The 50,199-nt window shown below is 64.6% G+C and carries 46 protein-coding genes and 1 pseudogene; 27 read left to right on the top strand and 20 right to left on the bottom strand.

Annotated features, from left to right (window positions below):
• Positions 1-508: alanine dehydrogenase (locus WB785_RS03035; protein ID WP_424077219.1), on the bottom strand; the 508-nt coding region annotated here is incomplete at its 3' end.
• 67 nt (positions 509-575) lie between these two features.
• Between WB785_RS03035 and WB785_RS03030 the strand changes: the two genes are divergently transcribed.
• The 4 genes from WB785_RS03030 to WB785_RS03015 all read left to right on the top strand — a co-directional run bounded on the left by WB785_RS03030 (position 576) and on the right by WB785_RS03015 (position 4,989).
• Entirely contained in the window at positions 576-1,091 is a 516-nt protein-coding gene (locus WB785_RS03030) for an Lrp/AsnC family transcriptional regulator (protein ID WP_424077218.1), read from the top strand.
• 127 nt (positions 1,092-1,218) lie between these two features.
• Positions 1,219-2,139 (top strand): metal-dependent hydrolase, encoded by a 921-nt coding sequence (locus tag WB785_RS03025; protein ID WP_424077217.1) that lies wholly within the window; start codon positions 1,219-1,221, stop codon positions 2,137-2,139.
• 14 nt (positions 2,140-2,153) lie between these two features.
• Complete coding sequence (locus tag WB785_RS03020) at positions 2,154-3,905, top strand: SDR family oxidoreductase (protein WP_424077216.1); 1,752 nt, start codon at positions 2,154-2,156, stop codon at positions 3,903-3,905.
• A gap of 7 nt (positions 3,906-3,912) precedes the next feature.
• Positions 3,913-4,989, top strand: a complete 1,077-nt coding sequence (locus tag WB785_RS03015) for a PDR/VanB family oxidoreductase (RefSeq protein WP_424077215.1) — start codon at positions 3,913-3,915, stop codon at positions 4,987-4,989.
• A gap of 35 nt (positions 4,990-5,024) precedes the next feature.
• Here WB785_RS03015 and WB785_RS03010 read toward each other — a convergent pair whose 3' ends face one another.
• The gene (locus WB785_RS03010) at positions 5,025-5,414 is read right to left on the bottom strand and encodes a DUF4189 domain-containing protein (protein ID WP_424077214.1); all 390 of its coding nucleotides are present in this window, start codon (positions 5,412-5,414) and stop codon (positions 5,025-5,027) included.
• Between the two features lie 537 nt (positions 5,415-5,951).
• Between WB785_RS03010 and dapB the strand changes: the two genes are divergently transcribed.
• The 3 genes from dapB to WB785_RS02995 are packed head-to-tail and all read left to right on the top strand — an operon-like array spanning position 5,952 to position 7,614.
• Entirely contained in the window at positions 5,952-6,686 is a 735-nt protein-coding gene (gene dapB / locus WB785_RS03005) for a 4-hydroxy-tetrahydrodipicolinate reductase (protein WP_424077213.1), read from the top strand.
• Entirely contained in the window at positions 6,686-7,162 is a 477-nt protein-coding gene (locus WB785_RS03000; RefSeq protein ID WP_424077212.1) for a hypothetical protein, read from the top strand. The genes dapB and WB785_RS03000 overlap by 1 nt, the downstream gene beginning before the upstream one ends.
• Positions 7,159-7,614 carry a flavodoxin family protein gene (locus WB785_RS02995; RefSeq protein WP_424077211.1) on the top strand — a complete coding sequence of 152 codons (456 nt, stop codon included), beginning with the start codon at positions 7,159-7,161 and terminating at the stop codon, positions 7,612-7,614. The genes WB785_RS03000 and WB785_RS02995 overlap by 4 nt, the downstream gene beginning before the upstream one ends.
• Positions 7,615-7,623: 9 nt before the next feature.
• On the opposite strand, the gene WB785_RS02990 is transcribed toward WB785_RS02995, so the two are convergent.
• Positions 7,624-7,908, bottom strand: a complete 285-nt coding sequence (locus WB785_RS02990) for a CDGP domain-containing protein (protein ID WP_424077210.1) — start codon at positions 7,906-7,908, stop codon at positions 7,624-7,626.
• Positions 7,909-8,398: 490 nt separating this feature from the next.
• On the opposite strand from WB785_RS02990, the gene WB785_RS02985 reads away from it, so the two are divergent.
• On the top strand, positions 8,399-9,922 hold the full coding sequence (locus WB785_RS02985) for a class I adenylate-forming enzyme family protein (protein ID WP_424077220.1): 1,524 nt from the start codon (positions 8,399-8,401) through the stop codon (positions 9,920-9,922).
• A complete protein-coding gene (locus tag WB785_RS02980) occupies positions 9,919-13,101 on the top strand; it encodes a carboxyl transferase domain-containing protein (RefSeq protein ID WP_424077209.1) in 3,183 nt (1,060 codons plus the stop codon). The genes WB785_RS02985 and WB785_RS02980 overlap by 4 nt, the downstream gene beginning before the upstream one ends.
• 15 nt (positions 13,102-13,116) lie before the next feature.
• Here the strand turns inward: WB785_RS02980 and WB785_RS02975 are convergent, their stop codons facing one another.
• Positions 13,117-14,487, bottom strand: coding sequence for an FAD-binding oxidoreductase (locus WB785_RS02975; protein WP_424077208.1), 1,371 nt, complete (start codon positions 14,485-14,487; stop codon positions 13,117-13,119).
• A gap of 146 nt (positions 14,488-14,633) precedes the next feature.
• On the opposite strand from WB785_RS02975, the gene WB785_RS02970 reads away from it, so the two are divergent.
• From WB785_RS02970 to WB785_RS02950, 5 genes are read left to right on the top strand one after another with little or no spacing between them, the layout of a single operon-like run.
• Complete coding sequence (locus WB785_RS02970; RefSeq protein WP_424077207.1) at positions 14,634-15,455, top strand: SDR family oxidoreductase; 822 nt, start codon at positions 14,634-14,636, stop codon at positions 15,453-15,455.
• Positions 15,452-16,213 carry an SDR family oxidoreductase gene (locus tag WB785_RS02965; protein ID WP_424077206.1) on the top strand — a complete coding sequence of 254 codons (762 nt, stop codon included), beginning with the start codon at positions 15,452-15,454 and terminating at the stop codon, positions 16,211-16,213. The genes WB785_RS02970 and WB785_RS02965 overlap by 4 nt, the downstream gene beginning before the upstream one ends.
• A complete protein-coding gene (locus WB785_RS02960; protein WP_424077205.1) occupies positions 16,210-17,430 on the top strand; it encodes an acyl-CoA dehydrogenase family protein in 1,221 nt (406 codons plus the stop codon). The genes WB785_RS02965 and WB785_RS02960 overlap by 4 nt, the downstream gene beginning before the upstream one ends.
• A complete protein-coding gene (locus WB785_RS02955) occupies positions 17,427-18,524 on the top strand; it encodes an acyl-CoA dehydrogenase family protein (protein WP_424077204.1) in 1,098 nt (365 codons plus the stop codon). The genes WB785_RS02960 and WB785_RS02955 overlap by 4 nt, the downstream gene beginning before the upstream one ends.
• Positions 18,525-18,538: 14 nt before the next feature.
• Entirely contained in the window at positions 18,539-19,528 is a 990-nt protein-coding gene (locus WB785_RS02950; RefSeq protein ID WP_424077203.1) for an aldo/keto reductase, read from the top strand.
• Here the strand turns inward: WB785_RS02950 and WB785_RS02945 are convergent.
• A complete protein-coding gene (locus WB785_RS02945; protein ID WP_424077202.1) occupies positions 19,503-20,531 on the bottom strand; it encodes a TIGR03617 family F420-dependent LLM class oxidoreductase in 1,029 nt (342 codons plus the stop codon). The two genes, WB785_RS02950 and WB785_RS02945, sit on opposite strands and share 26 nt — an antisense overlap.
• 20 nt (positions 20,532-20,551) lie before the next feature.
• A complete protein-coding gene (locus WB785_RS02940) occupies positions 20,552-21,292 on the bottom strand; it encodes a dienelactone hydrolase family protein (RefSeq protein WP_424077201.1) in 741 nt (246 codons plus the stop codon).
• A 43-nt stretch (positions 21,293-21,335) separates the two neighbouring features.
• Between WB785_RS02940 and WB785_RS02935 the strand changes: the two genes are divergently transcribed.
• The 5 genes from WB785_RS02935 to WB785_RS02915 all read left to right on the top strand — a co-directional run bounded on the left by WB785_RS02935 (position 21,336) and on the right by WB785_RS02915 (position 25,297).
• On the top strand, positions 21,336-22,136 hold the full coding sequence (locus tag WB785_RS02935; protein ID WP_424077200.1) for a thymidylate synthase: 801 nt from the start codon (positions 21,336-21,338) through the stop codon (positions 22,134-22,136).
• 49 nt (positions 22,137-22,185) lie between these two features.
• The gene (locus WB785_RS02930) at positions 22,186-22,665 is read left to right on the top strand and encodes a dihydrofolate reductase (protein WP_424077199.1); all 480 of its coding nucleotides are present in this window, start codon (positions 22,186-22,188) and stop codon (positions 22,663-22,665) included.
• 97 nt (positions 22,666-22,762) lie between these two features.
• Positions 22,763-23,425 (top strand): cell division protein DivIVA, encoded by a 663-nt coding sequence (locus WB785_RS02925; protein WP_424077198.1) that lies wholly within the window; start codon positions 22,763-22,765, stop codon positions 23,423-23,425.
• Between the two features lie 25 nt (positions 23,426-23,450).
• Positions 23,451-24,713: a winged helix-turn-helix domain-containing protein gene (locus WB785_RS02920; RefSeq protein WP_424077197.1), complete on the top strand. Its 1,263-nt coding sequence runs from the start codon at positions 23,451-23,453 to the stop codon at positions 24,711-24,713.
• Positions 24,710-25,297, top strand: a complete 588-nt coding sequence (locus WB785_RS02915; RefSeq protein ID WP_424077196.1) for a GNAT family N-acetyltransferase — start codon at positions 24,710-24,712, stop codon at positions 25,295-25,297. Before WB785_RS02920 ends, WB785_RS02915 begins: the two co-directional genes overlap by 4 nt.
• Here WB785_RS02915 and WB785_RS02910 read toward each other — a convergent pair.
• From WB785_RS02910 to WB785_RS02895, 4 genes are all read right to left on the bottom strand, one after another.
• Positions 25,285-27,354, bottom strand: a complete 2,070-nt coding sequence (locus WB785_RS02910) for an FAD-dependent oxidoreductase (protein WP_424077195.1) — start codon at positions 27,352-27,354, stop codon at positions 25,285-25,287. The genes WB785_RS02915 and WB785_RS02910 overlap by 13 nt on opposite strands.
• Positions 27,351-30,548, bottom strand: a complete 3,198-nt coding sequence (locus WB785_RS02905; protein ID WP_424077194.1) for an ATP-binding protein — start codon at positions 30,546-30,548, stop codon at positions 27,351-27,353. Before WB785_RS02905 ends, WB785_RS02910 begins: the two co-directional genes overlap by 4 nt.
• Positions 30,545-31,216 carry a hypothetical protein gene (locus WB785_RS02900; RefSeq protein ID WP_424077193.1) on the bottom strand — a complete coding sequence of 224 codons (672 nt, stop codon included), beginning with the start codon at positions 31,214-31,216 and terminating at the stop codon, positions 30,545-30,547. Before WB785_RS02900 ends, WB785_RS02905 begins: the two co-directional genes overlap by 4 nt.
• A gap of 62 nt (positions 31,217-31,278) precedes the next feature.
• Entirely contained in the window at positions 31,279-32,424 is a 1,146-nt protein-coding gene (locus WB785_RS02895) for a hypothetical protein (protein WP_424077192.1), read from the bottom strand.
• A gap of 537 nt (positions 32,425-32,961) precedes the next feature.
• On the opposite strand from WB785_RS02895, the gene WB785_RS02890 reads away from it, so the two are divergent.
• Genes WB785_RS02890 through WB785_RS02870 form a run of 5 tightly spaced genes read left to right on the top strand, consistent with a single transcriptional unit; the run spans position 32,962 to position 38,090 of the window.
• On the top strand, positions 32,962-33,627 hold the full coding sequence (locus WB785_RS02890; RefSeq protein ID WP_424077191.1) for a hypothetical protein: 666 nt from the start codon (positions 32,962-32,964) through the stop codon (positions 33,625-33,627).
• Positions 33,624-34,676, top strand: coding sequence for a polyprenyl synthetase family protein (locus WB785_RS02885; protein WP_424077190.1), 1,053 nt, complete (start codon positions 33,624-33,626; stop codon positions 34,674-34,676). Before WB785_RS02890 ends, WB785_RS02885 begins: the two co-directional genes overlap by 4 nt.
• A 15-nt stretch (positions 34,677-34,691) precedes the next feature.
• Positions 34,692-35,444, top strand: coding sequence for an FAD-dependent thymidylate synthase (gene thyX, locus WB785_RS02880; protein WP_424077189.1), 753 nt, complete (start codon positions 34,692-34,694; stop codon positions 35,442-35,444).
• Between the two features lie 47 nt (positions 35,445-35,491).
• On the top strand, positions 35,492-36,394 hold the full coding sequence (dapA, locus tag WB785_RS02875; protein ID WP_424077188.1) for a 4-hydroxy-tetrahydrodipicolinate synthase: 903 nt from the start codon (positions 35,492-35,494) through the stop codon (positions 36,392-36,394).
• A gap of 19 nt (positions 36,395-36,413) precedes the next feature.
• Positions 36,414-38,090, top strand: a complete 1,677-nt coding sequence (locus WB785_RS02870) for a ribonuclease J (protein WP_424077187.1) — start codon at positions 36,414-36,416, stop codon at positions 38,088-38,090.
• 49 nt (positions 38,091-38,139) lie between these two features.
• Here WB785_RS02870 and WB785_RS02865 read toward each other — a convergent pair.
• The 8 genes and pseudogenes from WB785_RS02865 to WB785_RS02830 form a co-directional block, all read right to left on the bottom strand.
• Positions 38,140-39,002, bottom strand: a pseudogene (locus tag WB785_RS02865) (hypothetical protein).
• Between the two features lie 79 nt (positions 39,003-39,081).
• Positions 39,082-40,635, bottom strand: a complete 1,554-nt coding sequence (locus WB785_RS02860; RefSeq protein ID WP_424077186.1) for a hypothetical protein — start codon at positions 40,633-40,635, stop codon at positions 39,082-39,084.
• A gap of 36 nt (positions 40,636-40,671) precedes the next feature.
• Positions 40,672-41,475, bottom strand: coding sequence for a phytanoyl-CoA dioxygenase family protein (locus tag WB785_RS02855; RefSeq protein ID WP_424077185.1), 804 nt, complete (start codon positions 41,473-41,475; stop codon positions 40,672-40,674).
• Between the two features lie 2 nt (positions 41,476-41,477).
• Positions 41,478-43,223: a GMC oxidoreductase gene (locus tag WB785_RS02850; protein WP_424077184.1), complete on the bottom strand. Its 1,746-nt coding sequence runs from the start codon at positions 43,221-43,223 to the stop codon at positions 41,478-41,480.
• Positions 43,213-44,007 carry a gluconate 2-dehydrogenase subunit 3 family protein gene (locus tag WB785_RS02845; RefSeq protein ID WP_424077183.1) on the bottom strand — a complete coding sequence of 265 codons (795 nt, stop codon included), beginning with the start codon at positions 44,005-44,007 and terminating at the stop codon, positions 43,213-43,215. The genes WB785_RS02850 and WB785_RS02845 overlap by 11 nt, the downstream gene beginning before the upstream one ends.
• Positions 44,008-44,072: 65 nt before the next feature.
• Entirely contained in the window at positions 44,073-44,507 is a 435-nt protein-coding gene (locus WB785_RS02840; protein WP_424077182.1) for a hypothetical protein, read from the bottom strand.
• A 92-nt stretch (positions 44,508-44,599) separates the two neighbouring features.
• The gene (locus tag WB785_RS02835; protein WP_424077181.1) at positions 44,600-45,418 is read right to left on the bottom strand and encodes a mycofactocin-coupled SDR family oxidoreductase; all 819 of its coding nucleotides are present in this window, start codon (positions 45,416-45,418) and stop codon (positions 44,600-44,602) included.
• Positions 45,418-45,732, bottom strand: a complete 315-nt coding sequence (locus WB785_RS02830; protein WP_424077180.1) for a putative quinol monooxygenase — start codon at positions 45,730-45,732, stop codon at positions 45,418-45,420. Before WB785_RS02830 ends, WB785_RS02835 begins: the two co-directional genes overlap by 1 nt.
• Before the next feature lie 131 nt (positions 45,733-45,863).
• Between WB785_RS02830 and WB785_RS02825 the strand changes: the two genes are divergently transcribed.
• Complete coding sequence (locus tag WB785_RS02825) at positions 45,864-48,362, top strand: DNA translocase FtsK 4TM domain-containing protein (protein WP_424077179.1); 2,499 nt, start codon at positions 45,864-45,866, stop codon at positions 48,360-48,362.
• Here the strand turns inward: WB785_RS02825 and WB785_RS02820 are convergent.
• Positions 48,359-48,718, bottom strand: a complete 360-nt coding sequence (locus WB785_RS02820) for a hypothetical protein (protein WP_424077178.1) — start codon at positions 48,716-48,718, stop codon at positions 48,359-48,361. The genes WB785_RS02825 and WB785_RS02820 overlap by 4 nt on opposite strands.
• A gap of 134 nt (positions 48,719-48,852) precedes the next feature.
• Positions 48,853-49,386, bottom strand: coding sequence for an amino-acid N-acetyltransferase (locus WB785_RS02815; protein WP_424077177.1), 534 nt, complete (start codon positions 49,384-49,386; stop codon positions 48,853-48,855).
• 54 nt (positions 49,387-49,440) lie between these two features.
• On the opposite strand from WB785_RS02815, the gene pgsA reads away from it, so the two are divergent.
• Positions 49,441-50,037 (top strand): CDP-diacylglycerol--glycerol-3-phosphate 3-phosphatidyltransferase, encoded by a 597-nt coding sequence (gene pgsA, locus WB785_RS02810; protein ID WP_424077176.1) that lies wholly within the window; start codon positions 49,441-49,443, stop codon positions 50,035-50,037.
• A partial coding sequence (locus WB785_RS02805; RefSeq protein ID WP_424077175.1) for a CinA family protein occupies positions 50,015-50,199 on the top strand: 185 nt, incomplete at its 3' end. The genes pgsA and WB785_RS02805, both read left to right, overlap by 23 nt.

The following is a 50,199-nucleotide window of genomic DNA, read 5'->3' as shown; positions in this document are numbered from 1 at the left end:
TGGCCGGTTCGACGCCGGGCACCCCGCCCATCAGCGCGCCGCGCCCGCCGTGAGTGCGCATCAGGTGATAGGCACCGACCTGGGCCGACAGCCGGCCGGCGACTTCGCTCATCGGGGCCAGTAGCGGCAACGAGCCGTCGGCGGCCTGCACGGTCTCGTAGGCGATCGATGTGGTGGCCGAAGCCAATAGTGCTTCGGTGCAGGCCTGAGAGGCAGCCAAGTGCAGGTAGGTGAACAACGTCTGCCCGCGCCGCAGCCGGGCGTATTCGATCGGTGTCGGTTCCTTGACCTTGAGCAACAGCTCGGCCTCGGCCCACACGTCGTCCGCCGTGGCGATCAGTTGCGCACCCGCGGCCTTGAAATCGCCGTCGGTGAGTGCTGAACCCTCTCCGGCACCGGCCTGGACCAACACCTCGTGACCGCGGCGGGTTAATTCGGTGACGCCGGACGGCGTGATCGCCACTCGGAACTCGTTGTTTTTGGTCTCGGCGGGAATTCCGACGCGCATATCTCAATTGTGAAGAAAGTTCGACGATCATTCAAAGCAGACGAAGACACATCTGTAGAATTAGGGGATGACCGTAGAAACAACGGAAAGTGGCGTAACCGCCGGGGTGGCATCGAAGGATCTTCGGCCGGCCGTCCTTGACCAGACGGACCGCAGAATTTTGAGCCTGCTGCACGCCGACGCCCGCATCACCAACAGTGCGCTGGCGGCCGAACTCGATATCGCCGCGTCGACCTGTCACGGACGCGTTCGCAGGTTGGTGGATCTGGGCGTCATCCGCGGCTTTTACGCAGACATCGACCCAGTCGCGGTGGGATTGCCGCTGCAGGCGATGATCTCGGTCAGCCTGCAGTCCCACGCCCGCGGCAAGATTCGCGATTTCATTAAGCAGATCCGGCGCAAACCCCAGGTGATGGACGTGTACTTTCTTGCCGGGTCCGACGATTTCATCCTGCACGTAGCCGCGCGTGACACCGAGGACCTGCGCTCATTCGTCGTCGAAAACCTCAACGCCGACGCCGACGTGGCGGGCACTCAGACGTCGCTGATCTTCGAGCACCTGCGCGGCGCGGCTCCGATCTAAAATGCCCGCTGACCTGGGCCGCTGCCTAGGGGATTCCCGATACCGGGGGTACCGGGTATGCTGCTGAGCGAACGCAACTTAGACATTAGGCTCGATTTGTAAAGCGGCTTGAAGGCAGGGATGCATCGTGTTCACCGTCAACGACGACGCCGTCGGTCCGCATCAATCACGTCGGGGGACGCCGACCGATCACGAAAGACTGGTCCTCGAGGCGCGCGACGTCGAGTTCGACTGGGCCAAGCTGCCGTTCCACTACGTGCCGGGTGAGCCGTTCACCACCCACGTCTTCAATGTCCTGCACCTGCTGCTGCCCGCGGGCGAAGAGTTCTTCGTCGACGTGTTCAAAAAGGCCCTGCCGCTGATCAAGGACGACCAATTGCGGCTTGACGTACAGGGATTCATCGGCCAGGAGGCAATGCATTCCCAAGCACACTCCGGTGTGCTGGATTACTTCGCGGCCAACAACGTCGATGTGACACCGTATACCGACCAAATCGACTGGCTCTTCGCAAAGCTGATCGGTGACCGACCCGGCTGGAGTCTGCGACGACGACGCAGCTGGTTGCTCGAGCAGGTGGCGATCGTGGCCGCCGTCGAGCATTACACCGCGATCCTGGGCGAGTGGATTTTGGATACTCCGCAGCATGACGCGATCGGCACCGACCCGGTGATGCTGGACATGCTTCGCTGGCACGGGGCCGAGGAAGTCGAGCACAAGGCCGTCGCATTCGACGTGATGAAGCACCTACGGGCCGGGTACTGGCGGCAGGTGCGTACCCAGTTGGTGGTCACGCCGATGATGCTGCTGATGTGGGTGCGCGGGGTTCGGTTCATGTACTCGGTGGACCGGCAACTGACGCTGGGAACCAAAGCGCGCTGGCGGGATTACTTCAACGCCGCGCGACGTGGCCTGGTGCCAGGGCCGCTGCGGTTCATCCGGGTTATCGGCGCGTACTACAAGCCGAATTTCCATCCGTCACAGCTGGGCGGCGTCGAACGGGCAGTCGACTACCTTGCCATCTCGCCCGCGGCGCGCGCCTCCCATTGAGCCGAGAGAAATCGATGACCCGCGCAGAAGTGACCGCGTCCGACGGCGTCACGCTGGCCGTACACGCCTACACCGAGATCGACCGGCAGCGGCCGACCGTATTGGCGATTCATGGCTATCCGGACAACTACCACCTGTGGGACGCCGTTGCCGCCCACCTCGAAGGCCGTTACAACTTCGTGGCGTACGACGTGCGTGGCGCCGGCGAATCGGAGCGCCCGTCGGCCCGGTCGGGTTACCGCTTCCCCCAACTGATCTCGGATGTCGGTTCGGTGATCGACAGCTTGGGCGTTGGCCAGGTGCACTTGCTGGCCCACGATTGGGGCTCGATCCAGGGCTGGGCCGCAGTGACCGACGACGCGGTGATGAGCAAGATCGCGTCGTTCACGTCGATCTCGGGGCCGCATTTGAACTACGCGGGCAAGTTCTTGCGGTCAGCGCGCAGTCCGCGCGGCGTCTTTGACGTGGTCAGGCAGTTCATGGCGTCGGGATACATCTGGTTCTTTCTGTGCCCCGGCCTGCCAGAATTGATGATTCGGTCCGGGTTAGGCGTCAAAGTGATTGAAGCATTTGGGCGTATCGGCAACACCAGCACCCGGACCCAGGACGCTGCGCCAGTACGGTCAACGGGCGACTACGTCAACGGTCTCAACCTGTACCGGGCCAACATGCCCGGGCCGTTTCTGGCCCCCGGCGCGCAACTGCCCCAGACCAACGTCCCGGTCCAGCAGTTGGTGCCTCGGATGGACCTCTTCGTTACCCCCGCGCTGCAGCGGTTCACCGGCTCAATCCCGCCCCGCAGCAGAGTCGTTCCGATCGAAGGCGGCCATTGGGTAGTGACCTCGCGTCCCGACGTCATCGCCCGGCTGGCCAGCGAATGGATTGATCACGTCGTCAGTGGCGCAGCCGCGCCCAGCGCATCTGTGGTGGGCACCGGGCGCCGCGACGTGCGCGGCAAGCTCGCCTTGGTGACCGGGGCGGGCGCCGGGATAGGCCGGGCCACCGCGATCGAACTGGCCCGCAAAGGTGCCCGAACCGTGCTGATTGTTGACCGCGATCTGGCCGCGGCGAAGGAGACCGCGGCCGCGGTTGAAGATGCCGGCGGCGAAGCCGCGGTTTATCAGGCCGACGTCGGGGATGACACAGCGATGAATACGCTTGCCGCACAAGTCAACGACGAGCACGGCGTGGTGGACATCCTGGTGAACAACGCCGGCATCGGGATGGCGGGCCGGTTCCTCGAGACGACGCCTGCGCATTGGGACAACATCTTGGCGGTGAACCTGCGCGGCGTGCTCAACGGAAGCCGCGCGTTCGGCACGCAGATGGTCGAGCGTGGTCAGGGCGGAACCATCATCAACGTGTCGTCTGCCGCGGCATTCCTGCCGTCAAAGTCGATGATCGCCTACGGCACAACAAAGGCGGCGGTACTGGCGTTCAGCGAATCACTGCGCGCCGATCTGGCCGATGAAGGCATCACGGTCACGGCGGTGTGCCCCGGGTTCGTCAACACGAATATCGCCAAAAGCACCGTCTACGCTGGGATGTCGGCCGACCAGCAGGAGCGCGCCCGTAACAAGGCCGACGCCGCGTACCGTCGTCGCAATTACACACCGGAGGCCACCGCCAAGGCGATCGTCAAGGCCGTCAGAACGGGCCCACCCGTACTACCGATCGCCGCCGAATCCCGGGTTGGCTACGCGCTGCGCCGCATCAGTCCCTCGCTGGTCCGGCTGTTCGCGCGCTACGACCTACGGCAGAGGTAAGGCTGTTGTGACGCAATCGATCTGGGCCAGTCGGCCCACCGACATCTACGGTCGCCGCAAGCGAGATCGTCTCTACACGGCGTTGTGGGGTCTTGGCGCGGTGCTGGGCGGGTTCGCGTCAGCGACTCGGTGGAAACCGTCGCGGGTGGTACCGGTGGGACGGACGCACACCGCCGTCGTCAGCCAACGGGAGCTCGTCGCACCGGATGTGGTCGCGTTGACGCTGACCGACCCGGACGGCGGATTGCTTCCGTCGTGGACGCCGGGCGGGCACATCGACGTCCAGCTGCCGTCGGGCCGTCGGCGCCAATACTCGCTGTGCGGTCCGCCCGGACGCCGGACCGACTACCGCATCGCGATACGCCGGATCGCTGACGGCGGCGGCGGTTCGATCGAGATGCACGATGCATTCGAGGTCGGCGACTCGCTGGTCTTCGAAGGTCCGCGCAACGCGTTCTATCTCGGCGGCCACGAGCACGATGTGTTGTTCGTCATCGGCGGAATCGGCGTGACACCCATTCTGCCGATGATCCGCGCGGCGCAGCAGCGCGGAATCGATTGGCGCGCAGTCTATGCCGGCAGTAGCCGGGAATACATGCCGCTGCTCGATGAGGTGGTGTCGGTGGACCCCGACCGGGTCACGGTATGGGCCGACGACGAGCGGGGGCGATTCGCCACCGCCGACGAATTGCTGGTCGACGCCGGGCCGAAGACTGCGGTTTACGTGTGTGGGCCGACGCCGATGCTGGAGTCGGTGCGCATCGCCCGCGACGCGCACGCCAACGCGCCGCTGCACTATGAGCGATTCAGTCCGGCACCTGTGGTCGATGGCATCACGTTTCAATTGGAACTTGCGCGATCTCAGCGGGTGCTCGACGTTGCTGCCAATCGCTCGGCGCTCGACGTCATGCTCGATGAGGACCCGACGACGGCATATTCCTGCCGACAAGGGTTTTGCGGCACGTGCAAGGTCAAGGTCCTTGCCGGGCAGGTCGACCGCCGCGGCCGCACGGCAGAGGCCGATGACGAGATGCTGGTGTGCGTATCCCGTGCGGCCGGCGGTCGTGTGGTGATCGACGCCTGAGGATGCGTTCTGCGTCGCGAGACGCCGCAATCAGGCTAGGCCGTGTTGCAACCGTGTCCTTCGATGGTCCAGTCGGACTCGGCTCCACTCATCGCGTCGGCATCGGCTGCCGCCAGCGTGTCCCCGTGACCGCCGGCGTAGCCAGCGTTGTTTGTGGGGTCGGGGTCGGTGGCCAGGCTCACGCAGTGGTTGGAGTAGGCCACCACCTTGCAGCTGTTGTCCTTGGCTTGCGCGTTACAGGCCGACACGGCGTCATTTTGGGCTTCGAGTTGGCTAGGCGCGTTGTACTCCAACCGGGCTTTGCCAGTTGTCGTCGAGTAGGCGATTGCCGCCCAGGTGTCTCCGCTGGGTGCAGCATTGGCTGGCGGCGCGATCAGCAACCCTGCTGCTGGCAGTAGCGCAGCCGTGATTATGGCTTTGAGCATGTTGGGGCTCCTTCCTGAACCATCCAACCTATTAAGCACCTGAGAACCTCCTGAGGGAGGGTTTTTCGACAATCCGGTGGCAGACAACTTCCTTTTTCACGACGACGTAGTGCGCTGACGAGCGCTTCTTCGCGTTTTCACAGCGACGGTGTCGCGGCGACTGGGCTGCTTTGTGTCTGGACCCGCTATATCGGGCCGCAATCGCCGGGCCCCAGCGGATAACGCGTTTCAACGCAACGGATCTCGCGGAGCGCGTCGAGGTCAGGGCGCTATGCCGAAGCACGTTCAAGACGCCGCGTAGCAAATCATAGAAACAGCGTGAACAGCAACAAGGGTAATATGGCAAACTTATCGCCGTGCCCGCGCGCCCGGCCAACTACGCGCCGTTTGCTGACCGACCGAATATGCCGGTCTCCCGGCGCTGTCGTCGCTGCCGCCTCCGGCGTTGCCGGGGCGGAGCATCCCGTCGGCGCCAGTCGTTGAGGATCGGAAGCGCACGAACCGGGGTCTGCGAGAGCCCGGGCTAGGCTACAAGTCATGCGGGTAGCAGTGTTGGGATCGAAGGGGAAAGTCGGCGCGACGATGGTCCAGGCGGTGCAGGACGCCGAGGACTTGACCTTGTCCGCCGAGGTCGACGCCGGAGACTCACTGAGCCTGTTGACCGACAACAAAACCGAAATCGTCATCGACTTCACCCATCCTGATGTCGTGATGGACAACCTGAAGTTCCTGATCGACAACGGGATTCACGCTGTCGTCGGAACCACCGGCTTCACCGACGAACGGCTGCACCAGGTGCGGGCGTGGCTGGCCGCCAAACCGGGCGTCTCGGTGCTGGTCGCGCCCAACTTTGCGATCGGGGCGGTGCTGTCCATGCATTTCGCTAAGCAGGCTGCGCCCTTCTACGAGTCGGTCGAGGTCATCGAACTGCATCATCCGCACAAGGCGGACGCGCCATCGGGAACCGCGGCCCGCACGGCCGCACTGATCGCCGAGGCGCGAAAAGAGCTGCCGCCCAACCCAGATGCCACCACCACGAGCTTGCCGGGCGCCCGGGGCGCCGATGTCGACGGTGTCCCGGTGCACTCGGTCCGGCTGGCCGGGCTGGTGGCGCATCAGGAAGTGTTGTTCGGCACCGCGGGGGAGACCCTGACAATCCGCCACGACAGCATGGACCGCGCCTCGTTCGTGCCCGGCGTGCTGTTGGCGGTACGCCAGGTCGCCGAACACCCGGGGCTGACAGTAGGAATTGAATCGCTGCTGAACCTGTAATGACCGGGGCGCGGCGCAATGTGCGCATCCAGCTGATGATCGCGTTCATGTGCGCGGCGCTGCTGGTGTATCTCGGGTTGCTCGGCCGGACGGCCATCCTGATGATCGCCTCCGGGCGTGCCGTCGCAGTCGTTTTGGGTCTGGCGCTGTTGATCTTGCCGGCCATCGGGCTCTGGGCGATGATCGCCACTTTGCGCGCTGGCTTCGCCCATCAGAAGCTGGCCCGGCTGGTCGCCGAAGAGGGGATGGAGCTCGACGTGAGTGCGTTGCCGCGACGGGCGTCCGGGCGAATCGAGCGCGAGGCCGCCGACGCCCTGTTCGACACGGTCCGTAGCGAGTTGGACAGCGACCCGCACGACTGGCGGCGCTGGTATCGACTGGCGCGCGCCTACGACTACGCCGGGGATCGCGGCCGCGCGCGGGAAGCCATGAAGAAAGCCTTGGAGTTACACCGAGAAATGCAGGATCGCGAATGAGCAAGACGCTGTTGATAATTCACCATACGCCGTCACCGTACATGCAAGAGATGTTCGAGTCGGCGGTGTCCGGGGCAACCGATCCCGACATCGAGGGTGTGCAGGTCGTGCGGCGACCGGCGCTGGCGGTCACCCCGACCGACGTGCTGGAGGCCAACGGCTACCTACTCGGGTCCCCGGCCAATCTCGGGTACATGAGCGGCGCCCTCAAACATGCCTTCGACGTTTGTTACTACCCATGCCTGGACGCCACTCGTGGACGACCGTTTGGCCTGTACCTGCACGGCAACGAGGGCACCGAGGGCGCCGAGCGCGGCGTCGACTCGATCACGACCGGCCTGGGGTGGGTGAAAGCCGCTGAGTACGTGGTGGTCTCGGGCAAGCCGGGCAAGGCCGAGCTCGAGGCGTGCTGGGAGCTCGGTGCGACGGTCGCGGCTCAGCTCATGGATTGAGTTGGCCCGCTACGGGTCGATGTGCGTTGGTGGGTTGCTCAAAGCGGGGTCGCCACCGGGCGGATCGTTTACGCTCATCGTGTTGCACTCGGTCACGGCGGGATTCAGCGGCCCGCCCGGGTAGGACGTCAGGCAGCGCTCCCACATCCCGTCGGCGTCGACGGGGCTGTCGCACATCTGCGCAAGTGGATCCGGCCCCGGGTCCAGGCACCCCGCGCTGGCCGGGGGTGCCGTGGCGGTCAGCCCGCCTGCCATCAGCACGGCGGCCAGTCCGCCGATGGTGAAATACCGCATACGCCTCTCCTTTTCTCGAAGGGTCGCCGGCTCAATCGTCTATGTGCGTCGGCGCTGATTCAATCAGCCCTCCGGCGATGAGTACCGCGGCCAGTGCCTGCGAAGATGTATTGCTTAATGGCCCGCTCCCTTTCATCGCGACTGGCAATGAACCTACTGGTTGGCCGGGCCCCGTTTGCTGGGTTTGCCGGAAGTTTGCTGAGCCGCCGAGCCATGGTCACACAAACCGCAGCAACTGACGATGTGAGGCATTGCTGAGGGCCAGCCGATCATGGAGCGAGTGGGCGCGCTGCCCAAGCAGTATTCGGCGCGATTTACTACCCGAGCCTCGACCATTGGGCGGCCCCGCCATACGGTTTATGGGTGCACGGCGACAATGGCACGGTGGGACGCTGGCTGCGGCGCTGATGGAGGACCGGACGTGACGCACATGCCAGATGGCCCGGCTTCTCCTCAGGCCGCGTCGCGGCCCGCATCGTCGCCGTGCGAGGTGACCGAGATTCCACGCGGTGCTAACCCATTCCCGACGACGGGTATCTCCCGTGACGCCGATGGCATCCCGCGTTACGACAACCTACCGGCCACGCTGCTCGACATGCTTGCCGAACACGTCGCCAAAAGGCCCGATAGCGAGGCGGTCATTGAACTCGGCGTCCAACGCTTGACTTACCAACAGTTATGGGATGCCGCCGCACGAGTGGCCGGCGGTTTGCGGGCGGGCGGTCTGCAACCGGGTGAGCGCGTCGCGGTGCGACACCCGGCGGGCATCAACTGGGTGCTGGCGTTCTGGGGCACGATCATGGCTGGCGGCGTGGCGGTGCCGGTGAACACCCGATCGGCCGAACCAGAGGTCGCGTTCGTGTTGTCCGATGCCGGCGCGCGAGTGGATTTGGCCGGCGACACTCCGCTGCCCGACGGCGACCCCTATGTGGCGCGCGGGCTCGATGCCGCCGACGCCGCCGCGATCTTTTACACCTCTGGCACCACCGGCCGGCCCAAAGGCGTTCCAACCACCCACGAGGCGTTCCTCACCAACGCCGAGAACATGCTGCGCTGCGTGGGTCTCGAGCGTGACATCGCTGAGGACTTCCGCACCCTGATCTCAGTCCCGCTGTTCCATGTCACCGGCTGCAACTCGCAACTGCTGACAGCCGCCTACGTGGGCGGGACGTCTGTGATCATGCCCGCGCTGGATCTCACACAATTGATCAAGACACTGGCCGACGAGCGGATCTCATCCATGGTGACCGTCCCCGCGGTTTACGCATTGTTGTTGCGGCACAGCGACTTCGGTGATGCCGACGTATCGGCTGTGCGCTGGGTCGGGTATGGCGGCGCGCCAATCGCGCCGTCGTTGGTCAAGGCCGTGCAGAGTGCCTTCCCGCAGGCCGCCGTGTTCAACGGCTACGGCATGACCGAAACGGCGTCGCTGATGACGGTGCTGCCAAACTCCGACACTGTCGAACACGCCGACTCGGTCGGTTACGCCGTGCCTTCGGTGGATCTCGGCGTTGTCGCCTACGGCGACGAGCCGGGCGTCGGCGAGTTGGTGACGCGGGGGGCCAACGTGACCGCCGGCTACTGGAATCGGCCGGAAGCGACGGCCACCACGATCATCGACGGCTGGCTGCACACCGGGGACGTCGTTCGTGTCGACAACGTGGGCCGGGTGCACATCGTCGATCGACTCAAGGACATCATTAACCGCGGTGGTGAAAATGTGTCCAGCGTCGAAGTCGAAGCAGTGCTGCTGTCGGCGCCCGGTGTTGCCGACGCCTGCGTGCTGGCGGTGCCCGACGAGGTGATGGGGGAGAAGGTGGGCGCAGTGCTGTTCGGCGGGCATACGGAGGTTGATGTGGACGCGGTGCTGGACTACTGCCGCGGACAGCTCGCCGACTTCAAAATCCCGCAATACGTCACGGTTGCGCCCGAAGCACTGCCGCGCAACGCGGGCGGCAAGCTGCTCAAGGGCCAGCTGCGTGAGCATGTTCAATGGGGCCAGGCGCTGCGATGAACCTGCTAGTCGCCAACCGCGGTGAGATTGCCCTCCGAATCATCAGAACCGCAACGGAATTGGGATACGGCACGATCGCCGTCTATGCCGAAGATGACGCCGACAGCCCGCACGTGAACGCGGCCGACGAAGCGATCGGCCTGCCCGGCGCCGGCCCTGGCGCATATCTGGATCACGCCACGATCCTGGCGGCAGCCAAAAAATCCGGCGCTGAGCTGATTCATCCCGGCTACGGGTTCCTCAGCGAGCAGGCGGAATTCGCGCGCGCTTGCGCGACGGCAGGCTACACATTCGTCGGGCCGGACGCCGCCGCGCTCGAACTGTTCGGTAACAAGTCGTCGGCCCGTCGCGCCGCGGTCGCCGCCGGGGTGCCGGTGCTTCCGGCCACCGACGGCCCCAGCAGCGTCGAGGAGATTCGCGCCTTCTTGGCCGACCACCACGACGGGATCGTGATCAAAGCGCTCGCCGGTGGCGGTGGCCGCGGCATGCGAATAGTCCGCGGCGCCGACCAAGTTGACGATGCCTACCGGCAATGCGCCGCCGAAGCCCAGCTCGGCTTCGGTGACCCGGCTCTGTTTGCCGAGGCGCATCTGGCCAACGCGCGGCATATCGAGGTCCAGATTGTGGCAATGCCGTCTCGTGCCCTGGCACTTGGCGACCGTGACTGCAGCATTCAGCGGCGTTACCAGAAGCTAGTCGAAATCGCTCCGGCACAGGGTATTTCCACAGCGCTGCGCCGTGACCTACACCGGGCCGCTGCTCAGCTGTGCGCGCAGGTCGACTATCGCGGAATCGCGACGGTCGAGTTTCTGGTTGCGGGTGACCAGTTCGTCTTTCTCGAAGTCAATCCGCGGATCCAGGTGGAGCACACCGTCACCGAAGAGGTCACCGGGATCGACCTGGTCGCGATGCAGCTACGAATCGCCAGCGGTGCATCATTCCACCAGTTGAGATTGCCGGCCGGGATCGTCGCCGACGGCAAGGAAGTCGTCGGTGCGCCCGCCGCGGTGCGCGGTATCGCGATCCAGACGCGGGTCAATATGGAGACGCTTGCACCTGACGGGTCGGTCATTCCGACGGCGGGTACCCTCACGGTGTTTTCGCCGCCGAGTGGGCCCGGTGTGCGCGTCGACACCTTCGGGCGTCCCGGACTGACGCCGAGTCCGCGTTACGACTCGTTGCTGGCCAAAGTGATTACCCGGGTTCGCGGTTCTTCGTTCTCCGGGGCGCTGCGCAAGGCGCAGACGGCTCTGGCGGAATTCGGGATCGAGGGGATCCGCACCAATATCGGGTTCTTACAAGAAATCTTGTCGCACAGTCAAACCCACACCGGCCCGGTCACCACAGGCTTCGTCGACGAAAACCTGTCCGCCCTTGTCGGTGCCGCGCAGTCCCGGCGTCGTGAGTCTCGAATCGCGCCGCTCGAACTGTATCCGGGTGAGGAAGTGCTGCGCGCACAGCTGGCCGGCACCGTTGTGGAGGTAGCACCGGAAGGCGCCGAGTTTGCGGCCGGCGCTCAGTTGGTCATGCTCGAGGCGATGAAGATGCAGCATGTGCTGACCGCGCCCGACGCGGTGTGCACAGTGCGGACTCTGGTGGCGCCGGGGCAAGTCGTCGGGACCGGAGACCCGTTGGTGGTGTTCACCCGTACCGGGGCGGGCGCGCAAGCCGAGGGCGTCACCGACGTCGACCTGGATCGGCCGCGCGCTGATCTGGACGAGGTCCGCCGCCGCCACCTGCTCACTCTCGACGAGGGCCGTCAAGCGGCAATTAATAAGCGGCACAAGCAAAACCGGCGCACTGCCCGAGAGAACATCGCCGACCTGGTCGATCCGGGCAGCTTCGTCGAGTACGGTGCGCTGACGCTGGCGGCGCAGCGCAGCAGGCGTTCCGAAGACGACCTGATCGCCAACACTCCGGCCGATGGCCTGGTGGCCGGGGTGGCGACCATCGGCGGCGCCGAGACCGCGGTGCTGTCCTACGACTACACCGTGCTCGCCGGCACACAAGGCATGCGCAACCACGCAAAAACCGATCGGGTCTTCGACCTGGCTGCGCGTAGGAAGCTGCCCGTGGTGCTGTTCGCCGAAGGCGGCGGTGGCCGACCGGGTGACACCGACCTGGCCAACATCGCCGGTCTGGATGTGCCGACGTTCCGCACACTGGGCGCACTCAGCGGCCGAGTGCCGTTGGTGTCAATCGTCTCCGGGCGTTGCTTTGCGGGCAATGCCGCCCTGGCCGGCACGTGCGACGTGATCATCGCTACCCCCGACGCCAACATCGGCATGGGCGGTCCGGCCATGATCGAAGGCGGCGGGCTCGGCGAGTACCGGCCGGAGGACATCGGGCCCATCGACGTACAGCGGCGCAACGGGGTTGTCGGGTTGGTGGCGCGCGACGAGGCGCACGCGGTGTCGCTGGCCAAGCAGTACCTGTCGTATTTCCACGGCAACATCGACAACTGGGAAGCGCCCGATCCGCGACGGGCGCGACATGTCGTCCCGGAGAACCGGTTACGGGCCTACGACGTGCGCCATGCGATCGAATCAGTGGTGGACGTCGGGGCGGTCCTGGAGCTGCGGCCCGACTACGGAGTCGGAGTGGTCACCGCGCTGGTACGCGTCGAAGGCGTGCCGTTCGGTTTGCTGGCCAACAGCAGTCATCATCTCGGCGGGGCCATTGATGCCGAGGCCGCGGACAAGATCGCCGACTTCCTCACGTTGTGCGAATCGTTTGGCCTGCCGATCATTTCGTTGTGTGACACACCGGGCTTCATGGTCGGTCCGGATGCCGAGGTGCATGCGGCAGTCCGGCGGTTCAGCCGATTGTTCATCGTCGGTGCTCGCCTGACAGTTCCATTCGGGATGATCATCCTGCGTAAGGGTTACGGGCTGGGGGCGATGGCCATGGCCGGCGGTTCGTTCCATGCTCCGGAGTTCACGGTCGCCTGGCCGACCGGGGAGATCGGCGGGATGGGCCTGGAAGGTGCTGTGCGACTGGGATTCAGCAAGGAGCTGGCTGCCGTCACCGATCCGATCGAACGGCAGACCCTGTTCGACAAATTGGTCGAGGCTGCCTACCAGCACGGCAAGGCGCTGACGTCGTCCACTACTTTCGAGCTCGACGACGTGATCGACCCGGCCGACTCCCGTTCGTGGATCACGAGGCTGGCACGGTAGTTGCGCATCATGGCTCTATCCCGCGCTTGCGGAGGGGTCGATGTTCTGGTTGAGGTGAAAGAAATTACCGGGGTCGTATCGTCGCTTCAGTTCGACGAGCCGTTCGTAATTTACGCCATAGGCCTGCCGAACGCGGTCGTGGTCATCGGCGGATAGGTAGTTCGTGTAGCAGCGGTTCGCCATGTGCGGTGCGAGCGCCTCGAAGGTCGCGCGTGCCCACTCGATGCACGTGTCGGTGTCAGATGGGTCGATCCATTGGGAGATGAGCAGCAGGTTGTGCCCACGTTCGCGATGTGGGTAGGCGGTGCTGGTCGGGTCAATCCGGGTTGCTGCGCCGTGGAAATCCTCGATGATTAGCGCGCACAAGTCAGTTGGGGCCCGTTCGAACGCCTCGACGAGAGTTGCGATCGCCGCGTCGGTGAGCTCGGTGAAGAACGCGGACTTCCAATAGTTGAGCGTTCCCGGGTTGAAGAGCCAGTCGACGCCGGTGTTCGTGACCTGGTACGGCACCCGTTGAATCATGTCTGCGGCGGGGGCGCCAAACCCGCGGAGTGCGCGGACGTCAGTCTCGGCCTGGTCGTGGTCCTGTCCGCAGTGGCAGATCGCGACCGCGCAGAGCTTCGTGCCGGAGCCATCGGGCGCGGGCAGGAAGGCGGCCTGGGTCCCGAGCTCGTCAGGCAACTCGGCGCAGAAGTCGCGATAAAACGAGAGCAGCGAGGGCGCGGCGTCGAGGACATGCAGCACTGGTCCGCTGAGAACGCTTTTCACCGGGTGCGCGCGCAGCTCGAAAGACGTGACTATGCCGAAGTTGCCGCCGCCGCCGCGGATCGCCCAGAACAGATCTGGGTTGTCCTCGTCGCTGGCAGTCACCACCTCGCCGGAGGCGAGCACAATCTCTGCAGCGAGGAGGTTGTCGGCCGCTATGCCGTAGCGTCCCATCAGCCAGCCCTGGCCGCCTCCGAGTATGAGGCCGGCGATTCCCGTGCTCGACACCACACCGGTCGGGGTCGCGAGACCGAATACACCGGTCGTACGGTCCAGCTCTCGGATCGTGACGCCGCCCTGTGCGCGGACGGTGGGTTGGAGGGGATCGACGTGGATCGCTTTCATCAGCGAAAGGTCAGTCATCACTCCGCCTTCGGTGACCGACTTGCCGGCGACGTTGTGGCCGCCGCCGCGAACGGATACCTCAAGCCCGGCATCCCGTGCTGTATTGACCGCGTCAATCACGTCGGCGGTGTTCAAGCACCGCGCGATCAATGCGGGCCTCTTGTCGATCAGGCCGTTGTGAATCCCGCGCGCGACATCGTAGTCCTGGTCCTCTGGGGTCAAGATCTGCCCGGAAAACCTCTCTGCTAGGGACGTGACGTACGCACTCGTCGTCATATCGGCGGACGCTACACCCGGTCCGTTGTAATTGGCCGACCTTCGACGTGACGGCGGACCTGACCGACATACGCTTAACGGGCCCTGTGTCTTGCGGATTGTCAACCCGGCCGCGATCTCGGCCCGCGATAAAAGAGGATGCGCTTATGAAGGTTGCCGACAAGGTCGCCATTGTCACCGGCGGCGGCAACGGCATCGGCAGCGCGTTGGCCACCAAGCTGGCACAGCACGATGCCCGCATCGTCGTGGCTGACATAAACTCCAGCGCCGCCGACGCAGTGGCCGGTGCGATCAACGCCGAGCGGCCCGGTGCGGCAATCGCTGCGGGTGCCGATGTCACCGACACCGCACAGATCCAGCGGTTGATCACGCTTGCCGAGAGCGGATTCGGCCCGGTCGACCTGTATTTCGCGAATGCGGGCATCACCGGCGCTCCCGGCTTGGACGTCAGTGAGAAGGAATGGGACCGGTCCTTCGACGTCAACGTGCGGGCACATATCCGCGCGGCCCAATTGCTGGTACCGGGCTGGGTCGAGCGGGGGGAGGGCTACTTCGTTAGCACCGCCTCGGCGGCGGGGCTACTCACCCAACTCGGAGCGGCGGCCTACGCGGTTACCAAGCACGCCGCCGTCGGCTTCGCCGAATGGTTGAACATCACCTACGGCGACCAAGGCGTGCGGGTGAGCTGTTTGTGCCCGATGGGCGTGAACACCAAGCTGTTATATGAGGGCGAGCAGTCCGGTGACCCGCTCGGTGACCTGGCCACCCGAGCGGTGACCGCCGCAGGCAATGTGCTTGAGCCAGCCGATGTCGCCGACGCTGTGCTGGCGGCCATCGAGGAGGAGCGTTTCCTGATTCTTCCGCACGCTAGCGTGCTGGACATGTACCGGCAAAAAGGCACCGACTACGACCGTTGGCTAAACGGCATGCGCCGCTACCAACGCAGCCTGTTAGAGGAGGCGCAATGAGCTCACCGGAGCTAGACGGCCGAACCGCGATCGTCACCGGGGCGTCGCGAGGTATCGGCTTGGCCATCGCGCAGCGACTGGCCAACGCCGGCGCCAACGTGGTGCTTACCGCCCGCAAGCAGGACAGCGCAGACGCGGCTGCCGAGCAGGTCGGCGGCAATGCCATTGGCGTGGCCGCTCACGCTGTGGACGAGGACGCCGCTAAACACTGCGTCGAGCTGACACTCGACCGTTTCGGCGGCATCGACATCCTGATCAACAACGCCGGCACCAACCCGGCGTATGGGCCGCTGATCGAGCAGGACCACGCCCGCTTCGCCAAAATCTTTGAGGTCAACCTTTGGGCGCCACTGCTATGGACCTCGCTCGCGGTCAAGGCGTGGATGGGCGAGCACGGCGGCGTCGTCGTCAACACCGCTTCTATCGGCGGCCTGCATCAGTCGCCGAACATGGGCATGTACAACGCCACCAAGGCGGCGTTGATTCACGTAACCAAGCAACTGGCGCTTGAACTTTCACCACACGTGCGGGTGAATGCGATCTGCCCGGGTGTGGTTCGCACCAGGCTCGCCGAGGCGCTGTGGAAGGACCACGAAGATGCCCTGTCGGCGTCGTCCGCGGTGGGGCGCATCGGCGAGCCGTCCGACGTCGCGGCCGCGGTCGCCTTCCTGGTATCGGATGAGGCCAGCTGGATCACCGGCGACACCATGGTGATCGACGGCGGCCAACTACTCGGTGATGCGGCGGCGTTCCGATGAGCACTGGTGAGCAGGCCGAGCAGGCAATCGCCGAGGACCTGCGTGCCCGGGTGCGAAGGCTGCTCGACGAGCACGACCCGGCGAGCAGCGATCCCCGGGATTTCCTGGCGGCACGCTTCGATGCCGGGCTGGCCTGGGTGCACTTCCCGCGTGGATCCGGCGGGCTCGACCTGCCGCGAAGCTTCCAGTCGCAGGTCGAAGCCGATTTAGCTGCGGCGGGTGCGCCGCCGGGAGGCGGACCACACAACGGCATCGGGATGGGCATGGCGGCGCCGACCATTGCCGCGTTCGGCAGCCCGGAGCAGCAACGAAACTTCCTGCGGCCGTTGTTTACCGGCGAGCACTTCTATTGTCAATTGTTCAGTGAGCCGGGTGCCGGGTCGGACCTGGCCGGGGTTTCCACCCGCGCGTTGCGTGACGGCTTGGAAAAAGACGCAGACTGGATTGTCAACGGTCAGAAGGTCTGGACGTCGAGCGCGCAGAAAGCCCAGCGAGCGATCCTGGTCGCACGGACCGACCCGACCGTTCCCAAACATCAAGGCCTGACCTATTTTGTCTGCGACATGACCGATCCCGGCGTCGATGTGCGCCCGCTCCGTCAGATCACCGGCGAAGCCGAGTTCAATGAGGTGTTCCTGACCGATGTTCGAGTGCCCGACGCGAACCGGCTCGGCCCCGAGGGCGGTGGCTGGAAGGTCGCGACGACGACGCTGAATAACGAACGCATGGCCATCGGCTCGATGGCCGGCATCACGCGGGAAACGGGGATGATCGGTAAGGTCACCGGCGCATGGCGGGCCGAACCGCAGCTGCGCGATCCGGCGATGCACGACGAGCTGATGCGGCTATGGGTGGAAGCCGAGGTCGCCCGGCTGACCGGGCTGCGACTGCGCCAGCGGCTCACCGCCGGCCAGCCCGGGCCGGAGGGCGCCGGCATGAAAGTGACGTTCGCCCGTCTGGCGCAGGCGATTTCGGGCTTCGAGATCGAGCTGCACCCCGAATCCGGCCTGCGTTATGACGATTGGACCATGCGTCAACCCGACGGGGTCGATTTCACTGGGCGTGAACCGGGATATCGCTACCTGCGGGCGAGGGGCAATTCGATCGAGGGCGGAACGTCGGAAATCCTGCGCAACACCATCGCCGAGCGCATCCTCGGCCTGCCGCCGGAACACCGGGTCGACAAGGACATCGCATTCAAGGATCTAGACCGATGAGCGACTTGCTGTACTCCGACACCGAGGAAGCACTGCGGGACAGCGTGCGCCGCCTGTTCGCCGACCGGTGCCCCGCGGAATCGGTAGTGAGCGCCTATGGCCCTGCGGCGCATGACTTTTCCAATGTCTGGCACGCTCTGGCGGCCGATCTGGGTATGGCCGGGTTGCTGGTGCCTGATCAATTCGGCGGGGCGGGCGCGGGTGCGCGTGAGGCGGCCGTCGTCATGGAAGAGATCGGCCGAGCCGTCGCTCCGGTGCCATTTCTGTCCAGCGGGGTGCTCGCCACTGTCGCGCTGCTAGAGGCCGGGGACACCGAGACGGTCAAAGGATTGGCCGCGGGTTCGCTGACCGCTGCGCTGACGGTGCCACTGTCCACCCCGCCCGACGACACGGTCGCCGGAGTCGGTGTCAGCGGCAGTGCCAGTGGGCTGACCGGACGAGTTACCAGTGTGGCCGGTGCCAGCGAGGCCGACGTGCTGGTGGTGCCGGTGGCCGGACCGGACGGGCTGGAGCTGCACACCGTCTCCCGCGACGCGGCGGGCGTCGACGTGTCGCCGATACTCACCTTGGATATGACGAGACCGCTTGCGAATATTGAGTTTTCGTCGGCTGCATCGTCGCGCGTCGGTGCTGGCGACGCCGCTGTGCGGGCGGCACTGCAGACGGGCGCGGCCCTGCTCGCCTCAGAGCAGCTGGGTATTGCGCAGTGGTGCTTTGACACCACGCTGGCTTATACCAAGCAGCGCAAGCAGTTTGGCCGAGCGATCGGGTCATACCAAGCCATCAAGCACCGTCTGGCCGATCTGTGGATCGAACTCAATTCTGCTGCCGCAGCCGCCCGATACGCCGCCGACACCTGCGCGCGCCGAGACGACGACGCAACGATCGCCGCCGCCGTCGCGCAGGCTTACTGCAGCGATGCGGCCGTGCACGCCGCCGAGGAATGCGTTCAGCTGCACGGCGGCCTCGGGATGACGTGGGAGTACCCGGCGCATCTGTACCTGAAGCGGGCGAAGAGCGATCAGCTGGCGTTCGGCACCGCCTACCGCCACCGCGCCCGGTTGGCCGAACTGGTTGACCTGCCGCTGTCGTGACTAGAGGAGACAAAGTGGATAAGCGCATCCTCGGTGAGAACCTCGAGGTGTCGGCAATTGGGTTGGGCTGCATGGGCATGAGCCGCGGCTTCGGACCGTCGGGGTCCAGAGCGGAGATGATCGAGGTAATCCGCGCCGCCGTCGACCGCGGCGTCACTTTCTTCGACACCGCCGAAGCCTATGGTGACAACGAGGAATTGGTGGGCGAGGCCCTGGCGCCGTTCGCGCGACAGGTGGTGATCGCGACCAAGTTCGGCTTCAAATTCGCCGCCGACGGCAACATCGCCGGACTGGACAGTCGACCCGAGCACATCAAAGAGGTTGCCGACAACTCCCTACGGCGGCTCGGCGTGGAGAGCATCGACTTGCTCTACCAGCACCGGGTGGACCCCGAGGTTCCGATCGAGGATGTGGCCGGAACGGTCAAGGAGCTGATCCAAAACGGCAAGGTGAAGCATTTCGGGATGTCAGAGGCGTCAGCCCAGGCCATTCGTCGCGCCCACGCGGTGCAACCCGTGACCGCGGTGCAAAGCGAGTACTCGTTGTGGTGGCGAGAACCCGAAGCCCCCGACACTGGGGTGCTGCCGACGCTGGCCGAACTCGGCATCGGCTTCGTGCCGTACAGCCCGCTTGGCAAGGGCTTTCTCACCGGAAGTATCAGCGAGAACACACAATTCGACAAATCTGACATCCGCAACAGCATTCCCCGGTTTGCCGCCGACGTCCGCGAGGCCAACCGCGCCGTAGTGGACCTGCTGCAGACGATCGCGGCCGGCAAGGGCGCGACACCCGGCCAGATCGCGTTGGCATGGCTGCTTGCGCAGCAGCCGTGGATCGTGCCGATCCCCGGCACCCGGCGCTTAGAACGTCTGGCGGAAAACCTCGGGGCAGCTGATGTCGAGCTGACCGCCGAGGACCTACACGAAATCGACGGCGCCGCAGCAGGTATCGAGGTGCAGGGCGCGCGTTATCCCGACTTCATGCAGCGGTTGATCGGCCGCTGACTCGGCGGGCCACCTCGCCATACCGCTCGTAACGCTCCGGATCGCCAACGGCGTTGTACAGCACCAGGCGCGTCGCGGTCGCGGCGTATTTATCTATCAGCGCGTCGGCCAACTTGTCCCACGTCGACTCGGTGGCGAACGCGGCGACGTGGTCGTCGCTGACCTGGGCCGCCATGCCGGCGAAGTCGCCGGCCTTTTGCTTCTCCCGAATCCGGGCTGTCGTGCCCTCGAACCCAGCCTCGTCCCAGATGAAGGCGTAGTTGGGTGTGCTTCCGTAGAAGGCCATGCTGGCGCGCACGATTTCTCGTTGCTTTTCCCGCTCTTCGTCGGTGTCGCCGACGATCGTCATCACCGGCACGATGATCGCGATGTCCGCCTCCGAGCGTCCCGCCTTCGCTGCTCCCTCGGCCACGTCCGGCAGGACGTGACGGGCCAGATAGCCGGGCTCGCCGATCGGATGGACATGCACCCCGTCGGCGACCTCGCCCGCCATCCGCAGCATCCACGGATTCACTGCGGCGATATCGACTTTCGGGTCGGGAGCGTCAATCGGCCCCGGGCTCCACTGCGGAGTAATGAAATCGAGGTCGTAGAACTCACCGTGGTGGTCGAGCTTTCCGCTGCGGAAGGCCGAGAAGCACGCCTTGACTGCGAGCAGGTAGTCACGCAGCCGCGGACCCGGCCGCTCGAACGCCACGCCGTAGCGCCGCACAACATGAGTGCGGACCTGCGTGCCCAGCCCCAGTCGGAACTTTCCGCCGGTCGCGTCCTGAAGTTCCCACGCCGTGGCTGCGGTGATGAACGGGCTGCGCGGAAAAGCCACCGCGACACCCGTCGACAACTCGAGCCCGGGCGCAGCCTGCGAGGCCACCGCGGCGTTGAGATACGCCGTCCGGCCCGTCTCGGTGAACAACAGACCGGAGAACCCCGCGGACTGCGTTCGTCGGGCCAGGTCACCAGTCTTGCCGAGCGGCCCCGGAACCGTCATCGCGTCGACGTACATCCTCGGAGCCTACGGCTCGTCTATCCGCCCAGGTGCGCGCCGAAGAAGTCGCGCGTCGCCGCCCAGTGCCGGTCGGCCGCGGCGACGTCGTAGGGCCCGTTGTCCGGTACCGCGAACCCGTGCGCGGCCGGGTAGGTCTCGATCGTGTGCTCGACGCCCGCCGCCGTCAGCGCCTTCTCGAGTTGCTCGGCGTGATCGGCGGTGAACGATCCGTCGTTCTCCGCGCCGCCCACGTAGATCGCGGCCTGGATCGCGTCGGCCCGCAGATGAGGGCTGTCCTCGCTGTCGGTCACCAGGCCGCCGCCGTGGAAGGACGCCGCTGCGGCGACCCGGTCCGGTACCCGCCCGGCCACGGTGAACGATGTCCGGCCACCCATGCAGTAGCCAGTCGTGCCGAACTTGTCGCCGCTGACCTCGGGGCGGGCGGCCAGGTAGTCGAAGAATGCGCCGGCGTCCATCACCATCCTGTCCTGTGTCACGCTGCCCATCATCGACATCAGCCGCTTGCGCTCTTCGGGATCGCTGAATGCGGTCTTCATGTCGATCGGCTGCCAGTCGCCCAGGCGGTAGTAGATGTCGGGCACCAGCACCGCGTAACCGAAGTCGGCCAGCTTGGCGCCCATCTCGTCGAACGTGTCGCGCGGCCCGCCGGCGTCGGGGTACATGACCACGCCGGGCCAGGGCCCCTCGCCCTCAGGGGTGAACAGGCCGACGGTGCACGCGCCGTCGGCAGTGGTGATGGTATCGGTGATATTCGGCATGGCTACCGTTTTACTCCGCGGGTTTCGACGTACGCTGGGGGGCGTGCCAATCGCCACGCCGTACGAGGATCTGCTGCGGCGGGTACTCGAGCGGGGCACGCCCAAAGCCGACCGCACCGGCACCGGCACCCGCAGCCTGTTCGGTCACCAGATGCGATACGACCTATCGGCCGGCTTCCCGCTCATCACCACCAAGAAGGTGCACCTGAAGTCGGTGGTCTACGAGCTGCTGTGGTTCTTGCGCGGCGACGCCAACGTCGGCTGGTTGCAGCAGCACGGAGTGACGATCTGGGACGAATGGGCAAGCGACACCGGCGATCTCGGTCCGGTCTACGGAGTGCAGTGGCGATCTTGGCCGACTCCGTCCGGTGAACACGTCGACCAGATCAGCGCAGCGCTGAAGCTGCTGCGGACCGATCCGGATTCCCGACGCATCATCGTGTCGGCGTGGAACGTCGGCGAGATCCCGCAGATGGCGTTGGCGCCGTGCCATGTGCTGTTCCAGTTCTACGTGGCCGACGGCCGGCTCAGCTGTCAGCTCTATCAGCGCAGCGCCGACCTCTTCCTCGGTGTGCCGTTCAACATCGCCAGCTACGCGCTGCTGACCCACATGATGGCCGCGCAATCCGGTTTGGCGGTCGGCGAGTTCATCTGGACCGGCGGAGATTGTCACATTTACGACAACCACGTCGAGCAGGTCGCCCAGCAGCTCAGCCGCGACCCCCGGCCGTACCCGGAACTCGTTCTAGCGCATCGTGATTCGATTTTCGACTACACCTACGACGATATCGTCGTGCAGAACTACGATCCACATCCCGCGATCAAGGCACCCGTCGCCGTATGACGCGACACGACGATGATGCCGGCGTAGCCGGGATCGAGGAGTGGCGCACGTGACCCAGCTGATCTGGGCTCAATCGACGTCGGGGATCATCGGTCGCGCTGGCGGTATTCCGTGGCGACTGCCCGAGGATCAGATCCGCTTCAAAGCGCTCACGATGGGTCACACCGTGGTGATGGGCCGGCGCACCTGGGAGTCGCTGCCGGCGAAGTTTCGGCCACTGCCGGGCCGCAGAAACGTGGTGTTGACCCAGCAGGCCGGCTTCACTGCTGACGGCGCGACGGTGGTGCGGACTCTCGACGAGGCGCTGACCGATCCCGACACCTGGGTGGTGGGCGGCGAGCAAATCTATACGCTGGCGATGGCGCGGGCCAGCCGGTGCGAGGTCACCGAGGTGGAAATCGACCTGCCCCGCGATGACGGCGACGTCGTCGCCCCGGTGCTCGATGAGGCGTGGGTCGGTACAGCGGGGGAGTGGGAGACCAGCCGCACCGGGCTGCGGTACCGGTTTCACACCTACCTTCGCCGCTAAGCGCTCGTGACCTGCACCGGCGACGACCGTGCCATACTCGACCTCGGGGGTTGGGTCCACGGGGTGCACCAGGCGATTTCAGAAGGGGGAAGTAGTTTTGGAACCCGAATCCGCGAACACATTCACTCGCAGATTCCGAGGATACGATCCGGCTGCGGTTGACGCCCACATCGAAATGTTGACCACCAAGCAGCAATTGGTGCTCGACGACGTCGAGAGCCTTCGGGCGCGGTTGAAGGAACTCGGGGATGAGGCAGTCGGCCTGCGAAAAGAGGTCGCGCTGCTCACCGAAACCTCGCCGTCACCGCACGCGATGCAACAACGGATGGCGAATATGCTGCGGCGCGCCGTCGACGAGGTCGCCGAGATGCAGGCCGAGGCGCGAGCCGAGGCGGAAGCGCTGATCGCGGCGGCCGAGGCCGAGGTCGAAGCCGAGCAGCGAAAGCACAAGGACCAGGTGGCCGACCTGATCGCGCAGCAGAAGGCCCTGGAAGTCGAGTATGCGAACTCCAAGGAAAAGCTTGAGGCCGAGCTGGCCAGCATTCGTGACGACGCCCAGGCAGAGCGTGAGCAACTCTTCGCCGATGTAAAGCTCGAGGCCGATCATTATCGCGAGCAGGCTCGCCGGGCGGCGGACGAGGCGATCCAGCAACGGGTCAAGGTCCTGGAGCATTTGATGGGTGTTTACCGCGACCTGGAAGCGGTTCCGGCCGATCTGGAGTTGGCATACCAAGAACTGAAGAATCCGCCGGGGGACTGAGCCGCCGTCGCAAAGACGGGCGAGAGTGTCGGTACCGAGCGGTATTCTCGGCGCCGTGTCGACCAGTTCCCCCAAGCTGACCGCTGCGCAAGCCCGGCGGATAGCCGTTGCGGCCCAGGGTTTTAGCGAGCTGCGGCCCACCGGTGCGGTAACCCGGGCGCATTTGCGGCGGTTGATCTCACGCATCCAAGTGCTGCAATTGGATTCGGTGTCGGTGGCTGTACGCGCGCATTATGCGCCGGTGTTCAGTCGGCTCGGGCCCTACGACCGTGGCGTACTGGACCGGGCGGCCTGGGAGCATTCAGCCCGCTCACCACGACTTTTGGTGGAGTACTGGGCGCATGAGGCCGCGCTGATGGCGGTCGACGACTGGCCATTGCTGCGCTGGCGGATGCGCCAATATCAGCACGGCCGGTGGGGCACCCACATCGTGAAGGCCAACCCGAAGCTCGCCGACAAGATCGTCACCGCCATCGCCGAGCTCGGCCCGAGTACCGCGGGGCAGATCGAGGCGTATCTGGCGGCGGGGACGCGTGGTCCGAGGGGAGACTGGTGGGGAGGCCGCACCGACACCAAGTGGGTCGCCGAAGCGCTTTTCTCGTCCGGCGTGCTCACCACGGCGACCCGGGTCGGGTTCGCCCGGCACTACGACCTGACCGAGCGGGTGCTGCCGCCCGAGGTGCTGGCGCGGGAGGTTGACGAGCAAGATGCCATCCGAGAGCTGACGCTGCGGGCGGCCGGAGCGCTGGGGGTGGGCACCGAGGCCGACATCCGCGACTACTTCCGGTTGGCCGCAGGGCAGGCCAAGCCGGCGGTCGCCAAGCTGGTGGCCGACGGCGAGCTGGAGCAAGTCGAGGTTGCGGGCTGGTCGGCGCCAGCGTATTTGGTTGCAGGACAAACTATTCCGCGGCGTGACCGTGGCACGGCGCTGCTGTGTCCGTTCGACCCGCTGATCTTTTTCCGGCCACGGGTGCAGCGCCTATTCGAATTTCATTACCGCATCGAGATTTACACTCCCGCGGCGCAGCGCCAGTACGGCTACTACGTCTGGCCGTTTCTGCTCGACGGTGAGTTGGTGGGGCGGGTAGACCTCAAGGCCGACCGCACCGCGGACGCCCTGCACGTCGTAGCTGCGTTCATCGAACCCGACCGCTCGCCCTCTCAGGTGGCCGCGGCACTGGCCGATGAACTGGCGGCGATGGCGTCGTGGCTCGGATTGGCCGGCGTCACGGTCGGCAAGCGCGGCGACCTGGCGGGCGAGCTGCGAAAGAAACTGCAATCGCGATGACGTCGGGTAAGCGTGTGCAGCTGCCGCCAGCTCCGGAGCTGACCGATGGGTCCGACCTGCTGTTGCGGTTGCCGCGTGTCGGCGATGTGGACGACATCGTTGCGCAGTGCCGCGACCCCGAGTTTCAGCGCTGGACGACCATCCCGGTGCCATATAACGAGGCCGACGCACACGAATTTCTGCGCCGGGTCGAAGAGGGCTGGCAGGCCAACGTGGCGGTGCTCGCCATCGCATACCGCGAGCGCTTCTCCGGCAGCGTGGATTTGCGGTTCGACGGCGTCGGCGGCGCTGAAGTGGGCTTCGGGCTGGCCCCGTGGGCACGGGGCAACGGTGTGATGACGCGCGCGCTACGGCTGGTGTTGGCTTGGGGTTTCGGGATACCAGGCATCCAGGTGGTGTACTGGCGCGCGCAAGTCGGCAACTGGCCGTCCCGTCGCGTTGCGACTCGGTGCGGCTTCCGCATGGAGGGGACCGTCCGCGGGCTGCTCGAGCAGCGTGGCGAGCGACGCGACGGCTGGATCGGTTCGTTGCGCCGCGGCGAGCCGCTGACCGGCACCGTCGAAGAACCGGCTCAGGGCAGATAAAGCCCGCGAATACGGTGGAAACGGCTGCGTCCAAGCAGCGCGTTAGCGGCCTGCAGCCCCGACATCACAGCTGCCTCGATGCAGCCCGCGTTCATCCCACAATCTGTCCAGTCGCCGGCCAATACCAAGTTGTCGTAACCACTTTCGTCGGGTCGCAACCGGTATTGATCACTGCCGGGCAACGACTGCACGTAGCGGTCAGACGGGTCTATATTCACGCTGACGTGCTGGGTGGCCAACGCCTCGCGCCCTCGTTCACCGTTCACGCCGCAGAGCAGATGCCAGCCGAAGCCCGCTTCGGTGACAGCGTTCGGAAGGTATAGCCCGACATGACGATCGAGAAATCCGACGGCCGCGGAGTGCACCTGGTCGGTGTATCGACGCACGTAACAGAAAGGGTCATCCGTTGTGGGCCAGGGAGCGTCGAGACTGCCGCAAAAGTACGCGACGGCACCGGGATGTTCTGTGCGCGGCCAATCTTCGGCCCATAATGTCTGGGGCATCGAGGCCCAGGTATCGAATGGCGGCAAGTAGCCGCTGACGGTCGCACCGGGTGTGTTGCAGCCGAGTGACTCCTCGTCCGGTCGTAGCCAGATCTGGAAGGCCTGGGTCGCCACGGTGCGGACGTGCGTGGTCATATCACGCCATTCCTGGCGATCGTCGATGAGCTCGCCGGCCACCATCGGGACCATCCCAATCGACACGGCAAGCACCACATGATCGAAATCGACACCATGTCGCAGTGTCCGTATCTCGACGTCGTCATGTGCGCCGAAATGCGATTCCGCCGTATTCAGCCCAGCGGTTGTGCGGAGCTGTTCGGTGAGGGGCTGTTTCGGGAACACCGGTAGCCCGCGAATCCTGCTAAGCGGCTCGTAGTGTTCAAGGCCGTCGGCCAGTTGGGCTTGGCGGGCCATCGTTATCGTGGCGATCGACTGACGCGCGGTATCTAAGTGCAGCGCGTCGAGACGGTGGAAGAATTCGAATTTCACACCGCGCCTTCGCAGTGCCTGATACAGCGGTGCGATTACGACATCACCCATTCCGGCCGTCATCTTCCAGAAAATCGCTCCGCGGTAGCCGAAAAGCACTTGGCCGATAAGGAATGTCATCACGCCGGCTGCAACCGCGGGCCGCCGCGGGTCACCGTCGCGGTAACCGAACACCAAGTCATAGACGCCGCGCACCATCGCCGAGTCGAGAACATCAGGGTGCGCGCCGTGTCGAATGATCCAGTCGCAGAAGTCCTCATCGTTGATGGCCGCGAAGCCATGGGTATCGGTGATCAGCTTGTCGGCGATGATGCCGCGCACGGCGGCGACGACCAGCGAGATCAACACCCAACTGCGCCTGCGATCTGCGCGGTTGTCAGCGTCGATTGCGCTGCGTACCGCAAGAAGGGTGTGTTCGAGCACCTCGGCCGCTGGGGCTTGGCTGAATTGCGGGTCCAGCACTGCCAGGAGCGTCGCCAGTGTCGCCCGCAGTGTCGCGTCCAACGGCGGCGACGGCAGCGGCGCTGGGGGATCGGGCGACGCGCTGAGCGTCAGCCTCCCCGGCGCCGCATCCCGCAGCGAGTCAGCGAAGGCAAGCACCAATCGTAGGGCGCGCTCGACAAACCCGACCGCGGTAAGTTCGCGGCCCGTACTGTCCGGGTCGCCGGGCAGCGTGTCGTCGCGCGGGTGTGTGCCATGCCAGGTGACCCAGGTATCGTTCCAGCTGTCGGTCAGTCCGGGGTTGTCGGCTGGCGCGATCGCCTCTTCCCATGTTCGTATCGGCGCCACGGGATCTGTTGAAGCCCTGTCTAATTCGCCATAACATTGCCGCAGCAGAGCGAATGCGTTTTCATACGATCCCAGCCAGATGTGGAGCCCGTGCTCCTCGATGCGTCCATTAGGGCCGCGGCTGGATGCCGCCTTGCCACCGAGCCGCCAGCCGCGTTGGTAGACGGTTATGGCCTCGAAGCGATCACTCGAACCGGGCTCACTTAGCCGCCACGCGGCGCTCAACGCGGCCATGCCGCCACCGATAATGGCGACCTTCCCGCCGGGCCGTCTCACTCGAGTAGTGCCCGGGCGGGCGCGACTTCCGGCCAAGTAGTCCCGTCGGGAAACTGGCTCAGTGTGTCCGCGAGGGATTGCCGTTCCTGCTCACCCTCTAGCGCGAAGAGATCTGTCGCCGCGCGTAGCTCGAAGATCGGCGCATTCTGACGTCGGGCCAATTGCCATGCCGCCTGGAGATCCTTGCGACGCGCCTCGATGCCGTCGGTGGTGTGGGCTCGCAGCCGCAGCAACTCCGCGTCGTAGAAGTGCATCCTGGTCCGTTCGGCCAATTCCAACCCGGTTTGCAGGCGCTCACGGGCCTCAGAAAATTCGCCGCTGGCAATCAGCAGGCGTGCCAGGATGGCGTCGTAGAAGGTAACAAGCGAGATCGTGTTCATCGCCCGCGACACCTCGACGAATGCGGTGAGTCCGTTTATGTGCGGCTGCAACATAACCCGATCGGCATCGTCCGCCAAGGCCGATACGGCTGCCACCGTGCCCTGTTGCGCTGTCCCGACGAGCGCCCAAAAATCAAAGCCGTGTTGCTCGCCCAGGGTGATCAGCTCGACCGCAGCCTCGGCGGCGCGTTGCAGCTCACCGGCTTCCAGCCGGATCAACAATTCCATTTGGCGCGCATAGGCCAAGCTGAAGACGCCCTTAGGGAAAGGTATTTCAGCACAACGCTGTTCAGCTCGGTCCAACTCAACGGCGACGCTGGCGAGGTCACCGTCGATGTAGCGGGCCAGCGCCAAATGCGTGTACAGCCCGGCAGTGGCATCGTTGGGCATGAACAGCATTGCTTCGAGGTCACGGGTGCATTCCTCGGTCAGCGTTTTGGCCGCTACCTCGAGCTTTTCGTGCGCGTACCCGAATTCACCGCGATACCAAGCCAACATACCCAGCCCGAATTCGTTGATGGGTAGGAAGCACTCCCGCGGACCGGTTAGCTGCGCACGCACCGACGTGACCAGTCGTTCGGCGCGGTCGAGGTCGGCCCGCATCGTGTAGTACGGGTAAAGCGACATTACCGTCGAAAACAGGTCGTCGTCGGCTAAGTCACTGCTGCATAGGGCTAGACAACGTTCGAAGTCGGCCGCGGCGTTCTCGCTTGCCACGCCGTCGGCCGCCTGAGCCAGGAACGCGCGTCCCAGCCGGAGCGCGATTTCGAAGCGGTCCCGTTCGCCTCCCGCGGGGCAGTGCTCGGCTTGTGAAATGGCGTGCGCCAAGTGGGTCAGTGCCTCACGGAGTGCGCCGCGCAGCCGGGCATTGGCCGACGCCGCCGCGTAGGCCGAGGCCGCCTCGGAAAAGCGCTCGGCACGCTCGTAGTGACGCGCAATGAGCGGCCAGTCGGGATTGCCCTGTGCCGACGCCAGACCGTCGGCGATGCGGCTGTGCAAACTGCGACGAAGCGTGGGAGGCGAGAGTTCCTCGGCTACTTCGCGGAGTAGGTCATGGCGAAAACGATAACTTTCATCGCCGAGCGGTTCCAGCACACGAGCATTCACTAGTTCGGCGATCACCGCGTCGACGTCATCCCTGGGCAAGTCGAGCACCGAGAGCAGCAACCCACGTTCGATTCGGGTGCCGATAAGCGCGGCCGCCTCGACCACCTGTACTGCACTTTGACTGGAACGAAGACGCGCGAACAACGCCTCATACAGGGTGTCGGGCACGCTGTGCGAGTTGGACGCGTCGGAAGGTTGCTCCTTGAGCTTCGCGATCACTTCTTCGATGTAGAGCGGAATCCCAACGCAGCGTTGGCGTACCGCACGTTGTTCATCGAGGCCAATCTCCGGGTGCAAGGCAGTGATCAACTCGTCGGATTCGTCGTCGCCGAGTGGCTGGAGCTCGAACGCCTGCGCTCTCGCGGTGTCGGGCAAAGACATTTGGGTGCGGTTGGTCATCACGACCAAGACGTGGCCGCCGAGGTCGGCGCTTAAGAGCGAACAGACCACGTCGAAGGTGTCCTCGTCGAACCAGTGCATATCCTCGACGAGGATGAGCGAGGGGGCATCTCGGCTGCATGCCATCAAATATTCGTGGACCGCGCCGGTGATTTGCTGATAGAGCTTGCGGCCCTCGGCGGGTACCGCGCTATAGCCGGTTTCCGGACCGATGCCCAACACCGGCGCCAAAAGTGGGACGCTGGTAGCCGGGTCGAGCGAACGCTCCTCGAGCTCACGGCGTAGATGCCGAAGTCGTTCTTCCGGTTGGGATTCGCGGCCGATGCCGCAGCGGCGTTCTAATAACCGACGAACCGGTCGCAAGCCGACATCGGTGTAGAACGGCGAGCCGATCAATTGAAGGACGACGCCATGCGACCGCTCCGCCATTTCGACGGCCGACCACGCTAGTCGGCTTTTGCCGATGCCGGCCTCGCCCACAAAGACCACACCGGTGGTGTGCAACTCTCCGCTGCTCGCCTGCGCCCAGGCGTGTTGTAAATAGGCGATTTCGCTGTCCCGGCCGACAAGCGGGCCTTCGGGAGTCCGGGTTACGTCGCGCTCGGCCACCACCAGGAAATAACGGACCGGTTCCTCGACGCCCTTCACGGCCTTGGGAAGCTGCGCCTTGAGTTCGAATCGGGTACGGATGAGCTGCTCGACGGGCTGAGATACGGCAACGGTGCCGGGTTCGGCGAGGCTGCACATCCGAGCAGCGAGATTGGCCGCGAAGCCGTAAACGTCATCCTGGGCGGTATCCAAATATGCGATTCCACGGTGGATTCCGACCCGCACGTCGATGTCGAAACCGAAGCGGCGCCGCACACGAGCGCTGAGTAGCGTGACCTCGCGGGTAATGTCTAGTCCGGCCTGCACGGCACGCTGGACATCGTCCTCATGTGCTTCCGGGTGGCCGAAGACCGCGAGCAGCCCGTCGCCCTTGGTGGTGCCGAGGTGGCCACCATAATGCTCAATGATACGTAGCACCTCGTCGCGGTAGCGTCCAACCACAGTGCGATACGTCTCGGGGTCGATTCGAGTCGACAACGCTGTCGAATCAACGAGGTCTGCGAAAAGGATTGTTATCCTTCGGATTTCGCCTGGATCAGCAGGCGCGGCAAGTAGATCCTCGGCATCGATGTTGTGACGGTCGACGGCCAAAACCTGCTCGGCCAGACGGTTGGCGGTTGCCCGACGCCCTTCGGCGAGCGCGCGCAGCGCGCGATCAAGCAGTTCGTCAACGCCTGGGGGTTGGTCGGGTCGGCTCACAGGTTGACAAGGACCTGCTGAGCTAATTTCGGCTGGTCAACTTTGTTTATCGAAACCCTGACCTCGCCCTGGAACACGCCGCTGGGAATCCCTGCGGTATTGATCACCAACCAGTACTCCCTCTTAATAGCGCCGGCCTTCAAGACGCCTTTGGTAGGCGTGAATTTGACCAGGCCGGCGATGTTTTCATCAACACCGGCGCGTGCCAGCTTTTTCATCTTGAGCACGAGCACATCTTTTGTGTTGACGGCGCTGATCTTGAACGGTCCAAACTTCATCACCGGATTGGCCAAATCGCCCGGTCCGGCGCCGATAGCTTCGGCGGCTTCGGCCGTGCGAAGCACGGCCATACTGGTCAACTTGACAGCCGTGTCGGCCCAGTGGTCTTTGAAGGTGCCAGCGTTGATCTTTTTCGCAGCGTCCTCGGCGACTGCCGCCGCGTCGGTCAGAGCACGTTGTACGACCGACGCGACCTCGTCGGCGACCAGCATCGGACGGTAATCCGGCTGGATCTGCAACGGTATTCGGGCAAGCGACGACCCCCCGGTGATCGCGATGCTGGCGAGTTGGGTCATCGCCTCGATCGCGTCGTTCTGGGTGAAGGGGCCGGAGGTGCCGTTGGTTTTGTTGAAGGCATCGATCGCGACCTGTGTCGCGTCGTCGACCATCTTGCGAGCGATAGTCGCGTAACGGGTGGCGATCGCCATCGGGTCATCCATCGGCGCGGTCCTTATTTGCCTGGCGGGACTTGAGGTTTCACGTTGCTTTCCGCGGTCTTGTAAACCTCCACCGCGTACTTCTCCAGATACTTGCCGAAGTCTTTGGTGATCTCCTTGACATCCTCGAGAGACATGCCGTCCATCCACCGATCGGCGGCCTCTGCCGCCAGGTCGCGTGCGCGATCGATTTGATTGTTGAGCAATGTGCGGGCATCGCCCATCGCGTGGCCGAAATCCGGTGGCAGCTTGGCAGGTCCGTCGATCGGCTGCCCGACGCCGGACAGCTTTTGCTCGCCTTTCAATACCGTGTCTTGGAACGGCTTGCACGGGGTGGCAGGTTTTTGGATCACCATTTTGGCTGTACCGGACAGCAAGTCGTTGGCGTAGGTTCCCCAACCCAGCAAGCAGCCGAGCGCAGCCGTCGCGGTCGGGCTCAGTCCCTGCACGCGTTCCTGTTTGCTGGTGCGGATCTGGACGCCCTTTTGTGCAGGGTCGAGGGCGGCATTGGTCGGCGTGATCCAGATGTAGCCGTTATCGACCTCAACCATGCCCGAGTCGTCCTGCCGATCGGGGTCGAGGTCGTAGTTGAGGAAGATACCGCCTTTGCCGTCGCTTCCGTAAAAGAAGAGCAGCGCTGTTTTCATGCGCCACTCAGCGCATTCGGGGCCGATCGTCTCCAAAATCCTTGACCATCCGTTTGCCGCGTCTGGGGGGATTTGGGCAGCGACTTTGCAGAAAAACTTGGAGTACAGGTTCCAGTTTCTGGGGTCGAGGATTTTCTTGATGTCGTCGACCTTCAGGTCGTCGTCTTTCGTGTCGGTGTAGAGCGTGCTGCAATACTGGCCGCCGAACTGCTCGAGCTCGGCGAAGCACGGCAACGACTGATCGGCGAATTTCTGATTGACCTTCTTCGCGGCGAAGCTTTGCCACTGCTCAGGTGAGTCGGTTCGTTTCGCATGATTGAGCAGACTCCGCACCGTTGGATCCGACCTCGGGTCGCCGGCATTGAATTGGTTGGGGGTGCCGCCCCAGAAATTGACCGCCGGAGCCATGATTTGCGCAGGCAAATCGTCTATCTCGCTGAGGTGGGGAGGTAGGCCGCCCAGGTCGACGATTCTCTGTAGCACCATTGCCGCGTAGGCGGAACGCGCCAGCACGGGGTCATGGAGAGACGTGTATCTATCGGGACCAGCACGCTCCGGCAGCTCGGCGGGACCCGGTGTGGGCTCGGGCGGGGGCGGGGCAGGGGTAGGGGGCTCGGTGCTGGCCTCCGGGCTGGGCTGGGGTGTCGGCTCGGCCTCCAACGCAGCCCTGGCGAGCGTCATTCGCTCGTCGTGGTCTGACGCCTGCAGATAGCGCAGCGAGTCGTCGACGCTGGGAAACGTTACGGTCCCGTGGAAGTCGGGATTGCGTAGCTCGGACCGCTTGGCGAATTCCTGGAGTTCTTGGTACCAGCCGGCCTGCCCGAAACCGGTTGTGCCGGGCAGCAAGGCTCCCACGATGCGCAGCACGGCGTCCGGATTTGCCCCGCCGCCCTCCTTCGAGTAGAGGACTGCCTCATCGATTGCGCCATAAAACCGCAATTGGGACTGCAAGAGATTCAGCAAGGCCCGACCTCCGGCTGTTAACGCCGTTAGCATACCGATGAGCGAGCCAAATGTTTGGTTATCCACCGGAGTTCAGGGGAGCTAACTGTGACCGAGCGAGACAATGACGCCAGTGTCTCCGATATTCCGTGGGCGTCGGTGTTCGACCCGGCCGTGAACATACGGGCGCTAAGTGAGATTCAGGCTCGTGGGTTTCGCGCCGCAACCGAGGTCGTTAATCAGTTCATACGAATGGCCGACACCAATTCCGTTAGCAACCCTACCGATAGCGATCCCGCGCCAGGCGACCAAGCGACGCCACCGCCCAGTGTCGACCGGGTTTTGCAGGTATGGCAGCGGTTGGCCACGCAAGCGGTTGCATCGCTGCGCGATGCGGCGCAACCGCGCAGTGAGGTTGCTGCAGTCGACATTCAACATGCCACGTCGAGCGGAGCTGTTTCGTTGGCGGCGAGCGAGCCCGGCGCGGTGTCGACCGAAGTCTGGCTGCACAACCACGGCGCTGAGGATCTTGGCAAGGTGCGATTGCGCTGTAGCGATTTGTTGGCCCACGACGGCGCCCTGATCGAGTCGGCGATGGTGCGCTTCGAGCCGGACACCGTGCCGATGGTGGCGCGGTGCAGCCGTGGCGTCACGGTGGAGATCGACGTGCCCGACGACATCGCTGCCGGCAACTACCGCGGCACAATGCTTGCCGATGGTTATCCAGACATCTGGTTGCCGGTCGTGTTGAGCGTGCTGCCGCGAAGCTCATGACCAGCACGACTGAGCACGCCGACCTCGTTTCCGCCGTAGAAGACCGGCTGCGGCACGTCGGTAAAGTGGTGCGCCGCTCGATGCTGGACGCGTTGCCCGACGGGGAACCTAGTCAATGGCTTTACGCGCCGATGCGGGAATATCCGTCGCGGCCGGGCAAGGCGTTACGCCCGGCGCTGTGCCTGTCCGCAGGCCGCGCCTTCGGTGCAGACGCGAACGACCTTCTGGGCATCGCGGTGGCAATCGAGTTGATGCACAACGCTTTTCTGGTCCATGACGACATCGCCGACGGCAGCGAGATGCGCCGTGGCCGGCCAACGTTGGCGACGACGTATGGGGCCGCGGCGGCACTCAACGCCGGTGACGGCTTGGCGATCGTGGCCAGCCAGGTGCTGCGCCGGGCTACTCGCCGTCTCGACCGCGATCTGGCTGATCTGGTCTGGGCCGAATTCGACACGATGGCAATGCGCACCCTCGAGGGGCAGGCAACCGAGATCGGTTGGCAGCTTGACGAAGTGGAGAATCTGAACCCAGAGGACTACCTGCACCTCATCATGCATAAAACATGCTGGTACACCACGATTCATCCGTTGCGCGTCGGCGCGATCGTCGGTTCGCGCGGCAAGGTGGAGCTGGGCCCGTTGGTGCGGTTCGGTTTTCACTTCGGCGCTGCCTTTCAGATTCGGGATGACTTGCTCAACCTGGTGGGCGACGAGCGAATGTACGGCAAGGAGATCCTGGGCGATCTTTATGAAGGCAAACGAACGCTGCCGCTCATGCACCTGCTCAGCGTTGCTCAAGGCGCCGACGATGCGCTCGTCCGCGAATACCTCCACCTGAAGCGATCGGAGAGGTCTGCCGAGCTGGTGCAGCGGGTGCGCGCGCTGATGGACGACTACGGCAGCATCGCCTTCACCAGTGAATACGCCGAAGGCATTCTGCTGGTCGCCGAGGAATACTTCGAGCACGCCTTCGCCGACGCTGAGCCCGGCGCCGACCTCGATTTCCTGCGGGCGCTGGTGCCCTACGTGTGGGCGCGCTGGCGCTGACGCTAGCCTGCACCCGTGGCCGAGACCGCGCCGTTGCACGTGCAACTGATCGCTAAATCCGAGTTCTTCGCGCCGCCCGGCGTGCCGTGGAGCACCGACGCCGACGGCGGCCAGGCGCTGGTCGAGTTCGCCGGCCGGGCCTGCTATCAGAGCTGGTCAAAGCCCAATCCGAAGACCGCGACCAACGCCACCTACCTGCGGCACATCATCGACGTCGGGCATTTCTCGGTGCTCGAGCACGCCAGCGTGTCCTTCTACATCACCGGGATATCCCGCTCCTGTACTCATGAGCTGATCCGACACCGGCACTTCTCCTACTCGCAGCTGTCGCAGCGCTACGTGCCGGAAAAAGAATCCCAGGTCGTCGTGCCGCCGGGCATGGAAGACGATGCCGAATTGCAGCAGATCCTCGCCGAGGCCGCCGATGCGAGCCGCGCTACCTACACCGAGCTGCTGAGCAGGCTCGAAGCCAAATTCGCTGATCAACCCAACGCGATGCTGCGCCGCAAACAGGCCCGCCAGGCCGCCCGCGCTGTATTGCCTAATGCCACCGAGACCCGCATCGTGGTCACCGGAAATTACCGAGCGTGGCGGCACTTCATCGCGATGCGGGCCAGCGAGCACGCCGACGTGGAAATCCGACGACTGGCGATCGCCTGCCTGCGTCAGCTTGTCGACGTCGCGCCCGCGGTGTTCAGCGATTTCCAGATCGCCACGCTGGCCGACGGTACCGAGGTGGCGACAAGCCCGCTCGCCACCGAAGCCTGAGCCCGCCGCTACCTAAAAGGGCTGGCGCCGCCAGGTAACCTGGGTCCGTGAGCACCAGCGGATTCGACGCCTTTACACGCTTGGGCACGCTGTTGACCGCCATGGTGACGCCGTTCGGACCCGACGGCTCCCTGGATATCCCGGCCGCCGCCCGGTTGGCGAATCACCTCGTCGACGCGGGCTGCGACGGTCTGGTGATATCGGGCACCACCGGCGAGTCGCCGACCACGACCGACGCCGAGAAGCTCGAGCTGCTGCGGGCGGTGCTGGAGGCGGTGGGCGACCGGGCTCGGGTCATCGCCGGCGCGGGTACCTACGACACCGCGCACAGCATCCAGATGGCCAAGGCGTGCGCCGCCGAGGGCGCGCACGGGCTGCTGGTGGTGACGCCCTACTACTCGAGGCCGCCGCAGGCCGGGCTGATCGCCCACTTCACCGCGATCGCCGACGCGACCCCGCTGCCGGTGTTGCTCTACGACATCCCGCCGCGCTCGGTGGTACCGATCGAGTTGGAGACGTTGCACGCGCTGGCGGCGCACCCGAACATCGTCGGGGTCAAAGACGCCAAAGGTGATCTGCACGCTGGCGCGCAGCTGATGGCGGAGACGGGTCTGGTGTACTACTCCGGCGACGACGCGTTGAATCTGCCGTGGCTGGCGATGGGCGCCTCCGGATTCATCAGCGTGATCTCCCACCTGGCAACAGGTCAGCTCCGAGACTTGTTGTCCGCCTTCGCCTCCGGGGATGTCACCACTGCCCGCAAGATCAACGTCGCGATCAGCCCGCTGTGCGATGCGATGAGCCGACTTGGCGGGGTGACGATGTCCAAGGCCGGATTACGTCTCCAGGGCATTGAGGTGGGCGACCCGCGGCTGCCGCAGGTTGCCGCGACTGCCGAGCAGATCGACGCACTGGCCGCCGACATGCGCGCGGCTTCGGTGCTGCGGTGAGCCCGAGGGCGGCCCACCCGTGGACATAGACCTTCGGCCGCCAGGTCCGCTGAGCACCGGCGGTCTGCGGATCACCGCGCTGGGCGGGATCAGCGAAATCGGCCGCAACATGACGGTTTTCGAGCATCTGGGTCGGTTGTTGATCATCGACTGCGGCGTGATGTTTCCCACCCACGACGAGCCCGGCGTCGATCTGATCCTGCCCGATCTGCGCCATATCGAAGACCGCCTCGACGACGTTGAAGCGCTGGTGCTGACCCACGCGCACGAGGACCACATCGGCGCGATTCCGTTCCTGCTCAAGCTGCGTCCCGACATCCCAGTCGTCGGCTCGAAGTTCACGCTGGCCCTGGTCGCCGCGAAATGCCGTGAACACCGGCTCAAACCGGTGTTCATCGAAGTGGCCGAGGGACAGCGCAGCACCCACGGGGTGTTCGAGTGCGAATACTTCGCCGTCAACCACTCCATTCCTGACGCGCTGGCCATCGCGGTGCGCACCGGTGCGGGAACCGTCCTGCACACCGGTGACATCAAGCTCGACCAGCTGCCGCTGGATGGACGTCCTACCGACCTGCCGGGCATGTCCCGGCTCGGCGAAGACGGCGTGGACCTTTTCTTGTGCGACTCGACCAACGCCGAAATTCCCGGGGTGGGCCCGTCGGAAAGTGAGGTTGGCCCGACGCTGCACCGGCTGATCCGCAGTGCTCACGGGCGCGTCATCGTGGCGTGCTTCGCCTCCAATGTGGATCGCGTGCAACAGATCATCGACGCCGCGGTGGCGTTGGGTCGGCGGGTGTCGTTCGTCGGGCGGTCGATGGTGCGCAACATGGGTATTGCGCGCGAGTTGGGCTTTTTGCGGGTGGCGGATTCCGACCTCATCGACATCGGCGCCGCGGAGATGATGCCGCCCGAGCAGATTGTGCTGATTACCACGGGGACTCAGGGCGAGCCGATGTCAGCGCTGTCGCGGATGTCCCGCGGCGAGCATCGCAGCATCACGCTCACCGCCGAGGACCTCATCATCCTCTCGTCGTCGCTGATCCCGGGCAACGAAGAAGCCGTCTATGGTGTCATCGATGCGCTGGCCAAGCTTGGGGCCCGGATCGTCACCAATCAGCAAGTCCGCGTCCATGTTTCAGGCCACGCCTATGCTGGCGAGCTGTTGTTCTTGTACAACGGGGTGCGGCCCCGCAACGTCATGCCGGTGCACGGTACCTGGCGAATGCTACGGGCGAATGCCAAACTCGCCGCCAGCACCGGAGTGCCAGAAGATTCGATTGTGTTGGCGGAGAACGGGGTCAGCGTCGACCTGGTCGCCGGAGCGGTCAGCATCGCCGGGGCGGTTCCGGTCGGGAAGATGTTCGTCGACGGGCTTATCACCGGCGACGTCGGCGATATCACGTTGGGCGAACGGCTCATCCTGTCATCGGGTTTCGTCGCGGTGACCGTGGTCGTGCACCGCGGGACCGGGCGTCCGGCAGCAGCCCCGCATCTGTATTCGCGCGGTTTCTCCGAAGATCCCAAGGCGTTGGAGCCGGGCGTCCGCAAGGTCGAGGCGGAGCTGGAATCGTTGGTGGCCGACAATGTCACCGACGCGATCCGGATCGCGCAAGCGGTCCGTCGCACGGTCGGTAAGTGGGTGGGGGAGACCTATCGTCGCCAACCGATGATCGTGCCAACCGTCATCGAGATCTGAGGTTTCTCGCGTCGTTGAGATTGCATGCAGGGTCGTGCTTGCGGCGTTTTCACGACCCTGGACGCAATCTCAACGGATAACCGCGGCGTGCGAATGCATCCGACAACCGATGAATGATGAATCGTCGGCTGTGTTCGGCCACCACGTGAATGTCGATCCAGCCTTGGCGTTCGATCAGTTCGGCACGCCCGATGTCGTGCACATACTGCCCGCGGTCGTTGCTGTGATGGTGACCGTCGTAGTCGAGGCCGACCATCGGTTCGTCGTAGCCCATGTCGATGAACGCCTCATTGAGGCCGTCAGACACCCTTATTTGTGTTCTCGGCGCGGGCAGCCCGGCATCAACAAGGACGAGCCGCAACCAGGTTTCCCTTGGTGATTGAGCACCCGGGTCCATCAGGTTGAGCGCGACCGGTGATCGCCGTAGCCCGCGCGCCCTCGGATAGCGCTCGGCCAGCGATAGGACATCGCATGCCATGACGCCGGTTGCGCGGGCCAACGCGTCGAGGTGCCGCACGGCGACATCGCGGGGGAGGTGGCGGGCAAGGTCCAGCGCAGTCCGCGCGGGGCTCGCCACCGGCATGTCGTCGATGGCGACGATCTCGTCTGCGTCGATCCGTTCGTTGCGAACGATGATTCCCGTGGGCGCGCGCGGCCACTACGCCCGATCATCTCGATCGGAGTTGTCGCGTCAACCCACAGGGCGCCGTGTAACGCCGCTGCAGCCCGCCCGGCGATCACGCCGTTGCGACCCGACCACAGCCACGCGCCGACGGTGTTGCGCCGCAGCGACGGAGCCGTCGCCCTTGGAACATAGATGCCCGGGTATATCGAGCTGTAGTTCCAGCGCAATTGCCCCTTGGTGAGGCTGCCGCGGGCCAGCATCTCTGTGCCGACGAATACTTCAGACATGCCGTGATTTTGGTAGCCGTGCGGTGAGATTGCGTGCAGGGCTGTGGATAAGCGGCCGATCACGACCCTAGAAGCAGTCTCAGTAACCGAAGAACAAATCCAGCGGGCTGAGGAACGCGTGGAAGTCGGTTACGAGGGGAAGGTCCCCGAAGGGCGTCACCAAAGTATCTGCCACCGTGTCCGGGCCGCCGACTGTCGTCGGCGCGATGTCGGAGTAGAAGTTCTCAAAGCCGCCGCCGATGTTGAGCACGTCGTACACCGATCCGATGGGCGGTGCGCTGGTGCCTTCTCCGGAGCTGGTGACGAGGATTTCGGAGTTCGCAAACCCAATCGCATTCGTTATGACATTGCTGTCAGCTTGGAACGACCCGGTGGAGGTGTCGAAGAATTCGGTCAGGTGAACGCTGTTGAAAAGGCTACTGGTATCGGGCATTGACCCGTTTACGCCACTGAGCCCAGATACCCCGGTGACCGTTGTTGGTTGCGACGTGTCGTGAGAGAACCCTAAAAACGCGAAGGGGTGGGTGGGATCGAATCCGGCTGTGTCGCCGGCGGAGGCGACTGCCGACGTATCCGTGGGTTCGTAGGAGAAGAACGAATACGTGGAGTCGAAGTACGCGTGGAAGTCGATCATGATGGGAATGTTCCCGAAGGGCGTCACCAACGTATCTGCCAGCGTATCCGGGCCGCCGGGCGTCGTCGGTGCGACGTCGGAGTAGACATTCTCAAATCCGTTACCGATGTTATTGATCTCGTACACCGATCCGACCGGCGGGGCGCTCCCATCTGAACTGGTGACGGCGAGTTCAGCGAAGCCAGGGCTGGACATATGCACGAGAACGTTGTCGTCAGCCTTGAACGACCCGGCCGCGGTGTTGAAGGATACGGTCTGGTGAACGCTCTGATAAAGAGGCGGGATCGCGGCGATGTCACTGACCGTTATGGGTTGCGTTGCATCCTGCTCAAACCCGAAGAACTCCCCGAAGAATTGGTTGAAAAACGCGGAGGCTTTGGTGATGTCGTCGACGGAGCCGACGGACGATGGATCCGCCGTCTGGGTCAATGGATCCGTTGTGCCGTAGAGGAAGAACGAATCCGTGGGATCCAAGAACGCGTGCAAGTTTGTCGTGAGGGGAATGTCCCCGAAGGGTGTCACCAAGTTATCGGAGAGCGTGTCGGCGCCGCCGGGCGCGGTCGGCGCGATATCGGAGTAGAGGTTCTCAAAGCCGCCACCGATATTGATCACGTCGTACACCGATCCGACCGGCGGTGCGCTAGTGCCTCCCTCGGAGTTGGTGACGAGCAGTTCGTCGCTGGCAGGGCCGAACGGATCCGTTATCGCCTCGTTGTCCACCTGGAACGACCCGGCCGAAAGCGTGGCCGTGGATTCGGTGCCGAAGAATTCGGTCTGGTGAATGCTCTGAAAGAAGGGCGGTTCCCCGGATACCGAATAGACCGTTGCCGGCGACGTTGCGTCGCGCTGGAACCCGAAAAACTGCTGCAATAGTGGGTCGAAAACCGAAGAGTCGGAAGCGTCGTCGGCGAAAGCTAACCTGTTGAAGGCCGTCGGAAACAGCGCGGCGGCCAGTAGACCACCGGCAACTAGCGTGAGCTTGATACGACCAAAACCCATGACAGCACCTGGCTCTAAAGGATAAGCAGGTAATCGTCAGGGCGTAGTGACTTCGCCGAGGACGTCACCTCCTGCCGAAGCGATCGGCGGCACGTTACGCCCGAGCACGCTGAGCGGGTGGCGGTGATCAACCAGGCCGTAGATGTCGATATGGGCGTCGTAGCCCAGAAGACGAAGAAACTCATCGGAAAGCGTTGCGGCGAGCTCGTTTGGGATTGCGAGATATTGGTTCTCTTGCTGGCGAAGCCAAGAGCAGTTGTAGTTCACGTTCAGGCCGAGTCGCGGTCGTTGCGCGTGGTTGGCGCCGCCGCCGTGGAAGAGCCCGCCATTCCAGACGAGAACCGACCCCGGTTCCATCTCCGCGGTCACGATCGATGGACTCTCGCCCAACTCGGTCGCGTCCTGGCTGCTTGGCACGAGGCGGGTCGCGCCGTTCTCGGCCGTGAACTCGGTCAGGGCCCACATGGTGTTGACGATCAGCGGCGGATGGGGACGAGCGATCGGAAACACCACGTCATCCTGATGAAGAAACTGAGCCGTCTCGCCAGGGTGGATCTCGATCGCGTTGACAATCGAAACTTGCGGCGTATTCAGCGTGCCCCGCAGGAGCTCTAGGACCGCTGGGTGGGCGACCAGAGAGTCGACGGCGCGGGTCTTGGCGAGGATATTGTGGACGCGCCGGGTCCGGTTACCGAAAAACTCTCCCTTTCCCCAGGTTTGGTGATCCAGGAGCGGACGAAGCGCGTTGCGCACTTCCTCGAGAACCGGGCGCGGAAGGACACCGCGAAGGATGACGTAGCCCTCGCTGCGGAGCTCGTCCAGCGCTGCCCCGTTCGACATGTTTACCCAACTCGAGCGTAACCGGCGGAGGCTGGCACGGGATAACGCCTGCCGGTGATTCCGCGCGCGGTGCGCAGCGCGACGGCCATGATCGTGTTGGTGGGATTCGAGCCGCCGGAAGTCGCGAACACGCTGCCGTCGGCGCAGAACACGTTGTCCATCTGGTGCATTCGTCCATTCCCGTCGACGACACTGGTCACCGGGTTCACGCCCATCTGCATTCCGCCCATGGTGTGCAGGCCGCCCGGTGGTGCGATGCCACTCAGTGACGTTGCTGTGCTCTGGGGTATGGCCGCGTACAGCTGGGCGCCGGATGCCCCGCACATCGCGGAGACCAGCGGCACGAAGAAGTCTTGGGAGGCCTGCTCGAACTTTCCGATCTGGTAGGTGATCCGGGGTGCGGGCTGGCCGTTGAGGTCTTTGATCGTCGGGTCGAGCGTGACGTTGTTGGTCAGGTAGGGCATGTCGGTGCCGAAACAATCCACGCCGGCGAGCCGGTCGCGCAGCAGCGAGGCGCGCATCAGCTCCTTGAACGTTCGGCCGAAAAACTGCACACCTGGCAGGAACCCCAGGATCTGCTGGTAGAACTTGCCCTCGGAGATCGGGTTCTGGCTCCCGCCGAGCTCGCACAGGCCGGCACGGATGTAGGGCAGGCCGCACAGCCGGGCAAAGGCTCGAGCGCCGGGGAAGTTGGGATCGTTGAAATCGAATACGACCTGCGTGTTCGAGCGACCCTTGTACGCGTGCACGCGCTGGTTGAGAAAGATCGCGAAGCCGTCGTAGAAGTTTTGAAACATAATCCGTTTGCCGATGCGCCCGTAGGGATCTGGCAAGTTGGAAAGCAACGCCAAACGCGGCGTCAAGATCGCCGAGCATGCCAGCACGACCAGGTCGGCGCTTTCCCCACCGGGGTTGCCCGCTGCGTCGACATAGGTGACGCCGGAGGCCTGGCGGCCGGTGAAGTTGATCTGGGTGACGGTTGTCTGCGGCCGCAACTGAGTCCGCCCGGTCTGCAGCGCCAGCCGCAGCGGGATCAGGTTGACCGGCTTGGCGGAGACTGGGCACCCGTATCCGGAGCAGAACCCGCAGTTGTTGCACGCAGGAGAGCCGTTGTAGGGCACCGAGTTGGCTGCCATCGGGAACGGAAAGGGATGCAGCCCCAGGCGTTTCGCCCCCGCGGCAAGGAGCATCGACGAGCGCATCTGCGCTCCCGGCGGCATCGGGAAGGGCTTGGTTTGCGGCTGGCGCTGCTGTACGAATGCGGGAATCGACGCGAGATCGCCTTGGACACCGATCAGCGTCTCGATCTCGTCATAGTACGGTGCGAGTTCGCTGTACTCGAACGGCCAATCTGCCATGTCCGCGCCGGGCACCGGGCCGAGCAGTGACAGTCCCTTGAAGTCGATGTCCCACATCCGGGTGACCTTCACGTCCGAGTGCGGGAACGCGCCGCCGACCTGGTTTGGCAGGTCGTTGACGTCGCCGACAAAGGTGTTGGCCGCATTTTGGCTGGCGGTTTGGCGAAATGTGCGCGGGTAGGCCAGCGGGTCCGGCTGCTCAAAGTAGCGGTACTGCGACTTGAGCTCGTCGTTGGAGAACACCGTCGGAAACGGCCCTTGCCCTTCGATATTGCTGTAGTAGTTCGGGCCCATCTCGAAGATCACGACGTTCCAGCCGGCCGCGGCGAGTTCCCACGCCATCACTGATCCACCGGCTCCCGAGCCGACGATGATTGCCTTACCGGGCATTTACGCCGCCTTTTCCACCCATCTTGGCGACGGCCTGGTTCCATCCTCCGCGCATCAGCAAACCGACAACCCCGGCCGCGGCCACGACGTCTCCCTGGGCCGCCTCGACCTCGGCGTCGGTGTAGCCGCGCGGCTGGATGTCTCCCGGCCACTGAATGTCTTGCCAACCAACAAGGTTCGCGTTGCCGCCGTACTCCGGGACGGAGTACATCCCCTCGATGGCGTGACCGAACAACAATTGGGTGAACGACACGGCCTGACCAGTTGTCAGGATGCTGTCCTGTTGTGCCTTTGACGCGGTGCTGAAATCGCCGCCGGCCAGCTGGTCCAGTAGCGCGATGCCGGTGGTGTATTGGTTGCGTAGGTTGGTAATCCGCTGTTGCCAGGCGAAGTTCTGCGCCCGGTCGAGTGGGACGAAGTTGGCCATGAAGTCCTGGGAGCCGCCGGCGCGGTCACTCCACGGCCCGCCCGCGTGCAGCATTGGTGGCGAGAATGAGAACGCCCCCAGCATGGTGTCCAGGTAGCGAACGACGTTTGCTTCGTGTGCCCCCGGAGTGGTTTCAAGCGGATCGTCCGTCGGTCCGGGAATCAGGCGGCGCGTTGCCGCGTCGAGCACCGCGGCCTGGTGCGCAGACAGGTATACGTACGGCGTATCGGCGGAAGCGGCCGGGAGGACGCCGGCTAGGACGGCGGCCACCGGTATTAGGGTCAGCCCGCCGAGCACTGCGCGCCGGGACACCGGCGCCGACGAGCCGAGTTCTTCGGCGGCCTCGTCGCTGGCCACGGGCAGAGTATGACCTGAAGAGCGGACCGCGCCGGGGAACGACGCGTTCGGCGTGTCGGAGCGGGCTATCCGGTCTCGTGGTAGTGGTCCGCGGCGTCGCATCGAATATTTTCCGGCGGAGCGTAAATCGCCTCAACGATGTGGTCGAACAGCAGACTGATGAATGGCGCGACTTGAGCGTGGGAAACGATCAGGTCTTGTCGCAGTCGCGGCACTGCGGCGAAGTCACCGGCGGCCAGCTCGTCGAGCAACGCGATGCCATTGGTGTACTGGTCGCGAAGGTCGGCAACCCGCACCCGGCGCGCGACGGTCTGGGCGTCGAACCGCGACAGCAAACCGTCGACATAGGTGACTAGCTGCGTCCCCGGAAGCAAGTGGTCGGTGAGGGCGTCGAGCACCGCAGCTTGGTGCGGTGACAGGAAACGGTAAGCCGCGGCAATCTGGCACCGGGATACCGGTGCCGAGGAGCTGACTGAACGGGCAGCCTCGTTGCTGGCCACGAGCTGAGTATGCCGCCGTTATGGGGCTGACCTGGGGATGCGCGGCACGCGGCGTGTCGGCATTGCGCCGCTTCGGGTTCGCGGCCGTTCGGCTACTTGTTCAAGAAGCCGGCATCGACTGGCAACGTCACACCGGTGATGTAGCGGGCCTGGTCAGACACCAGCCAAGCCACCGCGTTGGCGATGTCTTCGGGTGTAAGGACCTCCACCGGCATGGCATTGCCCATGGCTCCCGGCGTGTTCGTCGCAGCAGCCATCTTCGCCAGCCACTCCCGAGTGAACTCATTGTTGATCATCGGGGTTTCGACACCGGACGGATGGATCGAGTTGACTCGAATACTTTGGCTTGCAAGCAGATTCGCGTATACCCGCATCAACCCGACCACGCCATGCTTGGCGGCCGCGTAGCCGACCGAACCGGCGTCCGGGCTGCCGACGCCGGCCAGACCGGCCGCCGAGCTGATCAGCACGATCGATCCGCCGGCATCCTGCTTGACCATCGTCGGTATCGCGACCTTGATGGTGTTGTAGACGCCGGTGAGGTTGACGGCAATCACGTCGTGCCAGCCGTCGTCACCGGACTGCATCGGAGCGATCCCGGCGTTGGCGACGACTATGTCGAGGCGGCCGAACTCGTCCAGGCCTGCTTGAAGGGCGGATGACAGCGATGTCCGGTCGCGGACGTCGCCCTGTTTGGCCACGATGCGCGAGCCCGTGTCCTCGACGAGCTTGACTGTGGCGGTCAGATCATCGGGGGTGGCCAGTGGATACCGGACGCTGGCGATCTGGTCGCACAGATCGACGGCGATGATGCTCGCGCCGTCGGCGGCCAGCCGCACGGCATGCGCGCGTCCCTGGCCGCGCGCCGCGCCGGTAATGAAGGCAACCTTCCCTTCGAGCGGTCGCACCATTAGGGGCGCAACTGACCCTTGCCGGGATCGCCTGCCGGGACGGGTTGCAGCATTTTGATATCCGGGGCTCCAGCCAGGTGTTCGCCGGCCGCGCTGAACATTTTGCCGATTGCCGGCGCGGTGCTGTGGGTCTTGAGCGCCTCGTCGTCGGCCCACTGCTCGACGAAGACGAAGGTGTCGCCGGATTCGTGCAGGGAGTACAGCTGACAACCGGGCTCGTCGTGCACGTCTTTTACCGCGCTGGTGAGGATCTCGCGGACCGCGTCGACGGATTCGGGTTTGACGGTCATGGTGGCGACAACGACGACGGGCATGCGGGCCTCCTGGGAGCTGTGGGGTGACGGCTGTCACCCTATACAGCTGGTTTCGTGACCAAGCCGCGACATCGCTTTAAACCAGTGTGGCGGATGGTGCAGATGATGCAATTGCGATTAGGCTTGCGGGCATGGCTAGCAAGACTGTCGCTCGATCCGGCGCCCGAACGACCAGGTCAAAGGCCGCTTCGCGAGGCGGCTCGCGGTCGGCGCAGGCCCGGCGCAAGCCGGTCAAAGCCCCGCGCAGGCCAGCCCGGCGCCGCAACCACTCGTTGGTGACCAGCGCAGGGCTAACCTGCGGGCGGGCCGTGCGTGCGACGTGGCTGATGGTGGCCAAGGGGACCGGAACCACCGCGCGGTCGGTCGGTCGGGCCCGCGACATCGACCCCGGGCATCGCCGTGACGGGATTGCCCTGGCCCTGCTGGGGCTAGCGGTCGTCGTCGCTGCCAGCTCCTGGTTCGACGCCGCCCGTCCCGTCGGCGCATGGGTCGACTCGGTGCTGCGGATCTTCATCGGTTCGGCGGTCGTCGTGCTGCCGGTGGTCACCGCCGCGATAGCGGTGCTGCTGATGCGGACCGAGCCCAACCCGGACGCGCGGCCGCGACTGGTTCTGGGCGCGATGATGGTGGCGCTGCCCGTGCTGGGGCTTTGGCATCTGTGGGCGGGCTCCCCAGACAGCCCGGTCGGGCGTGCCCACGCGGCAGGATTTGTCGGCTTCGCGATCGGGGGACCGCTCTCGGAGGGGTTGACCCCATGGATCTGCGCGCCGCTGCTGTTCATCGGCGCCTTGTTCGGCGTGCTGCTGTTGACTGGCACCACGATCCGCGAGGTGCCCGAGACGCTGCGGTCCATGTTCGGCACCCGGATGTTCGATTACCTCGGGCCTGAGGGCGAGGAGTACGACGATAAAATCGTGGAAAATGGTGTGGCCGAAGACTTTTCCGAAGGATACTACGACGACCCGTCGTCTTATGGCGACGACGAAGCACAAGCGTGGCCCTCCAGCAGCGCTCCTATCGCTGCGGATGACACCCCGACAGTGCCCGAGCCTGCATTGTCGCGCCGCCGCCGTCGTGGCGGCAAAACCACTGGCAGGCAAGATACTTTGGTGCTCGACCGGGTTGTCGAGGGGCCCTACACTCTGCCGTCGTTGAGCCTGCTGGTGGCCGGTGACCCACCCAAGAGACGCACCGCCGCCAACGACCAGATGTCCGACGCGATCACCTCGGTGTTGGAGCAGTTCAAGGTCGACGCCGCAGTCACCGGCTGCACCCGCGGCCCGACGGTCACCCGCTACGAGGTGGAACTAGGGCCGGGTGTGAAAGTGGAGAAAATCACTGCGCTGCAACGCAATATCGCCTACGCGGTGGCCACCGAGAGCGTGCGGATGCTGGCCCCGATCCCCGGCAAGTCCGCCGTCGGCATCGAGGTCCCCAACACCGACCGGGAAATGGTGCGGCTGGCCGACGTGCTCACCGCGCCGTCGACCCGCCGCGACCACCACCCACTGGTGATCGGGCTGGGCAAAGACATCGAAGGTGACTTCATCTCCGCCAACCTGGCCAAGATGCCGCACCTGCTGGTCGCGGGCTCCACCGGATCCGGCAAGTCCAGCTTCGTCAACTCGATGCTGGTGTCGCTGCTGGCCCGGGCCACGCCCGAAGAGGTCAGGATGATCCTGATCGACCCGAAGATGGTGGAACTGACGCCGTATGAAGGCATTCCGCATCTGATCACGCCGATCATCACCCAGCCGAAGAAGGCGGCTGCCGCGCTGGCCTGGCTGGTGGAGGAGATGGAGCAGCGCTACCAGGACATGCAGGCGTCGCGGGTGCGGCACATCGACGACTTCAACGCCAAGGTGCGCTCCGGCGAGATCACCACGCCGTTGGGCAGCCAGCGCGAATATCGGCCCTACCCATATGTGGTGGCGATCGTCGACGAGCTGGCCGACCTGATGATGACCTCCCCGCGGGACGTCGAGGACGCGATCGTGCGGATCACCCAGAAGGCTCGTGCCGCAGGCATCCACCTGGTGCTGGCCACCCAGCGTCCGTCGGTTGACGTGGTCACCGGGTTGATCAAGACCAATGTGCCCGCCCGGCTGTCGTTTGCGACGTCGTCGCTCACCGACAGCAGGGTGATCCTGGACCAGGCCGGGGCGGAGAAGCTGATCGGCATGGGCGACGGGCTGTTCTTGCCGATGGGTGCGAGCAAGCCGATTCGCCTACAGGGCGCGTTCATCACCGACGAGGAGATCCACGCCGTCGTCAGCGCCTGCAAAGAACAGGCCGAACCGCAATACACCGACGGCGTCACCACCGCCAAGCCCACCGCGGAACGCACCGACGTCGACCCCGACATCGGCGACGACATGGACGTTTTCCTGCAAGCCGTCGAGTTGGTGGTGTCCAGCCAGTTCGGCTCCACGTCGATGCTGCAGCGCAAGCTGCGGGTGGGGTTCGCCAAAGCCGGCCGGTTGATGGACCTGATGGAGACCCGCGGGATCGTCGGCCCCAGCGAAGGGTCGAAAGCCCGCGACGTGCTGGTCAAGCCCGACGAGCTGGCCGCCACCCTGATGTCCATCCGCGGTGTGGATGGCGGTTCAGACGACGGTGAAGACGGCTAGTCGAGCCGTGACGCCTGGTAGTAGGCGATGTTCCAGCCCTCGTCGTTGCGTTTGACCAGCACACCGAGGAACACGCTGATGATGCGTGCGTCGGGAAATGTGAAGTCGGCGTGGACGTAGCCCAGCACCTGGTCTGCGGCCAGTCGGCGGGTCGCAAGGATCTGGTATTCGACGGTCATGCCGACCGGTTGGCTCGCGTAGTAGTCGATGACTCCTTGGCGGCCAACGCTATACGGGCGCAAACCCTGGAAGATGGCCTCCTGCGTGAACACCTCGGCGACCCGTTCCGGCTGATGCGCGTCGATGCCGGCCTTCCACCGCTCCAGGGCATCGCGCAGAGCGTCAGCGTCCGGCACTTTGTTCACCGTCAACGTGCAGGATCTCGCCGGTGACAAAGGACGCATTCTCCAAAATCAGCACGGAGGCGCCGGTGATCACCGCAACACGCTGAGCGCTCATCCTTCCGATCCTTTCTGGGAGTCCATCGTTGTCAGAGCACCAGCAGCATCCGGGAGTTGCCGAGAATGTTGGGCTTGACGTAGCTGAGATCCAGGAACTCGGCGACACCGATGTCGTAGGAGCGACACATCTCCTCGAACACCTCGGCGGTCACCGGCGTCCCCTCGATTTCGGTGAACCCGTGCTTACCGAAGAACTCGGTTTCGAAGGTCAACACGAATAACCGCTGCAGCTGCAGTTCCCTGGCGACATCGAGGAGCTTGTCGACGATGGCATGGCCGATGCCCTGCCCGGTCACCTCAGGTGCGACCGCCACGGTGCGCACCTCGCCCAGGTCGGACCACAACACGTGCAACGCGCCGCAGCCGACCACCTCCTTTCCTTCCAAGCCCTCCTGTTCAGCTACCCAAAACTCCTGGACCGCTTCATACAGCGTCACCAGGTTCTTTTCCAGCAGGATCTTGCCCGCATAGGTGTCGACGAGCCGCTTGATCGCCGGTACGTCGGAGGTTCGCGCGCGCCTAATCACCGGCCGGATGGCCGCCGGATCGGCTGCTGCGCCCACGGGTGCACAGTATCGGTTTCGGCTTCTCGGCTGGGCAACCGATATTCTGATGCCGTGTCGGGGCAGCCTCAAACAGGTCCGGTAGTCCCGCGCGTTCGCGTCACCAACCTCGCCAACATGCTGACGCTGCTACGGCTGGTGCTGGTCCCGGTATTCCTGCTGGTGCTGTTCGCCGGGAATGGTCATGAAACCGTCAGCCGCATAGCCGCTTTCGTTGTTTTCGCCATCGCCGTCATCACCGATCGCTTCGACGGCGCGCTGGCGCGCAACTACGGCATGGTCACCGAGTTCGGCACCATGGCCGATCCGATCGCGGACAAAACGCTGATCGGCGCGGCGTTGATCGGCCTGTCGATGCTCGGCGATCTGCCGTGGTGGGTGACGGTGGTGATCCTGGCGCGCGAGGTCGGGATCACCGTGCTGCGGTTTGTCGTGCTGCGCCGCGGCGTCATCCCGGCCAGTCGCGGCGGCAAACTCAAAACCCTGGTGCAGGCCGTCGCGATCGGATTGTTCATCCTGCCGCTGTCGGGATCATGGGTGGTGGTCGCGTCGGTAGTGATGGGGGCCGCGATCCTGCTGACCGTGGTCACCGGCGTGGATTACGTCTTGTCGGCCGCAAGGGATGTCCGTGAACGACCCGCTACTGACTGACGATGCCCGCGGATTGGTGGCGGATCTGACAGTCCGCAACCAAAGCGTCGCCACCGCCGAGTCGCTGACGGCCGGGCTGCTCGCCGCCACCATCGCGGGAGTGGCCGGCGCCAGCGAAGTGCTGCGCGGCGGCCTGATCACCTACACCGAACGCACCAAGGT

The sequence above is a fragment of the Mycobacterium sp. genome (assembly GCF_049585075.1).
Classification (GTDB): Bacteria; Actinomycetota; Actinomycetes; order Mycobacteriales; family Mycobacteriaceae; genus Mycobacterium.
This window is presented reverse-complemented; position numbering and strand designations above follow the sequence as displayed.

Excerpts from the sequence above, each read along its gene's own strand:
- WB785_RS02960 (WP_424077205.1), top strand. The coding sequence starts at position 16,210 with ATGAGCACTGGTGAGCAGGCCGAGCAGGCAATCGCCGAGGACCTGCGT.
- WB785_RS02955 (WP_424077204.1), top strand. The coding sequence starts at position 17,427 with ATGAGCGACTTGCTGTACTCCGACACCGAGGAAGCACTGCGGGACAGC.
- dapB (WP_424077213.1), top strand. The coding sequence starts at position 5,952 with ATGCGGGTAGCAGTGTTGGGATCGAAGGGGAAAGTCGGCGCGACGATG.
- WB785_RS02850 (WP_424077184.1), bottom strand. The coding sequence starts at position 43,223 with ATGCCCGGTAAGGCAATCATCGTCGGCTCGGGAGCCGGTGGATCAGTG.
- WB785_RS03030 (WP_424077218.1), top strand. The coding sequence starts at position 576 with ATGACCGTAGAAACAACGGAAAGTGGCGTAACCGCCGGGGTGGCATCG.
- WB785_RS02975 (WP_424077208.1), bottom strand. The coding sequence starts at position 14,487 with ATGACGACGAGTGCGTACGTCACGTCCCTAGCAGAGAGGTTTTCCGGG.
- WB785_RS02825 (WP_424077179.1), top strand. The coding sequence starts at position 45,864 with ATGGCTAGCAAGACTGTCGCTCGATCCGGCGCCCGAACGACCAGGTCA.
- WB785_RS03000 (WP_424077212.1), top strand. The coding sequence starts at position 6,686 with ATGACCGGGGCGCGGCGCAATGTGCGCATCCAGCTGATGATCGCGTTC.
- WB785_RS02855 (WP_424077185.1), bottom strand. The coding sequence starts at position 41,475 with ATGTCGAACGGGGCAGCGCTGGACGAGCTCCGCAGCGAGGGCTACGTC.
- WB785_RS02980 (WP_424077209.1), top strand. The coding sequence starts at position 9,919 with ATGAACCTGCTAGTCGCCAACCGCGGTGAGATTGCCCTCCGAATCATC.
- WB785_RS02830 (WP_424077180.1), bottom strand. The coding sequence starts at position 45,732 with ATGCCCGTCGTCGTTGTCGCCACCATGACCGTCAAACCCGAATCCGTC.
- WB785_RS03010 (WP_424077214.1), bottom strand. The coding sequence starts at position 5,414 with ATGCTCAAAGCCATAATCACGGCTGCGCTACTGCCAGCAGCAGGGTTG.
- WB785_RS02915 (WP_424077196.1), top strand. The coding sequence starts at position 24,710 with ATGACGTCGGGTAAGCGTGTGCAGCTGCCGCCAGCTCCGGAGCTGACC.
- WB785_RS02965 (WP_424077206.1), top strand. The coding sequence starts at position 15,452 with ATGAGCTCACCGGAGCTAGACGGCCGAACCGCGATCGTCACCGGGGCG.
- WB785_RS02940 (WP_424077201.1), bottom strand. The coding sequence starts at position 21,292 with ATGCCGAATATCACCGATACCATCACCACTGCCGACGGCGCGTGCACC.
- WB785_RS03020 (WP_424077216.1), top strand. The coding sequence starts at position 2,154 with ATGACCCGCGCAGAAGTGACCGCGTCCGACGGCGTCACGCTGGCCGTA.
- WB785_RS02900 (WP_424077193.1), bottom strand. The coding sequence starts at position 31,216 with ATGGTCGACGACGCGACACAGGTCGCGATCGATGCCTTCAACAAAACC.
- WB785_RS02885 (WP_424077190.1), top strand. The coding sequence starts at position 33,624 with ATGACCAGCACGACTGAGCACGCCGACCTCGTTTCCGCCGTAGAAGAC.
- WB785_RS02995 (WP_424077211.1), top strand. The coding sequence starts at position 7,159 with ATGAGCAAGACGCTGTTGATAATTCACCATACGCCGTCACCGTACATG.
- WB785_RS02835 (WP_424077181.1), bottom strand. The coding sequence starts at position 45,418 with ATGGTGCGACCGCTCGAAGGGAAGGTTGCCTTCATTACCGGCGCGGCG.
- WB785_RS02990 (WP_424077210.1), bottom strand. The coding sequence starts at position 7,908 with ATGCGGTATTTCACCATCGGCGGACTGGCCGCCGTGCTGATGGCAGGC.
- WB785_RS02970 (WP_424077207.1), top strand. The coding sequence starts at position 14,634 with ATGAAGGTTGCCGACAAGGTCGCCATTGTCACCGGCGGCGGCAACGGC.
- WB785_RS02945 (WP_424077202.1), bottom strand. The coding sequence starts at position 20,531 with ATGTACGTCGACGCGATGACGGTTCCGGGGCCGCTCGGCAAGACTGGT.
- WB785_RS02860 (WP_424077186.1), bottom strand. The coding sequence starts at position 40,635 with ATGGGTTTTGGTCGTATCAAGCTCACGCTAGTTGCCGGTGGTCTACTG.